General features: G+C 68.4%; 51 protein-coding genes and 1 pseudogene (2 of these 52 only partly in view). 31 read left to right on the top strand and 21 right to left on the bottom strand.

All coding sequences use genetic code 11. The features are described from left to right. A protein-coding gene (locus AC07Q9_RS01105) for an ABC transporter permease/substrate-binding protein (RefSeq protein WP_495306935.1) crosses the window boundary here: on the bottom strand, window positions 1–67 show its start. Its footprint begins 1,490 nt before the window's first position; only the first 67 of its 1,557 coding nucleotides appear in the window; the start codon lies at window positions 65–67; its stop codon lies beyond the left edge, outside the window. 110 nt (window positions 68–177) lie between these two features. On the opposite strand from AC07Q9_RS01105, the gene AC07Q9_RS01100 reads away from it, so the two are divergent. After that, window positions 178–1,236, top strand: a complete 1,059-nt coding sequence (locus AC07Q9_RS01100; RefSeq protein WP_495306934.1) for an ROK family protein — start codon at window positions 178–180, stop codon at window positions 1,234–1,236. Window positions 1,237–1,246: 10 nt separating this feature from the next. Here AC07Q9_RS01100 and AC07Q9_RS01095 read toward each other — a convergent pair whose 3' ends face one another. The 4 genes from AC07Q9_RS01095 to AC07Q9_RS01080 all read right to left on the bottom strand — a co-directional run bounded on the left by AC07Q9_RS01095 (window position 1,247) and on the right by AC07Q9_RS01080 (window position 6,771). After that, entirely contained in the window at window positions 1,247–3,010 is a 1,764-nt protein-coding gene (locus AC07Q9_RS01095; protein WP_495306933.1) for an Ig-like domain-containing protein, read from the bottom strand. Between the two features lie 538 nt (window positions 3,011–3,548). Then, complete coding sequence (locus tag AC07Q9_RS01090) at window positions 3,549–4,928, bottom strand: phospholipase D-like domain-containing protein (protein WP_489057475.1); 1,380 nt, start codon at window positions 4,926–4,928, stop codon at window positions 3,549–3,551. Between the two features lie 25 nt (window positions 4,929–4,953). Further along, a complete protein-coding gene (locus AC07Q9_RS01085; RefSeq protein ID WP_495306932.1) occupies window positions 4,954–5,622 on the bottom strand; it encodes a glutathione S-transferase family protein in 669 nt (222 codons plus the stop codon). Window positions 5,623–5,649: 27 nt separating this feature from the next. Next, the gene (locus AC07Q9_RS01080; protein ID WP_159272603.1) at window positions 5,650–6,771 is read right to left on the bottom strand and encodes a 5-methyltetrahydropteroyltriglutamate--homocysteine S-methyltransferase; all 1,122 of its coding nucleotides are present in this window, start codon (window positions 6,769–6,771) and stop codon (window positions 5,650–5,652) included. 145 nt (window positions 6,772–6,916) lie between these two features. Here AC07Q9_RS01080 and AC07Q9_RS01075 point away from each other — a divergent pair, with 145 nt between their 5' ends. From AC07Q9_RS01075 to AC07Q9_RS01030, 10 genes are all read left to right on the top strand, one after another. After that, window positions 6,917–8,026, top strand: a complete 1,110-nt coding sequence (locus tag AC07Q9_RS01075) for an aromatic ring-hydroxylating dioxygenase subunit alpha (RefSeq protein WP_495306931.1) — start codon at window positions 6,917–6,919, stop codon at window positions 8,024–8,026. Then, window positions 8,026–8,799, top strand: a complete 774-nt coding sequence (locus AC07Q9_RS01070; RefSeq protein ID WP_062470623.1) for a GntR family transcriptional regulator — start codon at window positions 8,026–8,028, stop codon at window positions 8,797–8,799. Before AC07Q9_RS01075 ends, AC07Q9_RS01070 begins: the two co-directional genes overlap by 1 nt. 43 nt (window positions 8,800–8,842) lie before the next feature. Further along, entirely contained in the window at window positions 8,843–9,832 is a 990-nt protein-coding gene (locus tag AC07Q9_RS01065; RefSeq protein ID WP_495306930.1) for a PDR/VanB family oxidoreductase, read from the top strand. Window positions 9,833–9,987: 155 nt separating this feature from the next. After that, window positions 9,988–11,172 carry an ABC transporter substrate-binding protein gene (locus AC07Q9_RS01060; RefSeq protein ID WP_489057469.1) on the top strand — a complete coding sequence of 395 codons (1,185 nt, stop codon included), beginning with the start codon at window positions 9,988–9,990 and terminating at the stop codon, window positions 11,170–11,172. Window positions 11,173–11,310: 138 nt separating this feature from the next. Then, window positions 11,311–12,183 (top strand): branched-chain amino acid ABC transporter permease, encoded by an 873-nt coding sequence (locus tag AC07Q9_RS01055; RefSeq protein WP_056582994.1) that lies wholly within the window; start codon window positions 11,311–11,313, stop codon window positions 12,181–12,183. Between the two features lies 1 nt (window position 12,184). Continuing rightward, window positions 12,185–13,171 (top strand): branched-chain amino acid ABC transporter permease, encoded by a 987-nt coding sequence (locus tag AC07Q9_RS01050; protein ID WP_495306929.1) that lies wholly within the window; start codon window positions 12,185–12,187, stop codon window positions 13,169–13,171. Next, entirely contained in the window at window positions 13,168–13,932 is a 765-nt protein-coding gene (locus AC07Q9_RS01045; RefSeq protein ID WP_095744598.1) for an ABC transporter ATP-binding protein, read from the top strand. The genes AC07Q9_RS01050 and AC07Q9_RS01045 overlap by 4 nt, the downstream gene beginning before the upstream one ends. Beyond that, a complete protein-coding gene (locus AC07Q9_RS01040; protein ID WP_095950659.1) occupies window positions 13,925–14,632 on the top strand; it encodes an ABC transporter ATP-binding protein in 708 nt (235 codons plus the stop codon). Before AC07Q9_RS01045 ends, AC07Q9_RS01040 begins: the two co-directional genes overlap by 8 nt. Before the next feature lie 38 nt (window positions 14,633–14,670). After that, window positions 14,671–16,374 (top strand): tannase/feruloyl esterase family alpha/beta hydrolase, encoded by a 1,704-nt coding sequence (locus tag AC07Q9_RS01035; RefSeq protein ID WP_495306928.1) that lies wholly within the window; start codon window positions 14,671–14,673, stop codon window positions 16,372–16,374. A 118-nt stretch (window positions 16,375–16,492) separates the two neighbouring features. Continuing rightward, entirely contained in the window at window positions 16,493–16,792 is a 300-nt protein-coding gene (locus tag AC07Q9_RS01030) for a putative quinol monooxygenase (protein ID WP_070059654.1), read from the top strand. On the opposite strand, the gene AC07Q9_RS01025 is transcribed toward AC07Q9_RS01030, so the two are convergent. From AC07Q9_RS01025 to AC07Q9_RS01015, 3 genes and pseudogenes are all read right to left on the bottom strand, one after another. Further along, the gene (locus tag AC07Q9_RS01025) at window positions 16,789–17,514 is read right to left on the bottom strand and encodes a DsbA family protein (RefSeq protein WP_495306927.1); all 726 of its coding nucleotides are present in this window, start codon (window positions 17,512–17,514) and stop codon (window positions 16,789–16,791) included. The two genes, AC07Q9_RS01030 and AC07Q9_RS01025, sit on opposite strands and share 4 nt — an antisense overlap. Beyond that, window positions 17,508–18,401: pseudogene (locus tag AC07Q9_RS01020) on the bottom strand (MBL fold metallo-hydrolase); the annotation flags it as partial. The gene AC07Q9_RS01025 and the pseudogene AC07Q9_RS01020, both read right to left, overlap by 7 nt. Window positions 18,402–18,521: 120 nt before the next feature. After that, window positions 18,522–19,439, bottom strand: coding sequence for a LysR family transcriptional regulator (locus tag AC07Q9_RS01015; RefSeq protein ID WP_495306926.1), 918 nt, complete (start codon window positions 19,437–19,439; stop codon window positions 18,522–18,524). 104 nt (window positions 19,440–19,543) lie between these two features. Between AC07Q9_RS01015 and AC07Q9_RS01010 the strand changes: the two genes are divergently transcribed. From AC07Q9_RS01010 to AC07Q9_RS01000, 3 genes are read left to right on the top strand one after another with little or no spacing between them, the layout of a single operon-like run. After that, on the top strand, window positions 19,544–20,491 hold the full coding sequence (locus AC07Q9_RS01010) for a hydroxymethylglutaryl-CoA lyase (protein WP_495306925.1): 948 nt from the start codon (window positions 19,544–19,546) through the stop codon (window positions 20,489–20,491). Then, a complete protein-coding gene (locus tag AC07Q9_RS01005) occupies window positions 20,488–21,687 on the top strand; it encodes a CaiB/BaiF CoA transferase family protein (protein ID WP_495306924.1) in 1,200 nt (399 codons plus the stop codon). The genes AC07Q9_RS01010 and AC07Q9_RS01005 overlap by 4 nt, the downstream gene beginning before the upstream one ends. Before the next feature lie 34 nt (window positions 21,688–21,721). Next, window positions 21,722–22,708: a tripartite tricarboxylate transporter substrate binding protein gene (locus tag AC07Q9_RS01000; protein WP_495306923.1), complete on the top strand. Its 987-nt coding sequence runs from the start codon at window positions 21,722–21,724 to the stop codon at window positions 22,706–22,708. 141 nt (window positions 22,709–22,849) lie between these two features. Here the strand turns inward: AC07Q9_RS01000 and AC07Q9_RS00995 are convergent, their stop codons facing one another. The 3 genes from AC07Q9_RS00995 to rpoD all read right to left on the bottom strand — a co-directional run bounded on the left by AC07Q9_RS00995 (window position 22,850) and on the right by rpoD (window position 27,541). Then, a complete protein-coding gene (locus AC07Q9_RS00995; protein WP_495306922.1) occupies window positions 22,850–23,977 on the bottom strand; it encodes an HPP family protein in 1,128 nt (375 codons plus the stop codon). 12 nt (window positions 23,978–23,989) lie between these two features. After that, on the bottom strand, window positions 23,990–25,228 hold the full coding sequence (locus AC07Q9_RS00990) for a multidrug effflux MFS transporter (RefSeq protein WP_495306921.1): 1,239 nt from the start codon (window positions 25,226–25,228) through the stop codon (window positions 23,990–23,992). 108 nt (window positions 25,229–25,336) lie between these two features. After that, the gene (gene rpoD / locus AC07Q9_RS00985) at window positions 25,337–27,541 is read right to left on the bottom strand and encodes an RNA polymerase sigma factor RpoD (protein WP_495306920.1); all 2,205 of its coding nucleotides are present in this window, start codon (window positions 27,539–27,541) and stop codon (window positions 25,337–25,339) included. Between rpoD and AC07Q9_RS00980 the strand changes: the two genes are divergently transcribed. Continuing rightward, window positions 27,534–27,815, top strand: a complete 282-nt coding sequence (locus tag AC07Q9_RS00980; RefSeq protein WP_260684981.1) for a hypothetical protein — start codon at window positions 27,534–27,536, stop codon at window positions 27,813–27,815. The genes rpoD and AC07Q9_RS00980 overlap by 8 nt on opposite strands. A gap of 181 nt (window positions 27,816–27,996) precedes the next feature. Here AC07Q9_RS00980 and dnaG read toward each other — a convergent pair whose 3' ends face one another. Further along, window positions 27,997–30,033: a DNA primase gene (gene dnaG, locus AC07Q9_RS00975; protein ID WP_495306919.1), complete on the bottom strand. Its 2,037-nt coding sequence runs from the start codon at window positions 30,031–30,033 to the stop codon at window positions 27,997–27,999. A gap of 74 nt (window positions 30,034–30,107) precedes the next feature. Between dnaG and AC07Q9_RS00970 the strand changes: the two genes are divergently transcribed. Then, complete coding sequence (locus tag AC07Q9_RS00970) at window positions 30,108–31,055, top strand: YihY/virulence factor BrkB family protein (protein WP_495306918.1); 948 nt, start codon at window positions 30,108–30,110, stop codon at window positions 31,053–31,055. Here AC07Q9_RS00970 and AC07Q9_RS00965 read toward each other — a convergent pair. Together AC07Q9_RS00965 and AC07Q9_RS00960 are read right to left on the bottom strand one after the other, a co-directional pair. Beyond that, window positions 31,003–31,761, bottom strand: coding sequence for a 3-hydroxyacyl-CoA dehydrogenase (locus AC07Q9_RS00965; protein ID WP_489057456.1), 759 nt, complete (start codon window positions 31,759–31,761; stop codon window positions 31,003–31,005). The two genes, AC07Q9_RS00970 and AC07Q9_RS00965, sit on opposite strands and share 53 nt — an antisense overlap. Before the next feature lie 129 nt (window positions 31,762–31,890). After that, entirely contained in the window at window positions 31,891–32,442 is a 552-nt protein-coding gene (locus tag AC07Q9_RS00960) for a phasin family protein (protein WP_099796175.1), read from the bottom strand. Window positions 32,443–32,636: 194 nt separating this feature from the next. Here AC07Q9_RS00960 and AC07Q9_RS00955 point away from each other — a divergent pair, with 194 nt between their 5' ends. Beyond that, on the top strand, window positions 32,637–33,563 hold the full coding sequence (locus tag AC07Q9_RS00955) for a histone deacetylase family protein (protein WP_495306917.1): 927 nt from the start codon (window positions 32,637–32,639) through the stop codon (window positions 33,561–33,563). Next, window positions 33,560–34,021 (top strand): acyl-CoA thioesterase, encoded by a 462-nt coding sequence (locus AC07Q9_RS00950; protein ID WP_495306916.1) that lies wholly within the window; start codon window positions 33,560–33,562, stop codon window positions 34,019–34,021. Before AC07Q9_RS00955 ends, AC07Q9_RS00950 begins: the two co-directional genes overlap by 4 nt. Window positions 34,022–34,081: 60 nt before the next feature. On the opposite strand, the gene AC07Q9_RS00945 is transcribed toward AC07Q9_RS00950, so the two are convergent. Together AC07Q9_RS00945 and AC07Q9_RS00940 are read right to left on the bottom strand one after the other, a co-directional pair. Then, window positions 34,082–34,492: a hypothetical protein gene (locus AC07Q9_RS00945; protein WP_489057453.1), complete on the bottom strand. Its 411-nt coding sequence runs from the start codon at window positions 34,490–34,492 to the stop codon at window positions 34,082–34,084. A 50-nt stretch (window positions 34,493–34,542) separates the two neighbouring features. Continuing rightward, a complete protein-coding gene (locus tag AC07Q9_RS00940; RefSeq protein WP_062470554.1) occupies window positions 34,543–34,776 on the bottom strand; it encodes a CsbD family protein in 234 nt (77 codons plus the stop codon). Window positions 34,777–34,961: 185 nt separating this feature from the next. Between AC07Q9_RS00940 and pncB the strand changes: the two genes are divergently transcribed. From pncB to AC07Q9_RS00900, 8 genes are all read left to right on the top strand, one after another. Further along, entirely contained in the window at window positions 34,962–36,182 is a 1,221-nt protein-coding gene (gene pncB / locus AC07Q9_RS00935; protein ID WP_062470551.1) for a nicotinate phosphoribosyltransferase, read from the top strand. A 36-nt stretch (window positions 36,183–36,218) separates the two neighbouring features. Beyond that, the gene (locus AC07Q9_RS00930; protein ID WP_495306915.1) at window positions 36,219–37,631 is read left to right on the top strand and encodes a sodium:proton antiporter; all 1,413 of its coding nucleotides are present in this window, start codon (window positions 36,219–36,221) and stop codon (window positions 37,629–37,631) included. 34 nt (window positions 37,632–37,665) lie between these two features. Beyond that, window positions 37,666–38,658: a 2-hydroxyacid dehydrogenase gene (locus AC07Q9_RS00925; protein ID WP_095950975.1), complete on the top strand. Its 993-nt coding sequence runs from the start codon at window positions 37,666–37,668 to the stop codon at window positions 38,656–38,658. Between the two features lie 43 nt (window positions 38,659–38,701). Next, complete coding sequence (locus AC07Q9_RS00920) at window positions 38,702–40,072, top strand: DNA recombination protein RmuC (protein ID WP_495308199.1); 1,371 nt, start codon at window positions 38,702–38,704, stop codon at window positions 40,070–40,072. Next, window positions 40,069–41,232, top strand: coding sequence for an MFS transporter (locus tag AC07Q9_RS00915; RefSeq protein WP_492681074.1), 1,164 nt, complete (start codon window positions 40,069–40,071; stop codon window positions 41,230–41,232). The genes AC07Q9_RS00920 and AC07Q9_RS00915 overlap by 4 nt, the downstream gene beginning before the upstream one ends. 109 nt (window positions 41,233–41,341) lie before the next feature. Next, entirely contained in the window at window positions 41,342–42,880 is a 1,539-nt protein-coding gene (locus AC07Q9_RS00910) for an MFS transporter (RefSeq protein WP_495306914.1), read from the top strand. Between the two features lie 82 nt (window positions 42,881–42,962). Continuing rightward, window positions 42,963–43,409 (top strand): hypothetical protein, encoded by a 447-nt coding sequence (locus AC07Q9_RS00905; protein WP_495306913.1) that lies wholly within the window; start codon window positions 42,963–42,965, stop codon window positions 43,407–43,409. A 2-nt stretch (window positions 43,410–43,411) separates the two neighbouring features. Further along, window positions 43,412–44,062: a TetR/AcrR family transcriptional regulator gene (locus tag AC07Q9_RS00900; RefSeq protein WP_495306912.1), complete on the top strand. Its 651-nt coding sequence runs from the start codon at window positions 43,412–43,414 to the stop codon at window positions 44,060–44,062. A gap of 15 nt (window positions 44,063–44,077) precedes the next feature. On the opposite strand, the gene AC07Q9_RS00895 is transcribed toward AC07Q9_RS00900, so the two are convergent. The 3 genes from AC07Q9_RS00895 to earP all read right to left on the bottom strand — a co-directional run bounded on the left by AC07Q9_RS00895 (window position 44,078) and on the right by earP (window position 46,859). Then, window positions 44,078–44,941: an LOG family protein gene (locus tag AC07Q9_RS00895; protein ID WP_070059745.1), complete on the bottom strand. Its 864-nt coding sequence runs from the start codon at window positions 44,939–44,941 to the stop codon at window positions 44,078–44,080. 118 nt (window positions 44,942–45,059) lie between these two features. Further along, the gene (gene efp / locus AC07Q9_RS00890) at window positions 45,060–45,614 is read right to left on the bottom strand and encodes an elongation factor P (RefSeq protein WP_062479082.1); all 555 of its coding nucleotides are present in this window, start codon (window positions 45,612–45,614) and stop codon (window positions 45,060–45,062) included. 153 nt (window positions 45,615–45,767) lie between these two features. Continuing rightward, window positions 45,768–46,859 carry an elongation factor P maturation arginine rhamnosyltransferase EarP gene (earP, locus tag AC07Q9_RS00885; RefSeq protein ID WP_495306911.1) on the bottom strand — a complete coding sequence of 364 codons (1,092 nt, stop codon included), beginning with the start codon at window positions 46,857–46,859 and terminating at the stop codon, window positions 45,768–45,770. Between the two features lie 104 nt (window positions 46,860–46,963). Between earP and AC07Q9_RS00880 the strand changes: the two genes are divergently transcribed. Continuing rightward, window positions 46,964–48,412 (top strand): M20/M25/M40 family metallo-hydrolase, encoded by a 1,449-nt coding sequence (locus AC07Q9_RS00880; protein ID WP_495306910.1) that lies wholly within the window; start codon window positions 46,964–46,966, stop codon window positions 48,410–48,412. 61 nt (window positions 48,413–48,473) lie between these two features. Here AC07Q9_RS00880 and ggt read toward each other — a convergent pair whose 3' ends face one another. Continuing rightward, a complete protein-coding gene (gene ggt / locus AC07Q9_RS00875) occupies window positions 48,474–50,561 on the bottom strand; it encodes a gamma-glutamyltransferase (protein WP_495306909.1) in 2,088 nt (695 codons plus the stop codon). A 146-nt stretch (window positions 50,562–50,707) separates the two neighbouring features. On the opposite strand from ggt, the gene uvrC reads away from it, so the two are divergent. The 3 genes from uvrC to AC07Q9_RS00860 are packed head-to-tail and all read left to right on the top strand — an operon-like array spanning window position 50,708 to window position 54,189. Beyond that, complete coding sequence (gene uvrC / locus AC07Q9_RS00870; protein ID WP_495306908.1) at window positions 50,708–52,681, top strand: excinuclease ABC subunit UvrC; 1,974 nt, start codon at window positions 50,708–50,710, stop codon at window positions 52,679–52,681. A 57-nt stretch (window positions 52,682–52,738) separates the two neighbouring features. Next, window positions 52,739–53,305: a CDP-diacylglycerol--glycerol-3-phosphate 3-phosphatidyltransferase gene (pgsA, locus tag AC07Q9_RS00865; RefSeq protein WP_062479069.1), complete on the top strand. Its 567-nt coding sequence runs from the start codon at window positions 52,739–52,741 to the stop codon at window positions 53,303–53,305. Continuing rightward, window positions 53,302–54,189, top strand: a complete 888-nt coding sequence (locus AC07Q9_RS00860) for a DMT family transporter (protein WP_095744623.1) — start codon at window positions 53,302–53,304, stop codon at window positions 54,187–54,189. Before pgsA ends, AC07Q9_RS00860 begins: the two co-directional genes overlap by 4 nt. Before the next feature lie 18 nt (window positions 54,190–54,207). Here the strand turns inward: AC07Q9_RS00860 and AC07Q9_RS00855 are convergent, their stop codons facing one another. Next, a complete protein-coding gene (locus AC07Q9_RS00855; RefSeq protein ID WP_495306907.1) occupies window positions 54,208–55,155 on the bottom strand; it encodes a LysR family transcriptional regulator in 948 nt (315 codons plus the stop codon). A gap of 85 nt (window positions 55,156–55,240) precedes the next feature. Here AC07Q9_RS00855 and AC07Q9_RS00850 point away from each other — a divergent pair, with 85 nt between their 5' ends. Beyond that, window positions 55,241–55,405: the 5' portion of an alpha/beta fold hydrolase gene (locus tag AC07Q9_RS00850; RefSeq protein WP_495306906.1), read on the top strand. 747 nt of this gene lie beyond the right edge of the window; only the first 165 of its 912 coding nucleotides appear in the window; its start codon is at window positions 55,241–55,243; its stop codon lies off the right edge, out of view.

Below are 55,405 nucleotides of genomic sequence, written 5' to 3'. Positions count from 1 at the left end.
CGGCGGCCAGCCAGAGCATCGCGAAAAGCCACAGGGCGGGGAGCCAGAAGCTGCGAGGCAGGTGCATCCGGGTCAGTGTATCGGCATCGCCGCGCCCGCCGTACCCGTCCGTCTCCTACACGCCGTGGTGCGTGAAGCCGATGCGCCACGGGCGCGCGGCGGCCCATAGTGGCCGTCATGAAAAAAACCAGGCACGCGCCCCCCGGTCCCGACATCCACGGCCTGCGCGAGCTGCCCGGCCTGCGCGTGGACGGCTACAGCCTGCAGCTGCGCGACAAGGACGGCTTCGTCGGCGACCAGGCCAGCCAGACGGCGTTTCGCGAACTGCTCGAGCGCTGGCGCAAGCGGCGCCGCAAGGCCGGCCGTGACCCGCTGGGCGCGGCCCACTCGCGCGACCTGAGCAAGAAGCAGCTCGACCGCGCGCTGCAGGAAAAAACCGCCACGGCCGCCGGCGACGTGATGCATGGCGCCATCGAGGAGTTCGCGCAAGAGCTGGCCTTCGTGGTCCAGCGCTTCATGCGCCAGCCCTCGTGGCGCAAGGTGCAGCGCATCGTGGTCGGCGGCGGCTTTCCCGAGAGCGATGTGGGCGAGCGCGCGATCCTGCAGGCGGGCGCGATGCTCGAAGACCTGGGCGTGCACGTGCAGCTGGGCCGGCTGTCGCACAACGTGGACGACGGCGGACTGATCGGCTGGGCGCACCTGACGCCGCCGCCCCTGCTGAAGGGGCACGACGCCATCCTGGCCGTGGACATTGGCGGCACCAACGTGCGCTGCGGCATCGTGAAGACGCGACACCGCAAGGCGCCCGACTTCTCGCGCGCGAAAGTGGTCAAGCGAGAAAAGTGGCGCCACGCCGACGACGGCCCGAACCGCAGCCACATGGTCGAGCGCATCGCCGACATGCTCGAAGATATGGTCATCTATGCCGATTGCCACAAGATCCGGCTCGCGCCCTTCATCGGCATCGGCTGCCCGGGGTTGATCCGCGCCGACGGCTCGATCGCGCGCGGCGCGCAGAACCTGCCGGGCGACTGGGAGAGCCGGGCCTTCCACTTGCCGGCCGCGCTGTGGCGGCGGCTGCCGATCATCGGCTCGGGCGCGACGCTGGTGCTCATGCACAACGACGCGGTGGTGCAGGGCCTGAGCGAGCTGCCCTTCATGCGCGACGTGCGCCACTGGGGCGTGCTGACCATCGGCACCGGGCTGGGCAACGCCAGCTTCACGAACCGGCGTTGAGCGCTGCCTTTTACAGGTCTTCGGGCCGCAGTTCCGCGCCGACGCGCGCGGTGGCCGAGGTGGTGGCGACGTTGCCCGCCGCATCGGTGGCGCGCAGCTCGATGTTGGCCAGGCCCGCGCGCGCGGGCGTCCAGCTGCAGGCGTAGGGCGCGGCGCGCAGCGCGCAGACGGTCTTGCCGTCGACGATGAAGGCCAGCTCGGCCACGCCGACATCGTCGGTCGCGCTGCCCGTCAGCCGCACCGGCAGGCCGGCGGCCGACGCCGCCATGGACGGCACGTTCAGCGTGACGGTCGGTGCGGTGGTGTCGGCCGGCGCGCGCACGATCACCTGCGCCGACGCGACCTCGGCATTGCCCGCGGCATCGATGGCGATCACGCGGACGATCTGCACGCCCGGCGCGGTCGGCGTCCAGTGGCAGGTGTAGGGTGGGGCGGTGAAGGTGCAGATCGGCAGGCTGTCGGTGCCGATCACCTTCACGCCGAAGACGCCGACGTTGTCGACCGCCACGGGCGCCAGCGCCACGGGCTGGCCCACAGTCGCCATCGAGGGCGCGGCCAGGGACACGGCCGGCTTCTGGCTGTCGGGCACGCCCAGCGGCAGGTCGATGGTGAAGGCCGCCTGCCCCTGCACCGCCTTCTGCTCGAAGGCGTCGAAGATGGTGAACCAGGTGGCGCCCGGTGCGCGGCCCGGAGCCTGGGCCTTCACGAGCAGCGTGGTCTTGCCGACGGCGAAGCAGCTGAAGCCGCAGCGCCAGTCGAACACGAAGCGGCCTTCGGCATTCGTCGTGCCCTGCGCGATCGGCTCCAGCGGCTTGCCGACGCCCGGGTCGCGCCACACCGACACCGGCGCGCCGACCAGCACGGCGCCGCTCTCGCGCTCGGTCACGCGCACCTGCGTGGCGGTGGTCGCGGCCATGAACTTCGAGCTGCCGAGCTTGGGCCAGTCGCGCCAGTCGGTGTTGATCTGTGCCTTGGTGCCTTCGGTGAAACGGATCAGGCCGAGTGTGGCGACGCGGTTGGCGGCCGGGTCGTAGCGTTGCTCGAACACGGTGCCCAGCAGCGGGTCGAGGCGCCAGTGCTGGCGCGTCCACCAGTAGCGGTCGGTGTGCTTCACGAGGGCGAGGTCGCTGGCGGGCGCGGTCTCGGTGGTGTCGGCGACGGCGATGGCGTTGTAGTACTCGCCCGAGCCGGCACCGAACACATGCTCCAGCTCGTGCAGCAGGGTCTTGAGCTGGCGGCCGAGGTAGTCCTTCTCGGTGGACTCGGGCGCGGCCGGCGTGATGGCGCGCGACAGGCGCAGCGGGTCGTGGATGGCGGTCCAGTTCAGGTTCCAGGTCACGCCGGTGGGCGGGAAGGTGGTGCTGGTGGTCAGGCCGCCGTGGCTGTAGCCGCGCTTGGACGGGCCGACGCAAAGCACGATCTCGCCGCCCGCCACGCCGCTGAAGCCGCAGGGCGGCGCCGCGCCGGGCGCGACGAGCTGCAGGTCTTTCGCGGGGTCGAAGGTGAAGCTGCGCACGGTCTCGCGCTGGAACACAGTGTTGAGGTCGGCCACGTACTGCGCGAGCCGGCGGCCGGCCTCGGGCGCGCCGATGTCGGCCGCCAGTTGCGGGTCGATGAAGAAGCGCAGGCGGTGCACGCTCGGCGTGGCGCGGCCGACTTCGTTCAGGGCCGCCCAGGCGGGAGCGGCGGACAACGGCAGCAGCAGGGCCAAAACGACAGGCAAGGCTGCGCCCAGCCGGCGCGCGAGCGCCAGCAGCGAATCAATGAAAGGCATCGATTTTTCTCCCCGTGCTCAGGGGAATCCGGCAGTGATCGACAACAAAGGGGACCGCTTGGGGCCGCGCGAAGGTGTCGCCCGGCGCCCAGCGCACAGACCCCGCGGCGACCGCCTTTGCCGGTCACGCTCCTGCATCGCATCGAGGTCGCCGAAGGCGATACGCCCTGACGGGCGCCGATGCTTCTGAAGTGCGGGGGACTACTGGTTGCTCATTCAGTGCGGAGGGCGGGCGGACCGCTCATTCCTCCCCACGATGTGGCAACAATCAGTGAACCTTTATCTTAATTTCTGGGCTCGTAGGAAGGGAACTGGCCTCGCTGTAGTGGTGCCTGTTATTTGGGCACTTTCTCACGACAACGGCGGTACGAATGGCGCTTCGGTGGGCCCCATGAGGCCGGGCCGGAGCGGGCTGCCCCGCGATGCAGGGGGCTCCGAAGGAACATTCATCCACCGGAACCGGTGGCGATTCTAGTGTGAATGTTCAATTGGTTGCAATTGTGTTGCATTCTCGCATCTTTGGCGATGCGCCGCCCACCTACAGCTGGAAGGCGACGGTCAGCAGCAGCCCTTCGGCCACGTCGCGCAGCAGCCCCGGGCGCCGCGCGCGGTAGGGCTCGCCGGCCGAGGCCGTGGTCTCGATCCATTCGGCCAGCCATTCGATGTCGTCGTGGCCGTAGAACACCACCGCCGCCTCGTGGTTCAGCAACAGGCTGCGCAGGTCGAGGTTGATCGAGCCGCACATCGCCAGTTCGTCGTCGACCACCACGGCCTTGGCGTGGGCCATGAAGGGCAGCATGCGAAAGCTCACGCCCGCGCGCGCGAGGTCGCGCATGGCGCGTGCGCGCACGAAGTCGGCCAGCCGGTGGTTCGACTGCGCGGGCATCGCGATGGTCACCTGCACGCCGCGCCGCGCGGCGAGGCGCAGTGCGTCGCGCAGGCCGTCGCCGGGCACGAAGTAGGGCGTGATCGCGAGGATGCGGTGCTCGGCGCGAAAGCAGGCGTCGATGAGCAGCGCGTGCGCCGTGTCCTCGGTCTGGTCGGGGCCGCTCGGCAGGAACTGGGCCATCGCGCAGCCGGGCCCCGCGGGCACGTCGGCGGCGGTGATGGCGCGCGCCTTGCGCCCGCGCACCGAGCTCCAGTCGTGGTCGAACTGGCGCGCGGCGGCGGCGGCCACGCTGCCGTGCAGGTCGAACGACAGGTCGTGCCAGGCTTCGGGGTGCTTGTCGTTGCCGGAGAAGTACTCGCCCGCGAGGTTGCGCCCGCCCGACCACAACCAGCGGTCGTCGGCGATGGTGAGCTTGCGGTGGTTGCGCAGGTTGCGCGGCCCGATGCGGCGCAGGCTGAAGAAGGGGCGGAACACCGCCACTTCGCCGCCGGCCGCGCGCAGCCGGTCGAAGTGATGGCGCGGCAGCGAGAGCGCACCGAAGCCGTCGAGCAGCACGCGCACCTTGATGCCTTCGCGCGCGCGCTGTGCGAGCCGCGCCAGCACGGCGTGGCCGAGCGCGTCGTCGCCGATGATGAAGGTGCACACGTCCAGGCGCTGGCGCGCACCGTCGATCACCTCGAACAGCGCCTCGCGCGCGGCCTCGCCGTCGGCGTGCATGCGGATCGCGCAGCGCCCGGGCGGCGCCAGGCCGAAGCTCTCGATCAGGTCGGCCGCCCAGTGGCCCGGCGGCAGCGAACGCGGCGGCCGGGGCGCGCCGGCCGGGCGCAGCTTGCGCTGGCCGAACAGCAGGTACATCGGCAGGATCGCGTAGGGCATGAGCACCAGCCCCATGACCCACGCGATGGCGGTGGTGGGGGCGCGCTGCTCGCGGCGCGTGCGCGTGGTCAGCACATAGACCAGCAACGCGAAAGTGACGGCAAGAAAATGCTGCGAAGGGGAGGGCAGCCAGTCGAAGAGGGTGTCCGGCATGGGCGGGTGATGCCTCGGTGCCCGCTCAGCGCTGCAGGAAGGCCGGCACGCCGCGCCCTTGCGAAGCCAGGAACCGCATCATCGGATCGACCACCGCGCGCACCGCGGGCCGCGCGCCCACGCGATCGCGCCAGGCCACGAGGCGCGGAGTGGCCTCGGTCATGCCGGCGCCTTTGCGGTCGGCGAACACATGCGCCATGTAGAAGGCGATGTCGGCGAAGGAGTAGGGGCCGGCCAGGTGTTCGCGCGTGGCGAGCAGACCCTCCATCTCTTCGTAGAAGCGCGCGCAGGCGGCGCAGGCTGCGACCGCCGGGGCGCTTTGCATGGCGTCCTGCAAGCCGAAGAGCTTGATGACGTTGGGGAAGAACACTTCGTCCGACTTCTGCTCGAGCTGCCGTGCACGTGCCCGGTCGGCAATGCCTTTGGGCCACAGTGGGAAGGCGGGATACTGATCTTCGAGGTACTCGAAGATCTGCGTCGAGTCGAACAGCGCGACCTCGTCGTCGACCAGCACCGGCACCTGCTGCTTCGCCGGGTTCACGCGCAGCACCTCGGGGTGCTTGGGCTCGTAGGCGTCGTCGGTGGTGAACGGCACCATGGTGAGCTCGAAAGTGATGCCTTTTTCGTACGCGGCGATCTGCACCTTCGCGCCGAACATGCTGAGGGGGCCGGAGTAAATCTGCGTCGTCGTCATGCCCCCGACTTCAACAGAAACCGCGCGTCAGGTCGAGCCCCAGACTTCCTGCGCCGTCTCGACGACAAGGCGCAGCTTGTTGCGCTGCGCTTCCACCGCGATGTTGTTGCCGTGCACCGTGCTGGAGAAGCCGCACTGCGGCGACAGCGCGAGCTGGTCGAGCGAGGCGTACTTGCTGGCGTCCTCGATGCGGCGCTTGAGCTCGTCCTTGTCTTCCATCTCGCCGAACTTGGTGGTCACGAGGCCGAGCACCACGGTCTTGCCCTTGGGCAGGTAGCGCAGCGGCTTGAAGTCGCCCGAGCGGGCGTCGTCGTATTCCATGAAGTAGGCGTCGAGGTCCATCTCCTTGAGCAGCGCCTCGGCCACCGGCTCGTAGTTGCCGGCCGCGGCGTGCGTGCTCTTGAAGTTGCCGCGGCACAGGTGCATGGCCAGCAGCATGCCCGGCGGCTTCTGCGCCACCACCTTGTTGATGAAGGCGGCGTAGCGGTGCGGCAGCTCGTTCGGGTCGTCCCCGCGCTTGCGGGCGGCTTCGCGCATGTGCTCGTCGCACAGGTAGGCGAGGTTGGTGTCGTCCATCTGCACGTAGGTGCAGCCGGCGGCGGCCAGCGAGCGCAGCTCGTCGCCATAGGCCTTGGCGACGTCGTCGTAGAACACCGGGTCGAGCTCGGGGTAGGCGTCCTTGCTGATGCCCGCGCGTCCGCCGCGGAAGTGCAGCATCGTCGGCGACGGGATCGTCACCTTCGGCGTGCGGCCGGCCGAGACCTGGCTCTTGAGGTACTGGAAGTCGGCGAGCTGGATGTCCTTCACGTGGCGCACCTTGTCGATCACGCGCATCGCGGGTGGCGCCAGTTCCTCGGTGCCGTCGGGGCGGCGGATGGTGACCGGAATGTCGGTCTTCACGCCGCCGAGCTGGTCGAGGAAGTCGATGTGGAAGTAGGTGCGGCGGAACTCGCCGTCGGTGATGCTCTTCAGGCCGATGTCTTCCTGGAAGCGGACGATCTCGGTGATGGCCTTGTCTTCGACCTCGCGCAGTTGCGCGGGCGTGATCTGGCCCTTGGCTTTCTGCTCGCGGGCTTCGAGCAGGTATTGCGGGCGCAGGAAGCTGCCCACGTGGTCGTAGCGGGCGGGCAGGGCGGCATGCTGGGACATGGAATGAACTCCGTCGTGACTGTGAACGAGCGGAATCCTAGCGCCTTCGCGAAAAGCCTGTTTGTATACGTAGACATTGGTGTTTACCCTTTATTAAGGGGTTTCGAGCTGGAATTTCTCGTAGTTCTGTATACATTGCGTATTCATGAAGACGCCCACGACCGCCTTTCCGCTCAACGCCTGGTATGCCGCCGCCTACGACGTCGAAGTGCGTCACGCGCTGCTGCCACGCACCATCTGCAACCAGAAAGTGGTGCTGTTCCGCCGCACCGACGGCCAGGTGGCCGCGCTCGAAGACGCCTGCTGGCACCGGCTGATGCCGCTGTCGCTGGGCCGCCTCGAGGGCGACGAGCTGGTCTGCGGCTACCACGGCCTGGTCTACAACAGCCAGGGCCGCTGCACCCACATGCCGAGCCAGGAAACGCTCAACCCTTCGGCCTGCGTGCGCAGCTTTCCGGTGGTCGAGAAGCACCGCTTCGTGTGGATCTGGCCCGGCGACCCGGCCAAGGCCGACCCCGCGCTGGTGCCCGACATGCACTGGAACGACGACCCGGCCTGGGCCGGCGACGGCAAGATGATCCGCGTCCACTGCGACTACCGCCTCGTGGTCGACAACCTCATGGACCTCACGCACGAGACCTTCGTGCACGGCTCGTCCATCGGCAACCGCGAGGTGGCCGAGGCGCCCTTCGTGGCCACGCACGGCGACCGCTCGGCCACCGTCACGCGCTGGATGGAGAACATCGACGCGCCGCCGTTCTGGGGCAACCAGATCCGCCATGCGCGCGGCTACACGGGCAAGGTCGACCGCTGGCAGATCATCCGTTTCGAAGGCCCGTGCACGGTGAACATCGACGTCGGCGTGGCCGAGGCGGGCAGCGGCGCGGTGCCGTCGAACGACAACGCCGGCGACCGCAGCAAGGGCGTCAACGGCTACGTGCTCAACACCATCACGCCCGAGACCGACAAGACCTGCCTGTACTTCTGGGCCTTCGCGCGCAACTACTGCCTGGGCGAGCAGCGCCTCACGCACGAGCTGCGCGAGGGCGTCTCGGGCATCTTCCGCGAGGACGAGATCGTGCTCGAGGCGCAGCAGAAAGCCATCGACGAGCACCCCGACCACCAGTTCTACAACCTCAACATCGACGCCGGCTCTATGTGGGCGCGCCGCCTCATCGACCGCATGATCGAGAAGGAACGGCCCGCGCGCGCCGCGATCCCGATCCGTCCCGTCCCAGAGAGCCAGGCCGCGTGATGAAGGTCGCCACCGTCTCTCCCGCCGAGCCCGGCGACAGCGGCAGCTCGCAGGCCGTGAAGGCGCAGCTGCGGCTGCGCGAAATGATCCTGGCGGGCGAGCTGCCCGGCGGCGCGCGCATTGCCGAGGTCGCCATTTCCGAACAGCTCGGCGTGTCGCGCACGCCGGTGCGCAGCGCGCTGATGCGGCTCGAGCAGGAAGGCCTGCTCGAAGCCCTGCCCAACGGCGGCTATGCGGTGCGCACCTTTTCCGAACGCGACGTGGCCGACGCCATCGAGTTGCGCGGCACGCTCGAAGGCCTGGTGGCGCGGCTGGCGGCCGAGCGCGGCGCGGCGCCCGTGGTGCTGCGCGAAGCGCGCGCCTGCCTCACGCGCATCGACGAGCTGCTGCGCGAGCCCGCGCTCGACGACGCGGCCTTCTCGCGCTACGTGACGCACAACGAGAAATTCCACGCGCTGCTGTGCGAGATGGCGGGCAGCCCCGTCATCGCGCAGCAGCTCGAACGCGTGGTCAACCTGCCGTTCGCCTCGCCCTCCGGCTTCGTCATCGTGCAGGCCAATTCGCCGGCCGCGCGCGACATGCTCGTGATCGCGCAGGACCAGCACCTGCAGGTGCTCGACGCCATCGAGTCCGGCGAGGGCTCGCGCGCCGAGGCGCTGATGCGCGAGCACAGCCGCATCGCGCGGCGCAACCTGCGCGAGGCGCTGCACGGCACGCCGAGCGCCGAACAGCGCCCGCTGCCGGGCGTGCAACTGATCCGCCGTCGCGGCTGATCGACGACTTCTTTTTCTTCTCTTTCCCTGCTGGTGTTCCCCGATGAAAAGCGATCTTCAATGGATGCAGGCGCAGGTGGTGGCGCTGCGCGACGTCACGCCCACCGTGCGCGAGTTCACGCTGCGCCCCGACACCGACTTCGTCGCCGCGCATGAGCCCGGCGCCCACCTGCAGGTGCAGGTGATGACCGAGCAGGGCCGCGTGCAGACGCGCTCCTACTCGCTGGTGGGCGAGGGCGACGGCAGCTGCTGGCGCATCGCCGTCAAGCGGCTGGACGACGGCCGGGGCGGCTCGCGTGCGATGTGGCGGCTGGCCGAGGGCGACCGGCTGCAGGTGAGCGCGCCGCAGAACCACTTTCCGCTCGACCTCGCGGCGCCCGGCTACCTGCTGGTGGCCGGCGGCATCGGCATCACGCCGCTGGTGCTGATGGCGCAGCGCCTGGGCGCGTTGGCCCGACGCCGCGGCGTGCCGGTGGCCATGCTGTACGGCGCGCGCCATGCGGGCGAGTTCGGCTACCTCGACACCCTGCGCGATGCGCTGGGCGAGGCCGGCGTGCAGGCGCACGAAGGCGCCGTGCCCATCGACTTCGACGCCGCCATCGCCGCGCTGCCGCCCGGCGGCCAGCTCTACACCTGCGGCCCGGTGCCGATGCTCGAAGCCGTCAAGCGCGCCTGGGCCGCGGCCGGCCGGCCGCTCGCCGACCTGCGCTTCGAAACCTTCGGCAGCAGCGGCCGGCTTGCGACGCAGGCCTTCACCGTGCGCATTCCGCGCCACGACCTGTCGATCACCGTGCCGGCCGACTGCACGCTGCTCGACGCGCTCGACGCGGCCGGCGTGCAGATCCTGTCGGACTGCAAGCGCGGCGAGTGCGGCCTGTGCGCCATGGACGTGCTGGCCGTGGACGGCGAAGTCGACCACCGCGACGTGTTCCTGAGCCCGCACGAGAAGCAGGCGACCACGCGCATCTGCGCCTGCGTGTCACGCGCCGTGGGTACGCTCACGCTCGATTCCGCGTACCGCCCGGACCGCTGAAAACATCGGTTGCGCGATCATCGCGCAACCATTCGACTGATCGCGCAACAAAGACCCGTGCGGCGGGTGGGTAGGTGGTTGCCTGCTCCGTCAATTGTTGCGAATTGTTCAAAATACGCCCGGTTTCGCGTTCCGTCCCTCAAAGGAAAAATTCCATGCAAAGACGCCATCTCATCCAGACCGCCGGCCTTTCGGCGATTGCGCTCGCCACCGCGCTGTCGCTGCCTGTGGCCAGCGCCCAGGACAACAAGTTCAAGATCGGCCTGATCCTGCCGATGACGGGGCAGTCGGCCTCCACCGGCCGCCAGATCGAGGCCGCCGCGCGCCTGTACATGGCACAGAACGGCGACACCGTGGCCGGCAAGAAGGTCGAGCTGATCGTGAAGGACGACACCGGCCTGCCCGACGTGACCAAGCGCCTGGCGCAGGAGCTCATCGTCAACGACAAGGTCAACGTGATCGCCGGCTTCGGCATCACCCCGGCCGCGCTGGCCGCCGCGCCGCTGGCCACGCAATCGAAGACGCCGCAGGTCGTGATGGCCGCCGCCACCTCGAGCATCACCGAGGCCTCGCCCTACATCGTGCGCAGCAGCTTCACGCTGCCGCAGGTGTCGGTGGTGATGGGCGACTGGGCGCCCAAGAACGGCGTGAAGTCGGTGGTCACGCTGGTCACCGACTACGGCCCGGGCAACGACGCCGAGAAGTTCTTCAGCGACCGCTTCCAGCTCAACGGCGGCAAGGTGCTCGAGAAGCTGCGCGTGCCGCTGCGCAACCCCGACTTCGCGCCGTTCCTGCAGAAGGTGCGCGACGCCAAGCCCGACGCGCTGTTCGTCTTCGTGCCCTCGGGCGCGGGCGCGGCGGTGATGAAGCAGTTCCTGGAGCGCGGCATGGACAAGGCCGGCATCAAGATGATCGCCACCGGCGACGTGACGGATGACGATCAACTGAACGACATGGGCGACGGCGCGCTGGGCGTGGTCACCTCGCACCACTACTCGGCCGCGCACCCCTCGGCGCTGAACAAGAAGTTCGTCGAGGCCTTCCAGAAAGCCAACCCGAAGATGCGCCCCAACTTCATGGCCGTGGGCGGCTATGACGGCATGCGCGTGATCTACGAAGCCCTCAAGACCACCAAAGGCCAGGGCGGCGGCGAAGCGCTGCTGGCCGCCATGAAGGGCCAGGTCTTCGAAAGCCCGCGCGGCCAGGTGCTGATCGACGCGCAGACGCGCGACATCGTGCAGGACGTGTACCTGCGCAAGGTTGAAAAGAAGGACGGGCAGCTCTACAACGTCGAGTTCGACGTGATCAAGGGCGTGAAGGACCCGGGCAAGGCGAAGTAACAGAGCTCGCCCCCAGGCTGCGCGCACTTCGTGTCGCGCGCCTTCCCCTGCCGGGGGCGACACCTGAGGCCCGGCGCAGCCGGGTCCTTGGCATTCCCCGAAGAAAGCGCAGTGCGCGCAAGCTGTTGAATCGCTGATATGTTGACCATTCTTTTCGACGGCATCGCCTACGGCATGCTGCTCTTCGTCCTCGCCGTGGGGCTGGCCGTGACGCTCGGGCTGATGAACTTCATCAACCTTGCGCACGGCGCTTTCGCCATGGCGGGCGGCTACCTCACCGTGTTCGCGATGCAGAAGTTCGGCGTGCCGTTCCTGGCCTGCCTGCCGCTTGCATTCATCGTCGTCGCGCTGGCCGGCGCGCTGCTGGAGCGCACGCTCTACCGGCCGATGTACGGCAAGCCGCACCTGGACCAGGTGCTGTTCTCCATCGGGCTGGCGTTCATGGCCGTTGCGGCTGTCGACTACTTCGTCGGCTCGTCGCAGCAGAACCTGCAGCTGCCCGAATGGCTGCGCGGGCGCAGCGAATTCGGCGACGGCGCGTTCCTGCTGGGCATGGGCCACTACCGCATCTTCATCATCGCCGTGTGCGCCGTGCTCACCGTGGTGCTGCAGCTCATCCTCTCGAAGACCCGCTTCGGCAGCCGCCTGCGCGCCGCCGTCGACGACCCGCGCGTGGCCGCCGGGCTGGGCATCAACGTCAACATCGTGTTCCTGCTGACCTTCGCCGTGGGCTCGGGCCTGGCCGGGCTGGGTGGCGCGCTGGGCGCGGAAATCCTCGGGCTCGATCCGACCTTCCCGCTCAAGTACATGATCTATTTCCTCATCGTCGTCTCGGTCGGCGGCACCTCGTCGATCACCGGGCCGCTCGCCGCCGCGCTGCTGCTCGGCATTGCCGACGTGGCCGGCAAGTACTTCATTCCGAAGATGGGCGCCTTCACCGTCTACCTGCTCATGATCCTGATCCTCATGTGGCGGCCGCAAGGCCTGTTCACGCGCAAGGGAGGCCGCTGACATGAGCGCGCCTGCCTATGAATCGGCCCTGCTGCGCACCGCGCGCTGGCGGCCCTGGGAGTTCGTGGTCTGGGCCGTGGCCTTCGCGCTGCCGCTGGCCATGCCCTCGCACTCGCTGCTGGTCAACGAGATCGCCATCGTCGCGCTGTTCGCGATGTCGCTCGACCTGATCCTCGGCTACACCGGCATCGTGTCGCTCGGCCACGCGGCCTTCTTCGGCTTCGGCGCGTACGCCGCCGCGCTGTTCGCCAAGCTCGTCATGCCCGACCCGACCGTCGGCCTCGTGTTCGCCGCCGTGCTGTCGGCCGTGCTGGGCCTCGTGGCCAGCGTGACGATCTTGCGCGGCAGCGACCTCACGCGGCTCATGGTCACGTTGGGCACCGCGCTGCTGCTGCTCGAACTCGCCAACAAGCTCGACTGGCTCACCGGCGGCGCCGACGGCCTGCAGGGCGTGGTCATGGGGCCGGTGCTCGGCCTCTTCGAATTCGACCTGTATGGCCGCACGGCCGCCTGGTACTCGCTGGCCGTGATGCTCGTGCTGTTCCTCGTGATGCGCCGCATCGTGCATTCGCCGTTCGGTGCCACGCTCAAGGCCATCCGCGACAACCGGCTGCGCGCCATGGCCATCGGCATTCCCGTGGTGTCGCGGCTCGCCGTGGTCTACACCGTGGCCGCCGGCATCGCGGGCGCCGCGGGCGCGCTGCTGGCGCAGACCACCGGCTTCGCCTCGCTCGACGTGCTGGCCTTCGACCGCTCGGCCGACGTGCTGCTGATGCTGGTCATCGGCGGCGTGGGCTGGCTCTATGGCGGCGTGGCGGGCGCCATCGTCTTCAAGCTGCTGCAGACCTGGCTGTCGTCGGTGACGCCGCAGTACTGGATGTTCTGGATCGGCCTCATCCTCGTGCTGCTGGTGCTCGTGGGACGCGACCGCCTGCTCAAGCCGTGGACATGGTTCGGCACCGCGAAGAAGAAGGGCGGTGCGGCATGACCACCGACACCGTGCTCTCGACCCAAGGCCTCGTGATGCGCTTCGGCGGCATCACCGCCACGAACAACGTCACGATGGAACTGAAGCGTGGCGCACGCCATGCGCTCATCGGCCCGAACGGCGCCGGCAAGACCACGCTGATCAACCTGCTGACCGGCGTGCTCACGCCCACCGAAGGCCGCATCTCGCTGCTCGGCGAAGACATCACCACGCTCGCGCCGCACAAGCGCGTGGCGCGCGGGCTGGTGCGCACCTTCCAGATCAACCAGCTCTTCGACTCGATGACGCCGCTGGAAACGCTGGCGCTCGTGGTGTCGCAGCACCAGGGCATCGGTGCGCAATGGTGGCGCCCGCTGGGCGCGGACAAGCGCATCGCCGAGCGGGCCGGGCAACTGCTGGAGCAGTTCCACCTCGCCGACGTCGCGCAGCAGCAGACGAAATTCATGGCCTACGGCAAGCGCCGCCTGCTGGAGATCGCCATTGCGCTGGCCTGCGAGCCGCGCGTGCTGCTGCTCGACGAGCCCGTGGCGGGCGTGCCCGCCGGCGAGCGCGAAGAGCTGCTGCAGACCGTGGCCGCGTTGCCGGCCGACGTGTCGGTGCTGCTCATCGAGCACGACATGGACCTGGTGTTCAGCTTCGCCGACCGCATGACCGTGCTGGTCAACGGCGCGCTGCTGACCGAAGGCGACCCCGAGACGATCGCCAACGACCCGAAGGTCAAAGAGGTCTACCTGGGCCACGGAGAACATGCCCATGTCTGAACTGCTGCGCATCGAGAACCTGAGCGCCGGCTACGGCGAGGCCGTGGTGCTGCACGACGTGGCCTTCACGCTCGGCGAGGGCCAGACGCTCGCGCTGCTGGGCCGCAACGGCACCGGCAAGACCACGCTCATCAACACGCTGGCCGGCGCCACGCGCCAGCACGGCGGCACCATTGCGCTCGGTGGGCAGGCGGCGCTGCACAAGCTGCAGCCGCACCAGCGCGCGGCGGCCGGCATCGGCTGGGTGCCGCAGGAGCGCAACATCTTCAAGTCGCTCACGGTGCACGAGAACCTCACGGCCGTGGAGCGCCCGGGCCAGTGGAACCCGCAGCGCGTCTACGAGATGTTCCCGCGCCTGGCCGAGCGCAAGACCAACCTGGGCACGCAGCTGTCGGGCGGCGAGCAGCAGATGCTGGCCGTGGGCCGCGCGCTGGTGCTCAACCCCAAGCTGCTGCTGCTCGACGAGCCGCTCGAAGGCCTCGCACCGATCATCGTGGAAGAGCTGCTGCGCGCCATCCGCCGCATCACGCAGGGCGAGGGGCTGGCCGCGATCATCGTGGAGCAGCACCCGCAGGCGATCCTCGCGATTTCCGACCAGGCCGTGGTGCTCGACCACGGGACCATCGTGCATGCCGACACCGCGGCGGCGCTGCGCGCGCAGCCGGAGGTGCTCGACCGGCTGCTGGGCGTGGCGCGGTAGCGGCGGCCGATCACATAAAACAACCAGGAGACAGACAGATGGCGATCCCCCAGACAGTGTTCAGCGGGGGCGCCATGCTGGCGACCGCCGCCTTGCTCGCCGCATGCGGCACGGCCCCGACCGGCCCCACGCGCCTCGGCCTCGGCGCCGATCCGGCCCAGGCGTGTGCGGCGCTCACCGCACCGGTGGCGGCCAGCGCCATCGGCCTGCCCAGCGGCGCGGCGACGATCGACTCGGCGGCGCTCGTGCCGGCGTCTGCGCTCGCCGTGGCCGAGCGCGGCCCCAGCCCCGCGTCGCGCATCACGCCGGCGATGCCTGCGTACTGCAAGGTGCTCGGGCGCATCGCACCGGTCGACGCGAGCGCGCCGCCGATCCTGTTCCAGGTCAACCTGCCGCTCGCATGGAACGGACGCAGCGTGCAGTACGGCGGCGGGGGCTTCAACGGCACGCTGATCACCGGCCTGGCGCTGGTGCCTGCCGCGCGCTTCGACCTGCCCACGCCGCTGGCGCAGGGCTACGTGACCTACGGCACCGACTCGGGCCACCAGAACGTGCAGGGCCAGCCGCCGCAGGCCTTTGCGCTCAACGACGAAGCGCTCGTGAACTTCGCGCATGCCTCGTACAAGAAGGTGCGCGACGTGGCGGTGGCGTTGACGCAGCGCGCCTACGGCCACGCACCGCAGAAGCTCTACTTCATGGGCAGCTCCGAAGGCGGGCGCGAGGCGCTCACGATGGCGCAGCGCTATCCGCAGGACTTCGACGGCATCTTCAGCCGCGTGCCGGTGATCAACTGGACGGGGCTGCAGCATGCGGGCACGCGCAACGGCATCGCCACCTTCGGCGAAGGCTGGCTGCGGCCCGCGCAGGTGCAGCTGGTGCACAACGCGGTGCTCGCGTCGTGCGACGCGACGGACGGCGTGGCCGATCGCATCGTGTCGAACCCGGTGGCCTGCCTGCAGCGCTTCGACCCGGCCACCTTGCGCTGCGCGTCGGGCACGAGCGGCGACAACTGCCTGAACGACGCGCAGGTGCAGGCGGTGCGCACGCTGCGCTCGCCGTGGCGCGCGCCCGTGCCGCTGGCGCATGGCGTCACCGAGTACCCGGGCTGGGGCATCGGCGGTGAAGGCACGCCGGCCTTCGCCTCGATGGGTGGCTGGAACGCCTGGTGGACCGGCACCGCCGCGCCGACCGTGCCGCCGCAGCCGAGCAACGGCATCGCGTGGTTCTACGGCAGCGGGGCGCTGCAGTATTTCTACGCGCGCAATCCGTCGCTCGACGTGCGCAACTACCGCGCCGAAGACTTCGCCGCGCGCATCGCCACCGTGTCGCAGCTGATGGACTCGACCAACCCCGACCTGAGCGCCTTCCATGCGCGCGGCGGCAAGCTGCTGATGCTGGAGCACATGGCCGACTACGCGCAGAGCCCGTTCGCGGGCATCCGCTACTACGAGTCGGTGGTGGCGCGCATGGGCCGCGAGAACGTGGACCGCTTCATGCGCCTGTACACCGCGCCCGGTGTCGACCATGTGGGCAGCGGCGCACCTGCCAACGTCGACATGCTCGGCGCGCTGGCCGACTGGGTCGAGCGCGGGCGTGCGCCGTCGGGGCTGCAGCTGCTTGAACAAGAAGTGCAGCCGCCGTTCAAGACCACGCGTGCGCGTCCGCTGTGCGAGTGGCCGCTGTGGCCGCGCTACGTGAATGGCGATGCGTCGCAGGCGGCGAGCTTTCAGTGCAGCCGGTAGCGCGCGCTTGAAGCGGTCGCGATCTTCAAGGGGCGATTGAAGGAGTTTCGGGGCGAGGGGGCTTTTTCATGTGCGAGGGTCGCCGCAGACTGCTGGCATCCGAACTTCACAACGACCCATGAGCACCACGCCCCTCATCAGCATCGCCGTCCTGAAGGCCAAGACCGGCCAGCGCGAGGCGCTGCGCGACGCCTTGAGCGCGCTGGTGGCGCCCACGCGGCAGGAGCCCGGCTGCCTCGACTACACCTTGTTCGAACTGCGCGACGAGCCCGGCAGCTTCTACATGCGCGAGTCGTTCCAGGACCAGGCCGCGCTGGACGCGCACTTCGCCACGCCGTATTTCCAGGCCTTCGAAAAGCGGTTCGACGCGCTGCTGGACGCGCCGATCCGGCTGGTGTTCCTGGAGAAGGTCGCCTAGATCGCGCAGCCGTCGGGCCCGCAGGCTTCGGACGCCGTTGCAGACGGCGCCGGTGCGACGAAGGTGGCGAGCTGCGCCTTCCAGTCGTCCGCTCGCCCCAGCCACGGTCCGATGTCGATGCTCCCCGCGCTGCCGTCGGCCTGCGCCAGCACGAAAGTCGGAAAGCCCTGGCCGCCCGCGCGCTGCAGCAGGTCGCGGCTCGCGGCGATGTGGCGCGCGGTGGCGTCGCCCGTGTGCTGCGCGAAGGCCGCGGCGAAGGCTTCGGCGTCGAAGCCGAGCTCGACCGCCAGTTCGGCGAGCACGCCGGCCTCCGCGATGCGCCGGCCCTCGACGTAGTGCGCTTGCTGTACGCGGTGCGCCATGTCCAGCCCGCCGCCCGCACGCAGCGATTCGGCGGCGAGGATGGCGGTGATCGGCGGTTCGGAGTCCATCACCGCGCCGGTGTCGCGCAGCAGACCTTCGAAGTAGGCCTCGCCGAACGGCTGGCCCGTGAGTTCGGCGATGCGCCTGTCGTGCGGGATCACGTAGTCGCGCCACTGCGGCGTGATGGGGCGGCGGTTGGCGCCAGTCATCATGCCGCCGGCGTGCAACTCGACGCGCAGGCCCGGCACGGTGCGCGCGGCCTCGACCAGCGGCGCGGCGGCGTAGCACCAGCCGCACAGCGGATCGAAGATGCAGTGCAGGGTGGCGGTATCGCCGTTGTTGTCGGTTATTGCGGCCATTTCATTTCTCCCTTGATGACCTTGGCGCCCAGTTCGAGCGACGAGGCGTCTTCGAGCTTCGGGTAGCGCTGCTTCATGGCGGCGATCAGTGCGGCCGAGTCCTTGGCCTTGGTGGCTTCGGTCTCGAAGGCCTTGAGGTAGTCGCGCGTGAACTTCACCGACGCCACGGTGTAGGGTGCCGAGCCGTCGGCGTTCGGCAGGTAATGGCCGGGCACCACGGTCTTGGGGTGCAGCGCGGCGATGCGGTCGAGGGTCTTGAGCCAGTCGCGGCGCGACTGCACGGTCTGCGTGTCGGCCACCCAGACGTGGATGTTGGCCGACACCGGAATGCCGCCGACCACCGCCTTCAGCGAGGGAATCCACGCGAAGGTGCGCGCGGGCGAGGGGCCATCCAGGCCGACGACCTGGATCTTCTTGCCTTCGAGCGTGAGGCTGTCGCCGGCCAGCGGCTCGGGCACGACCAGCGCCTGGGGCGCGTTGTCCTTGAGGATCGGGCCCCAGTGCGCGAGCTTGCCGTCCTTGGAGGCCTGGATGGCGGCCACGGTCTGCGGCGTGGCGACGATCTTGGCGTCGGGGAACGCGGCGCGGATCACGTCCAGGCCGAAGTAGTAGTCGGGGTCGCTGTGGCTGATGTAGACCGTGGTCAGCTTCTTGCCGCTGTCCTTGATCTTCTGCACCAGGGCCTGCGCGTCGTTGCGCTGGAATTGGGCGTCGACCAGCACGGCGTCGGTGGCGCCGGCGACCAGCACCGACGACACGGGGAACATCGACTTCGTGCCGGGGTTGTAGACGTCGATCTTCAGCGGCTGGGCAGCCTGGGCGGCGAGCGGTGCGAGGGCGAATGCGGCGGACAGGGCGGCGGCGGCAACGAGGGTTCTGCGGAACATGGCGGTGTCTTTCGGTCGGTTGAGTTGAGGGTGACAGCGTGAACAGACCGGATGTTAGGTTGCGGGAAACGAAACAAAAACCACCGCCAAGACAATGAATCGTTTCGGTTATCGGACGAATCAGGCGGCTTCCGCGCGGTCCGTGGCGCAGCGCTCGAGGTGGGTGACCAGCAGTTGCGCCGAGGGCGACAGCGTCGCCTCGCTGCGAAAGCAGATCGCGAAACGCCGGCGCGCCCAGTCGTCCGTGAGCGGCATCAGCCGCAGCCCGAAGGCCTCGGTGAAGGGCCGGGCGACTTCCGCCGGCACCACGCTGATGGCCAACCCGGCGCGCACCACGCGCAGCGCCGCATCAAAGTTGGACACCAGCACGCGGTACACCAGCGGCTTGCCGGCCACAGCCGCCTCGCGCGCGAGCATCAGCTGCACGGCACTCAGCGCGGGCATGCCGACGAATTCGTGGTCGAGCACCTGCTCGAAGCGCACCGCGTCGTGGCGGGCCACGGGGTGCGACGGGTGGGCCACGATGGCCAGGTGGTCCGAGCGGTAGTCGCGCCGCTCCAGGCCGTCGAGGTCGGCCGCGTCCCAGCACAGGCCGATGGAGGCGACGCCCTCGCGGATGCCGCGCACGATCTCGGGGCTCACGCGCTCTTCCATGTCGACGCGGATGTTGCGGTGCGCCGGGTCTTGCAGAAAGCCCGCCACGTCCTCGGCCAGCGACTCGGCCATGACCGAGGCCGACGCCAGGATGCGCACATGCCCGCGCGCACCGCCGGCATAGGCGGCCATGTCGCGCTCGATCCGGGTGGCGCTGCCGAGCATCGCGCGTGCGTGTTCGAGCAGTGTTTCGCCGGCCGGCGTGGGCACCACGCCGCGGCGCTTGCGCAGCAGCAGCGGCGTGCCGACCGTGTCTTCGAGCTGGGCCAGGCGCTTGCTGATGGCCGAGCCGACGATGTTCGCTTGCTCGCCCGCGCGCGCGATGCTGCGGCTGTCGCAGACGGCGACGAACAGGCGCAGGGTGGTCAGGTCGAGGTCTCTCATGAAGTTCCAATCGGGAAGCGAACGGCTTCCAAAATATACCTTCAGGACTGAATCGGAACTTCTACGATCGACGTCATTCAGTTCCTCACGACGGAGACACCCTCTTGATTCACGCCTTCCTGCCGCCGCGCGCGGTTGTCCGCGAAGTGGGCCTGCGCGACGGGCTGCAAAGCATTGCCCGCGTGCTGCCCACCGCACGCAAGCTCGAATGGATCCGCGACGCGCACGCGGCCGGCCAGCGTGAGATCGAAGTCGGCTCGTTCGTACCGGCGCACCTGCTGCCGCAGCTGGCCGACACGGCCGAGCTGCTGGCGTATGCGAAGACGCTGCCGGGGCTTTTCGCTTCGGTGCTCGTGCCCAACCTCAAGGGCGCCGAGCGCGCCATTGCGGGCGAGGCCGACCTGATGATGGTGCCGCTGTCGGCCAGCCACGCGCACAGCCTGGCCAACCTGCGCAAGACGCCCGACGAGGTGGTGGCCGAGGTCGGCCGCATCCGTGCGGCGCGCGACGCTGCGGGCTCGAAGACGCTGATCGACGGCGGCGTCGGCACGGCGTTCGGCTGCACGCTGCAGGGCCATGTCGACCCCGACGAGGTGCTGCGCCTGATGCAGGCGCTGCTCGACGCCGGCGCCGACCGCGTGAGCCTCGCCGACACGGTGGGCTACGCCGATCCGGCCATGGTGCGCAGCCTGTTCGAGCGCGCGCTGCGCATCGCGGGCGACCGCCTGTGGTGCGGGCATTTCCACGACACGCGCGGGCTGGGCCTGGCCAATGTCTACGCCGCGCTGGAGGTCGGCATCACGCGCTTCGACGCCTGCCTGGCCGGCATCGGCGGCTGTCCGCATGCGCCGGGCGCGAGCGGCAATGTCGACACCGAGGACCTCGTCTTCATGCTCGAGAGCATGGGTGTCGCCACCGGCGTTGATCTGCCGAAGCTGCTCGATCTGAGGAAGCGCGTGGCCGGCTGGCTCGACGGCGAGACGCTGCAGGGCACGGTGTGGCGCGCGGGCTTTCCGAAGACCTTTGCACCGGCGGAAGGCGTCGCCGCATGAGCACCGAAGCCAAACGCCTGCCGCTCGCGGGCATCCGCGTGGTCGAGTTCACGCACATGGTCATGGGGCCGACCTGCGGCATGGTGCTGGCCGACCTGGGCGCCGAGGTCATCAAGGTCGAGCCCATCGACGGCGACCGCACGCGGCACCTGCTGGGCGCGGGCGCGGGCTTCTTCCCGATGTTCAACCGCAACAAGAAGAGCATCGCGCTCGACCTGCGCCATCCGCAAGGGCTCGAAGCCGCGCTGCGCCTGTGCGCCACGGCCGACGTGGTGGCGCAGAACTTCCGGCCCGGCACGATGGACAAGTACGGCCTGGGCTACGCGGCGCTGGGCAAGCTCAATCCGCGCCTCGTGTACGTGAACCACACGGGCTTCCTGCCCGGCCCTTATGAGCACCGCACCGCGCTCGACGAGGTGGTGCAGATGATGGGCGGGCTCGCCTACATGACGGGCCGCCCCGGCGATCCGCTGCGCGCGGGCAGCAGCGTGAACGACATCATGGGCGGCATGTTCGGCGCCATCGGCGCCATCGCCGCGCTGATGCAGCGCGCCGAGACCGGGCAGGGGCAGGAGGTGCAGTCGGCGCTGTTCGAGAACAACGTGTTCCTGGTCGGCCAGCACATGCTGCAGTACGCGATCACGGGGCAGGCGGCGGCGCCGATGCCCGAGCGCATCTCGGCCTGGGCGCTGTACGACGTGTTCACCGTGAAGGACGGCGAGCAGATCTTCCTGGCGGCCGTGAGCGACGCGCAGTGGAAGACCTTCTGCGACGCGCTGGGCTTCGATGACCTGAAGGCTGACGCCACGCTGCAGACCAACAACGACCGCGTGCGCCTGCGCCCGACCTTGCTGGCCGCGCTGCGCGCGCGCCTGGCCGACCGTTCGGCCGCCGAGCTGTCGGCGATCTTCGAGGCGCGCGGCCTGCCGTTCGCGCCGATCACGCGGCCCGAAGACCTGTATGCCGATCCGCACCTGCAGGCCACGGGCGGTCTCGCGGACATCCGCCTGCCCGATGGCGAGCGGGCCGGCGAGATGGCGCAGACCACGCTGTTCCCGATCACGCTCGGCGGCGAGCGCCTGGGCGTGCGGCTGCATCCGCCGACGCTGGGCGAGCACACGCGCGCGCTGCTGGCCGAGCTGGGCTATGCCGGCGCGCAGGTGGATGCGATGCATGCCGACGCGGCCATCGCCTGACTGCTTCCTCAAAAACAAGACGAGAGACAAGACCATGACCACGAACTTTTTCCCGATGAACCGCCGCGCGATGCTGGGCTTCGGCGCCTCGGCCGCCGCGCTGGCCGCATTGCCTTCCTTTGCGCAGGGCTCCGACAAACCGATCCGCTTCATCCTGCCGATCAGCGCCGGCTCGGGCGTGGACAACATCGTGCGCGCCGCCTCGGTGGCGCTCGGCAAGGCCTTCGGCCAGCCGGTGGTGATCGAGAACATGCCGGGCGCGGGCGGTCTCACCGGCACCTCGGCCATCGTGAAGGCGGCGCCCGACGGGCTCACGCTCGGCATGGTGTCGAACAACCATGTGATCAACCCGAGCGTGTTCAAGAAGATGCCGTTCGATGCGATCAATGACATCACGCCGATCAGCGTGGTGGGCGCAACGCCGTTGGTGCTGATGGTCAACCCCAAGCTGCCCGCGAAGAACGTGAAGGAACTCGTGGCGCTGCTGCGCGCCAGGCCCGACGGCTACAACTACGCCTCGTCGGGCAACGGCACCATCATCCACCTGGCCGGCGAGATGTTCATGGACGAAGCCGGCGTGAAGGCGCGGCACATTCCGTACAAGGGCACGGGCCCGATGGTGACCGACATGATGGCGGGCCAGGTCGAGATCGGCGTGGTCGCATTGCCGGCCGTGCAGCAGCACATCAAGAGCGGCGCACTGCGCGCCATCGGCGTGTGCGGACCGGCGCGCTCGCCGGCCGCGCCGGACATTCCGACGATTGCGGAGCAAGGCTTGCCGAACTACGCGGTCGAAGGCTGGTTCGCGGTGATCGGCCCGCCGAAGATGCAGGCCGTCGACATCAAGCGCGTGCACGACGCCGTGGTGGCCGCCTACACCAGTGCCGAGGTGCGCGAGGCGATGGACCGACAGGGCAATGTCATCAAGCCCACGTCGTCCGAAGAGGCTGCGAGCTACTTCCGCAGCGAGGCCGCGCGCTATGCGGCGCTGGTGAAGAAGGCGAACGTCGTTTTGGAATGAATGTCTTGCCCCTTCCCCTCCCGGGGGAAGGCTGGGATGGGGGCAAGCGGCCTGCGATGAGGCGCCGCGTCGTTGTGGAGTCCGTCGTGCCCCCACCCCGACCCTCCCCCGGAAGGGGAGGGAGCAACGCACAGGCGAGGCCTACGCCGGGCTCACCGCGCGGTACAGCGCCCGCACGAAATCCGACTGCGTGATCATCCCCGTCAGCCGCTTCTCTGCATCGATGATCGGAATGTGGTGGTGGCCGCCTTCGGAGAACAGCGGCACCAGCTCGACCACCGGCCGGTCGGCGCTGGCCACGCGCACCTGGCGCGTCATGATCTGGCCGACCACCTCGGGCTTGTTCGACATCACCGTGCGCGTGGCGCGGATCAGGTCGCGCAGCCGGCCGGCAATGCCGTCGTGGTGCTGCAGATCGAGCTGGCGGAAGAAGTCGGCCTGCGTGACGATGCCGACCACGCGGCGCGTGCGGTCGGTCACCGGCAACGCCTTGATGCGGTGCTGGTGCATCAGCGTCCAGGCCTCTTGCAGCGGCGTGCCGAACTCCACCGAGATCGGCGTGCCCGACATGATGTCGGCGCAGTGCAGCGTGCCCAGGCGGCGCTTGTACGACTCGAGCTCGGTCTGCTGAATGAGCGACTCGAGGTCGTCGCGGCTGATGTCGAGCACCTGGTTGTAGCGCGCCAGCACGGCGTCGATGTCGGCCTGGCTGAAGCGCGCGTCGGGCGAGGGCGGGCGCGCCACCTGCACGTGCGGATAGCGTCGCCCCGTGAGCGTGTTGTAGGCCACGCCGGCCAGCACCAGCAGCAGCGAGTTCACGAGCACCGGGAACAGCGCCGCCGAAAAATCGGTGGTGTGCGTGAGCACCGCCAGCAGCGCCGCCGCGCCGCCGGGCGGGTGCAGGCAGCGCGTGAAGAACATCAGGCCGATGGCCAGTGCCACGGCCACGGCGGCAGCCACGGCGGTGTCGGGAATCCAGCTGGCGCAGGCGATGCCCACCAGCGTCGACAGCGTGTTGCCGCCGATCACCGACCAGGGCTGGGCCAGCGGGCTGGCGGGCACGGCGAACACCAGCACGGCGGTGGCGCCCATCGGCGCGACCAGCCACACCGCATGCTCCAGCGGCACGGACAGCCAGCGGCACAGCAGGCCGGTGATCAGCAGCCCGAGGCCTGCGCCGCCCACGGCGCGCAGGCGCTCGCGCGCGTTGACGTTGGAGGGGCCCGGGAGCCAGGCGCGCAGATAAGTCCACAGTGCGGCGAATCGCATCCCCCGTCCCCCTCAGGCTTCTTCGTGCGCCACCCGACGCCCGATGTCGGGCCAGCGGTGGTGCAGCCAGACCCAGGCGACCAGCCCGATCGTGAGCATCAGCGCGGAGGTGAGGGCCAGTGCCAGCGTGGAGTGCATCACCAGCGGCGCCACCGCGCCGGCCACGACGCCGTTGGCGGTGGAGCCGATCACGGCCTGCAATGACGAGGCCATGCCGCGGCGCTCGGGGTGCAGGTCGAGCACCAGCAGCGTGACCACGGGCACCATCAGTGCCCAGCCGAAGGCGAACACCGCCAGCGGCCACACGGCCCAGGCCACGTGCGCCTGGAAGAAGATGTTGGCCACCACGTTGACCACCGAGGTGACCATCATGATCAGGAAGCCGTCGCGGATCTGCCGCTTGGGCGCCACCTTGCCGGCCATGCGGCCGCTGGCGCGCGCGCCGAGCATGATGCCGCCGATGGTCAGCAGGAAGAACCAGAAGAACTGCTGCGGCTGCAGCGCCAGGTGGTCGCCCAGGAACGCAGGCGCGGCCAGCACGTAGAGGAACATGCCGTTGAAGGGCACGCCGCTCGCAAAGGCCAGCAACAGGAAGCGCGGGTCGGAGCACAGGTCGCAGTAGCCGCGCATCAGGTGGCGCACCTGGAAGGGCTGGCGGTGGTCCTTGTGCAGCGTCTCGGGCAGCAGCTTGTAGTTGGCGACGAACAGCGCCACGCCCACGGCCACGAGGAACCAGAAGATCGAGTGCCAGCCCGCGTGCACGAACAGGAAGCCGCCCACGATGGGCGCGATGGCCGGCGCGACGCCGAAGTAGATCGTGACCTGGCTCATCACCCGCTGCGCCTCGGCCGGCGGGAACATGTCGCGGATCACGGCGCGCGACACCACGATGCCGGCGCCCGTCGAGAGACCCTGCAGGCCACGGAACAGCACCAGCTGCGTGATGTTCTGCGACAGCGCGCAGCCCAGCGAGGCCAGCGTGAACACGGCCAGCCCCCACAGCACCACGGGCCGGCGGCCGAAGCTGTCCGACAGCGCGCCGTGGAACAGGTTCATGAAGGCGAAGCCGAACAGGTAGGCCGACAGCGTCTGCTGCATCTCGGCCGGCGTCGCGCCGATCGATTTCGCGATGCCCGAGAAGGCCGGGATGTAGGTGTCGATGGAGAAGGGCCCGAGCATGCCCAGCACGGCGAGCAGCACGGCAAGCGCCCAGCGCGGGGCCTGCCAGAGTTTGTCTGCGTCGGGATTCATGGAAAGGCGGCTCCGTTGTACTTGTGTGTTGTGTGTCGGTGGAAAAACGAGAACGCCCGCCGCCCGGGTGAGGGGCAAGGCGGGCGCTTGGGCTTCAGCGAACCTGGATTACAGGGTGTCGATGAAGCTGCGCAGCTTGTCGGAGCGCGACGGGTGCTTCAGCTTGCGCAACGCCTTGGCTTCGATCTGGCGGATGCGCTCGCGGGTCACGTCGAACTGCTTGCCGACTTCTTCCAGCGTGTGGTCGGTCGACATCTCGATGCCGAAGCGCATGCGCAGCACCTTGGCTTCGCGCGGCGTGAGGGAGTCGAGGATGTCCTTGACCACGTCGCGAAGACCCGCTTGCATCGCGGCCTCGATGGGGGCCGTGTTGCTGCTGTCCTCGATGAAGTCGCCCAGGTGCGAATCGTCGTCGTCGCCGATGGGGGTTTCCATCGAGATCGGCTCTTTCGCGATCTTCATGATCTTGCGGATCTTGTCTTCCGGGATCTCCATCTTGGCGGCCAGGATGCCGGCGTCAGGCTCGAAGCCGAACTCCTGCAAGTGCTGGCGCGAGATGCGGTTCATCTTGTTGATCGTCTCGATCATGTGCACCGGGATGCGGATGGTGCGCGCCTGGTCGGCGATCGAGCGCGTGATGGCCTGGCGGATCCACCACGTGGCGTAGGTCGAGAACTTGTAGCCGCGACGGTATTCGAACTTGTCGACCGCCTTCATCAGGCCGATGTTGCCTTCCTGGATCAGGTCCAGGAACTGCAGGCCGCGGTTGGTGTACTTCTTGGCGATGGAGATCACGAGGCGCAGGTTGGCCTCGATCATTTCCTTCTTGGCATCGCGCGAGGACGATTCGCCCTCGTTCATGCGCTTGTTGATGTCCTTGAGCTCGGTCAGCGGCACCACCACGCGCGACTGGATGTCGGCGAGCTTCTGCTGCAGTTCCTGCACCGGCGGGATGTTGCGTGCGAGCACGGCGCTGTACGGCTTGCCGGCCGCGGCCTGCTTCTCGACCCACTTGAGGTTCAGCAGGTTGGAGGCGATGCGGTTGCCGTTCTTGTCGAAGCCGCTGAAGTCGCGAATGAACTCTTCCTGCGGGAAGCCGCACTTGTCCACGATGATGCGGCGCAGTTCGCGTTCCTTCTTGCGCACGTCGTCCACCTGCGTGCGCACCAGGTCGCACAGCTTCTCGATGGTCTTGGCCGTGAAGCGGATGGTCATCAGCTCGTCGGACACGGCCTGCTGGGCCTTGGTGTACGCGGGCGTGCCGTAGCCTTCCTTCTCGTAGATCTTGTGGATCTTCTCGAACATCTCGGCGATGCGGTCGAAGCGCGAGAGGGCTTCGTTCTTGAGTTCTTCGAGCTTCTTGGTCAGGGCCTTGGAGCCGCCCTTGCCGTCGTCGTCGTCTTCTTCGTCGAATTCGTCGAAGTCTTCTTCGGCCACGTAGTCGTCGGCCTCGTTGGGGTTCGAGAAGCCGTCCACGATGGTCGAGATGACGACCTTGCCTTCACGGATGGTCGCGGCCATTTCGAGGATCGCGGCGATGGTGGCGGGGGAGGCCGAAATGGCTTCCATCATGGCCATCAGGCCGCCTTCGATGCGCTTGGCGATTTCGATTTCGCCTTCGCGCGTCAGCAGCTCGACCGTGCCCATTTCGCGCATGTACATGCGGACCGGGTCGGTGGTGCGGCCGAATTCGCTGTCCACCGTGGACAGGGCCGCTTCGGCTTCTTCCTCGGCTTCTTCCACCGTGGTGGCGGTGGGCGCGGTGTTGTTCAGCAGCAGGGTTTCGGCGTCGGGCGTCTGCTCGTACACCGCCACGCCCATGTCGTTGAGCATGGTGACCACGACTTCCATGGTCTCGGCGTCGACCAGCTTGTCGGGCAGGTGGTCGGAGATTTCGCCGTGCGTGAGGTAGCCGCGGGTCTTGCCCAGCGTGATCAGGGTCTTCAGGCGCGAGCGGCGCTTGGCCAGGTCTTCTTCGGAGAGCACGGTCTCGTCGAGGCCGAACTCCTTCATCAAGGCGCGTTCCTTCGCCTTGCTGATCTTCATGCGCAGCGGCTTGACCTTCTCTTCGGTGGTCGCGGCCACCGCCGGCTCGTCACCGGCCAGGTCTTCTTCGATGTCCGACAGGTCGATGTCGCTCTCGCCGGCTTCCTTGGCGGCCTTGGGCTTGCGCCCGCGCTTGGCGCCGGTGGCGGGCGCAGCTGCAGCGCTGGCGGCCTTGGGCGGACGGCCAACTTTCTTGGCAGCGGGGGCAGCCGTGGCAGTGGCCGCGGCTTTTTTGGGATCGTCGAGAGAGGTCGATTTCGTGGGCACGGTTTTCACTTTCGTTGCGGCTGCCGTTTTGGACGCGGCGGCAGCCGTCTTGGTTGCCGGTTTGGCACCGGCTTTCAGCGGTTTCTCTGCTGCGGGCTTGGTGGCGACGCTTTTGACGTTTTTGGCAAGTGAAGGAGCAGGCTTCTTTGAACTGGGCATACGACCTCGTTACGACAAGAAAAGACAAGCGGGATCACAGGCGCGCTGCCACGCGGACAGCACCACCATGCCCGTGCACAGGCACGGACAAAACAATTGGGAAACGAGGAATTAATTCCTCACCAGGCAAGATGTCGGGCGAACATTTGGTGTGCAGTCCTTGCGGTTATTGACCCTTTCCGCCGGAATTTACCGTTGGAGTGCGTTGCGCTAGGGGTCGGCCCGGAGGTGCTGCTGTCGCTCTTGCCTAATTTCGCCAGTTGCGAAGCCCTACATTATAGCCTGTTGCGCAAATTTCAAGCAGTATCTGTCCCCGACGCGCGAATGCGGTCTCGCAATTCGAGCCGGCGGGCTTCCAGCGCCTTGTAGCGCTCCAGGGCTTTCGGGTCTTTTCCAACCGAAGCGATGGCCTCGCTCTGCTGGGCCTTGAGCCGGTCGTCGAGCATGAAGTCGAGCACGCTCCCCAGCTCCTTGGCGGCCTCGGCCTGGTGCTGTTCTTCCTCGCCTTCGGGCACCGGCCCGGCCTCGGAAACGCTCATGAGGCGCTCGGCCAGCGGCGCGAAATCGAGCCCGCGCAGGCCTTCGCGCAGCGCCGCCCAGGGCTGCACGCCGTGCTCGTGCAGCTGGCTGTCCAGCCAGGTGAAGAGGGCGCCGTGCTCGCCCGGCAGGTCGCACAGCATCACGTGCAGCTCGTGCGACAGCGCCTCCCACTGCGCCATGTTCGACAGCACCAGCCGCACCGCCACGTCGGGCCGGCTCGGCGGCTTGCCGCGTCCGCGCAGCGGCTCGATGGGTTCCTCGAACTTGCCGCCCCAGCGCTTGCCCTTGGTGAACTTGCGCGGCTGGAACTTGGGCTTGCTCTCGTTTTCGTAGCGCGGCGGCTCGTAGTCCTGTGTCGGCGGCAGGTCCGGGTAGTAGTCACCGGGGTCGTTGCCGTAGTTGTCGGGCTCGCTGTGGCGCTGCGGCGCCTGGGATGGCTGGCTATTGCCGCCGCCTCCCTTGCGCGGGCCGGGCGCGGCGGTGGCCCACAGGTCGGACAGCGCCGCGGCGTCGAGCTGCACCAGCGTGGCGATCTCACTGAGCAGCTGCCGCTTGAGCGCGCCGTCGGGCATGGCGCTCCAGAGCGGGCGCACGTTGCTGGTCATGTGGGCGCGGCCCTCGGCGGAGCTCAGGTCGCAGCCTTCGCGGGCGGCCTCGAGCATGAAGCGCGACAGCGGCGTGGCCTCGGCCACGAAGCCCGCGAACGCCTCGGCGCCGTGCGCGCGGATGTAGCTGTCGGGGTCGTGCTCGGCCGGCAGGAACAGGAACTTGATGTTGCGCGTGTCGGTGGCGTAGGGCAGGGCGCCGTCGAGCGCCTTGCGCGCGGCGCGGCGTCCGGCGGCGTCGCCGTCGAAGCTGAACACCACCGACTCGGTGAAGCGGAAGAGCTTTTGCACATGCTCGGTGGTGCAGGCCGTGCCCAGCGTGGCGACCGCGTTCGGAAAGCCGAGCTGGGCCAGCGCTACCACGTCCATGTAGCCCTCGGTGACGAGCGCGTAGCCGCGGTCGCGGAAGGCGGCGCGCGCCTCGTACAGGCCGTAGAGCTCGCGGCCCTTGCTGAAGACGGGCGTTTCGGGCGAATTCAGGTACTTGGGCTTTTCGTCGCCGAGCACGCGCCCGCCGAAGCCGATGCACTCGCCCTTGACGTTGCGGATCGGGAACATCACGCGGTCGCGGAAACGGTCGTAGCGCTTGGCTTCCTCGTCGCTGAGCTTGCCTTCCTCGTTGTTGACGATCACCAGGCCGCTCTCGGCGAGCAGCGGGTCGTCGTAGTCGGGAAACACGCTGGCCAGCGCGCGCCAGCCGGCCGGCGCATAGCCGATGCCGAACTGCTTGGCGACCTCGCCCGACACACCGCGACCCTTGAGGTAGTCGATGGCGCCGGGCGCCTGACGCAGCGCCTTGCGGTAGGCGTCGCCGGCCTTTTCGAGCACGTCGGTCAGCGTGGCCTGCTTCTGGCGCTGGCTGGCGGCGCGGGCGCGTTCGGCGGGCGAGACGTCGTCCTCGGGCACGACCAGGCCGTACTGGCCGGCCAGGTCGTGCACGGCTTCGACGAAGCCCATGCCCGCATGTTCCATGAGGAAGCCGATGGCGTTGCCGTGCACGCCGCAACCGAAGCAGTGATAGAACTGCTTGGTCGGGCTGACCGAGAACGAAGGCGACTTCTCGCCGTGGAAGGGGCACAGCCCCATGAAATTGGCGCCGGCCTTCTTGAGCTGGACGTAGCGGCCGACGATTTCGACCACATCGGCGCGCGCGATGAGTTCCTGGATGAATGAAGCGGGGATGGTCATGGCTGCGGGGAGCGGCAAATCATACGCAAGCGCGCGGGCGGCATACTGAACCCCGCCGCAAATCCACATCACGCATGAAGACGCCCCTGCCTTTGCAACACGCCGCGCCGCTGCTGCGCCATCCGCTGCGCTTCGTCTGGGGCGCGCTCAAGGACTTCCGTGCCAACCAGGGGTTGCTGCTGGCGGGGGCGGTGGCCTACTACGCGCTGCTGTCCATCGTGCCGCTCTTGATCGTGAGCGTGATGGCGCTGTCGCACGTGATCGACCAGGGCGAGTTGCTGCGCACCATCGGGCGCTACCTCGAATGGCTGCTGCCGGGGCAGTCGAAAGCCATCGTGGCCGAGCTGTCGAGCTTCCTGGACCACCGCTCGGTGCTCGGGCCGGTGCTGCTGGTGACGATGATTTTCTTCAGCTCGCTGGCGTTCAGCGTGCTCGAAAGCGCGATGGCGGTGATCTTTCACCACCGCAAGGACGATCACAAGCGTCACTTTCTCGTGTCGGTGGCGATGCCGTACCTTTACATCCTGAGCCTGTGCGCGGGGCTGCTGCTGGTCACGCTGGTGTCGGGTGCGCTGCAGCTGGTGGGGCAGGAAAGCGTCGACCTGCTGGGGCGCAGCTGGTCGCTGTCGGGCATTTCGGGCCTGCTGCTGTACCTGCTGGGGCTGGGCGGCGAGATCTTCATGCTGACCTCGCTCTACCTCGTGATGCCGGCGGGGCGCATGTCGCTGCGGCATGCGCTGCTGGGCGGCGTGACGGCTGCGCTCTTGTGGGAGGCCACGCGGCGCGTGCTGATCTGGTACTTCTCGACGCTGTCGCAGGTGAACATCGTCTACGGCTCGCTCACCACGGCGATCGTGGTGCTGCTGAGCCTGGAAATCGCCGCCATGCTGGTGCTGCTCGGGGCCCAGGTGATCGCGAACTACGAGCGCCTGGACCGCACCGGCAGCACGAAGCTGCCGGCGTCCGAGATCAGCGAGGGGCCAATCGAATCGCTCCGTCCAGACGAATCACCTCGCCGTTGAGCATGTCGTTCTCGATGATGTGCTTGGCCAGCTTGGCGTAGTCCTCGGGCGTGCCCAGGCGCGACGGGAAGGGCACGCTGGCGGCCAGCGCGTCCTGCACTTCCTGGGGCATGCCGAACAGCATGGGCGTGCCGAAGATGCCGGGGGCGATGGTCATGTTGCGGATGCCGCTGCGCGCGAGGTCGCGGGCGATGGGCAGGGTCATGCCGACCACGCCGCCCTTCGAGGCGCTGTAGGCGGCCTGGCCGATCTGGCCGTCGTAGGCTGCGACCGAGGCGGTCGAGATCAGCACGCCGCGCTCGCCGGTGGCTTCGGGCTCGTTCTTGCCCATGGCGTCGGCCGCCAGGCGGATCATGTTGAAGCTGCCGATCAGGTTGACCGTGACGGTCTTGCTGAACACGGCCAGCGCGTGCGGGCCGTTCTTGCCCACGGTCTTCTCGGCCGGTGCGATGCCGGCGCAGTTGACCAGGCCCATCAGCTTGCCGAGCTTGAGCGCGGCGGCCACCGCGGCCTGGCCGTCGGCTTCCTGGCTCACGTCGCACTTGACGAACACGCCGCCGATTTCCTTCGCAACGGCTTCGCCCTTGTCAGCCTGCATGTCGGCGATGACCACCTTGGCGCCGTTGGCGGCCAGCATCCGCGCCGTGCCTTCGCCGAGGCCCGAAGCGCCACCGGTCACGATAAAAACCTTGCCGTCGATTTGCATGAAAAGTCTCCAGAGATGAGACCCGCATTATCGAAGACGTCGCCGGGCCAAAAAAAAGGCCTCATCCGAAGATGAGGCCCTGAATTGGATCCGTGAGGACCCAAGGAGACAACTGGTGGTGGTCGGTGCTTAGCGCTTGCGCGAAGCGGTGGCCGTCTTGGCAGCGGCGACGGCTTGGGTCGACACGGCGTTGAAGTTGGCTTCGGCGACGTCCGACGCTTGCTTGACGGCCTTCTGGACCGATTCGAAAGCGTTGTTGGCGGCAGCCACGGCGCTCTTCAGCACGGCGACGGCGGTTTCCGAACCGGCGGGGGCGTTCTTGGAAGCGCTGTCGACGAGGCCGACGAAGGCTTGCTGGGCTTCAGCGGCCTTGGCTTCGAAAGCCTTCGAGAATTCGGCGTTGGTGCCTTGGGCGATGTCGTACAGGTGACGGCTGTAGGCAGCGGTCTTTTCAGCCAGGGGCTGGAACAGGCTGGCTTGCAGCGTCAGCAGCTCTTGGGCGTCCTTGACGCTCAGGGCGGCCTGGACGGTGCTCTGGGCTTCGGTCAGGGCGGCCTTGGAAGCGGTCACGTTCAGTTCGACCAGCTTTTCAACGCCCTCGAAAGCCTTGGAGGTCAGGCCGAACAGGGTTTCGAGGTTTGCTTTTTGAGCGGCGAGGATTTGGTCAGCGGTCAGGGCCATTTGAGATCTCCAGAAAGGATGATGGGGTGGTCGATTCACGTTGCGCTGCGCCTCGTCGTTCATGTTGCGGTGCAGCATGGCCTGAAGTATAGGCAGCTGAACGCAGCGATCAAGCGGTTTTTTGCTGCTGTGCAGCAATTTAGAAGCGGCCTTCTAAATTCGGCAACTTTGGGCACACCGCCAGAATGAAGGCCATGCGTGCTTTCTATTCCGGGCAGTTCGTCCTGCCCCTGCCGCCGGGCCACCGCTTTCCCATGTCGCGCTACGCGATGCTGCGCGATCGCCTGCAGGAGCAGCTGCCGGCCGTCGAGATGGACGCGGCCCCGCGCGCCACCGACGACGAGCTGGCGCTGGCCCACACCCCCGAATGGATCGCCGCCGTCAGCGAAGGCCGCGTGAGCCCGCAGGCCATGCGCGAGATCGGCTTTCCGTGGAGCGAGGCGATGGTCGAGCGCTCGCGCCGCTCCACCGGCGCCACCATCGCCGCCTGCCGCGCGGCCTTCGCGGGCGGCGTGTCGGCCAACATGGCCGGCGGCACGCACCACGCCTATGCCGACAAGGGCAGCGGCTTCTGCGTCTTCAACGATGCGGCGGTGGCCGCGCGGCTCATGCAGGTCGAGCAGGCCCGCGCCGGTCGGTTGCTCAGGGTGGCGATGATCGACCTCGACGTGCACCAGGGCAACGGCACCGCCCGCATCTTCCAGGGCGACCCGAGCGTGTTCACGCTGTCGGTGCACGGCCAGAAGAACTTCCCGTTCCGCAAGGAGGCGAGCGACCTCGACGTGGAGCTGCCCGACGGCTGCGGCGACACCGACTACCTGGCGGCGCTGGAGCACGCGCTCGACGAGCTCGACCGCCGCTTCTTGCCCGGCCTCGTGATCTACCTGGCCGGCGCCGACCCCTTCGAGCGCGACCGGCTCGGCCGCCTCAAGCTGAGCTTCGACGGCCTGGAGGCGCGCGACCGCCGCGTGTTCGACTGGACCTGGCAGCGCCGCATTCCCACGGCCTTCGCGATGGCCGGCGGCTATGCCAGCGACATCGCCGAGACGGTGCAGGTGCAGCTGGGCACCTTCCGGGTGGCGCTCGATTACTGGCGCCGCTGGCAAAATGCCGCGCGATGAGCGCCCCCACACCACCCACCTCAACCCCCAAGCCCACGCCCCACACCCGCAGCGCCTACCGGGCCTTCCGCAGCATCCCGACGCGCTGGGCCGACAACGACATGTACGGCCACGTCAACAACGTCGTCTACTACAGCTGGTTCGACACCGCGGTGAACGCGCTGCTCATCGAGCGCGGCGCGCTCGACATCCACGGCGGCCCCACCATCGGCTTCGTGGTCGAGACGCAGTGCAATTACTTCGCACCGGTGGCCTTCCCGCAGACGGTGGAGGCGGGCATCCGCGTGGCGCAGGCGGGTCGTTCGAGCGTGCGCTACGAGATCGCGCTCTTTGCCGAGGGCGCCGACACCGCGGCTGCGCAGGGGCACTTCGTGCATGTGTACGTCGATCGCGCGACGCAGCGGCCGGTGCCGTTGCCCGAGGCGCTGCAGCAGGTGGTCGATTCGCTGCGCGCCTGAGCGCCCATGAAAAACGGCGCCCGCAGGCGCCGTCCATGAGTGAGTAGGGCATGACCCCGCTTACATCGTCTTCTTCATGGCCTTGATGTCGGCCTTGCCCTGGGCTTCATCAGCCTTGGCCTGCTTCACGCAAGCGTCCTTGGCTGCGCCGGTCTGGTCGTCGCACTTTTCCTTCGCGACTTCATAGGCGGCCTTCACCTTCTCTTCGGCCACCTTGCGGGCATGGCTGTCGCTCGGCTGGTACTGCTGCTCCAGCTCGGCCTTGGCCACTTCTTCCTTGCCCTTGGCTTCCTTCTGGCAGACGTCCTTGGCGTTGTCCTTCATCGTGTCGCACTGGGCCTTGGCGACCTTGTAGTCGGCCTCGACCTTTTCCTTGGCGACCTTGTACTCGTCCTTGGTCATCGCACCGGCCTGGCCGGCGACGAAGAAGGTGGAGGCGAGGGCGAGCATGACGAGGTGTTGCTTTTTCATGGTGTGTGTCCTTTGCGGTGAGTGGCAGGGCCGGATGGCCGGTGTCTTTCTCAGTTCTTCTCGAACCAGAGCGCGTCCGGCGAGCGGCCGTCGCGCGATTCCCAGTCCTTCACCTGCTTCTCGGCCTCGTCGCGGCTGATGCCGTGGCGTTCCTGGATGCGGCCCAGCAACTGGTCGCGCTTGCCGGCGATGACGTCGAAGTCGTCGTCGGTCAGCTTGCCCCATTGCTCGCGGACCTTGCCCTTGAGCTGCTTCCAGTTGCCTTCGATGGTGTCCTTGTTCATGCGAATCTCCTTGCGTAAGAGTGATGACCCGGCGGAACATGCCGCCGCCGTGAAATCAATGTCGCGTGAGTGATTCCCCCTGCCGGTAGGACGTGCAGTCCGACCCTCGTAGGCACAGGCCGACGCAGGCCGTGATAATGGAACGGACGCCGACGCCAGAGACCCGAGACACCGCGCACCGCACCATGATCATTCACAGCCTGCTCGACACCGACCTCTACAAGTTCACGATGATGCAGGTGGTCCTGCACCACTTTCCGGGGGCGCGGGTCGAGTACCGCTTCAAGTGCCGCAACCCGGGCGTCAACCTCGCGCAGTTCGCGGGACAGATCCGCGACGAGATCCGCAGCCTGTGCTCGCTGCAGTTCCGCGATGCCGAGCTCGCCTACCTGCGCTCGATGCGCTTCATCAAGAGCGACTTCGTCGACTTCCTGGGCCTGTTCCGGCTCAACGAGAAGTACATCAACGTCATCCCCCAGCCCTCGGGCGAGCTCGAGATCCGCATCAAGGGGCCGTGGCTGCACACCATCCTGTTCGAGATCCCGGTGCTGGCCATCGTGAACGAGGTCTACTTTCGCAACACGCAGAAGAACCCCGACTTCGAAGAAGGCCGCCGCCGCCTCGACCTCAAGATCAGCCAGCTGCAGGAAGCCGGCCTGGGCGACCTGAAGATTGCCGACTACGGCACGCGTCGCCGCTTCTCCAAAGACTGGCACGAGGAAGTGCTGCGCACGCTGACACAACGGCTCGGCGCCGTGGCCTCGCCGCCGGCCAAGTCGCCCGCGGGCGAGCACCTGCCACAGCTGGCGGGCACGAGCAACGTGCTGTACGCCATGAAGCTGGGGCTGATTCCGCTGGGCACCATGGCGCACGAGTACCTGCAGGCCTGCCAGGCCCTGGGCCCGCGGCTGCGCGACAGCCAGATCTTCGGCTTCGAGAGCTGGGCCCGCGAGTACCGCGGCGACCTGGGCATTGCGCTGTCCGACGTGTACGGCATGAGCGCCTTCCTGCGCGACTTCGACCTGTACTTCTGCAAGCTCTTCGACGGCGCCCGCCACGACAGCGGCGACCCGTTCCAGTGGGGCGAGCGCATGCTGGCGCACTACCACGCGAACCGGGTCGACCCGCTCACCAAGACGCTGATCTTCAGCGACGGTCTCACGGTGCCGCGCACCATCGAGCTGTACCAGCAGTTCCGCGGTCGCTGCCTGCTGGCCTTCGGCATCGGCACCAACCTCACCAACGACCTGGGCTACGAGCCGCTGCAGATCGTCATCAAGATGATCCAGTGCAACGACCAGCCGGTGGCCAAGCTGTCGGACACGCCGTCCAAGAACATGTGCGAGGACGAGAAATACCTGGCCTACCTGCGCCAGGTGTTCGAGATCGAACAACCCCCCGTTTGAAGGCTGTACTGACCTGTCTGGTACGGTACAGCCCCCATGAAGAAAACGATCCGACTGACGGCAGCCGCGGCGCTGCCGATGCTCTTTCCCGCCCTGGCTTTCGCCGCCGATTTCGACGGTGCCGCGCTCTCGCCGCTGTGGGGCGTGCCGTTCGCCGGCATCCTGCTTTCCATTGCGTTGCTGCCGCTGGCCACGCCCGCGTTCTGGCACCACCACTACGGCAAGATTTCCGCCGCCTGGGCGCTGGCCTTCCTGCTGCCCTTTGCTGCGACCTACGGCGCGGGGCTGGCGGGCGTGCAGCTGGTGCATGCGCTGGTGGCCGAGTACATCCCGTTCATCATCCTGCTCACGGCGCTCTTCACCGTGGCGGGGGGCATCCACATCCGCGGCAACCTGCACGGAACGCCGGGGCTCAACACGGCGATCCTGGCCATCGGCGCGGTGCTCGCGAGCTTCATGGGCACCACGGGCGCCTCGATGCTGTTGATCCGGCCGCTGATCCGGGCCAACGACAACCGGCAGCGCAAGGTGCACGTGATCGTGTTCTTCATCTTCATCGTGTCGAACGCGGGCGGCTCGCTCACGCCGCTGGGCGACCCGCCGCTGTTCCTCGGCTTCCTCAAGGGCGTGGGCTTCTTCTGGACCGCGCAGCACATCCTGCCCGAGACCATCTTCATCCTGGCCGTGCTGCTGGCGCTGTTCTATGCCATCGACCGCCACTTCTACCGCAAGGACGGCGTGCTGCCCGTCGACCCGACGCCCGACACCCCGCGCCTGGGCTTCGACGGCGCGGCCAACTTCTGGCTGCTGGGCGGCATCGTCGCGCTGGTGCTGCTGAGCGGTTTCTGGAAATCGCCCGTGGTGTTCGACGTGTTCGGCACCGAGGTCGGCCTGCCGGGCCTGGTGCGCGACGTGGGGCTGGCGCTGATCGCCATCGTCTCGTACAAGCTCACGGCGCCCAAGGTGCACGCCGACAACCAGTTCGAGTGGGGCCCGATGGCCGAGGTGGCCAAGCTCTTCGCCGGCATCTTCCTGACCATCATCCCGGTGATCGCCATGCTCAAGGCCGGCACGCAGGGCCCGTTCGGCGCCATCGTGGCGGCCGTGACGCGCGCCGACGGCCAGCCCGACCCGGCCATGTACTTCTGGGCCACCGGCATCCTGAGCTCGTTCCTGGACAACGCGCCGACCTACCTCGTGTTCTTCAACACGGCGGGCGGCGACCCGGCGGCGCTCATGACCACCTATGCCAGCACGCTGGCCGCCATCTCGGCCGGCGCCGTGTTCATGGGCGCCAACACCTACATCGGCAACGCGCCGAACCTGATGGTCAAGGCCATCGCCGAAAGCCGCGGCGTGCGCATGCCCAGCTTCTTCGGCTACATGGCGTGGTCGGGCGCGATCCTGATCCCGCTGTTCGTCCTGTGCACCTTCATCTTCTTCCGTTGATCCTTCCAGCCCTTCAAAGAAAGAGACACGTTCCATGAGCAGCAGCAAGCCCAAGATCCTGGTCGCGCGCGCGGTGTTCCCCGAGACCCTCGCGCGCCTGGCGCAGCATTTCGAGGTCGAGTCGAACCAGGCCGACGAGACCTGGAGCAAGGACCAGCTGATCGCGAAGCTGCAAGGCAAGCAGGGCGCCTTCACCACCGGCAGCGAGCGCATCGACGCCGCGGTGCTCGACGCCTGCCCCGAGCTGAAGATCTGCGCCAACATGGCCGTGGGCTACAACAACTTCGACGTCGACGCCATGGCCGCGCGCGGCGTGCTCGGCACCAACGCGCCGGACGTGCTCACCGAAACCACGGCCGACTTCGGCTTCGCGCTGCTCATGGCCACCGCGCGCCGAATCACCGAGAGCGAACACTTCCTGCGCGCGGGCAAGTGGGAAAAGTGGAGCTACGACATGTTCGCCGGCTCCGACATCCACGGCTCGACGCTGGGCATCATCGGCATGGGTCGCATCGGGCAGGGCATTGCCCGGCGCGGCGCGCACGGCTTCGGCATGAACGTGATCTATCACAACCGCTCGCGCCTCGATGCCGCGCTCGAGGCCGAGTGCAAGGCCCGCTACGTCGGCAAGGACGAGCTGCTCAAGACCGCCGACCACGTCGTGCTGGTCGTGCCGTACTCGCCGGCGTCGCACCACACCATCGGCGCGGCCGAGATCGCGCTCATGAAGCCGACCGCCACGCTGGTCAACATCGCGCGCGGCGGCATCGTCGACGACGCGGCGCTGGCCGTGGCGCTGCGCGAGAAGCGCATCGCCGCCGCCGGCCTCGACGTGTTCGAGGGCGAGCCCAAGGTCCACCCCGACCTGCTCACCGTGCCCAACGTGGTGCTCACGCCGCACATCGCCAGCGCCACCGTGCCCACGCGCCGCGCCATGGCCGACCTCGCGGCCGACAACCTCATCGCCTGGGGCACCGGCAAGGGGCCCTTGACCCCTGTCACGCCAGTGCCGGCGGCCACGAAATAACCTGAAACCTGACCGCGAGCGCGACACGCCCCCCACCTTGGAACTGACGGATCTGATCCTTCTCGCACTGGCCGCATTCGCCGTGGTGCAGCTGGTGCTGGTCATCTGGCTGCTGGCCCGCCGGCCACCCCCACCTGATCACAGCGAAATGCTGGGCGTGCTCGCCGCCATGGGCCGCGCCCACGAGCGCACCGAGCGCGAGCTGCGCCACGAGATCGGCGAAAGCTCGCGCGGCGCACGCCAGGAAACCGCGCAGGCCTTCGCTACCTTCCAGCAGTCATTGACGCAGCAGGGCGCCGAGGCCACGCGCACGCAGAACGCGCAGCTCGATGCCTTCTCGCTGCAGCTCGCGTCGCTGCAGAAAACTTTGGCCGACACGCTGAACACCCAACTGCAGGGCCTGAGCGAATCGAACGCGCGCCGCCTTTCCGAGGTGCGCACGACCATGGAAACCCAGCTGGCCCAGCTGCAGCAGAGCAACACCGCCAAGCTCGACGAGATGCGCAAGACCGTCGACGAGAAGCTGCAGAGCACGCTTGAAGCGCGCCTGGGCGAAAGCTTCAAGCAGGTGGCCGACCGGCTCGAGCAGGTGCACAAGGGCTTGGGCGAGATGCAGACGCTGGCCGTCGGCGTCGGCAGCCTGCAGCGCGTGCTGACCAACGTGAAGACGCGCGGCGTGTTCGGCGAGGTGCAGCTGGAGGCGCTGCTCGAGCAGGTGCTCACGCCCGAGCAGTACGCGCGCCAGGTCGAGACCAAGCCGCGCAGCGGCCAGCGCGTCGACTTCGCGATCCGCTTCCCGGGGCGCGGCGACGACGGTGCGCCGGTGTGGCTGCCGATCGACGCCAAGTTTCCGCGCGACGACTACGAGCGCCTCATCGACGCCCACGAGCGCGCCGATGCGGCCGGCGCCGAGGCCGCGGCCAAGGCGCTCGAGACGCGCATCCGCGTCGAGGCCAAGTCGATCGCCGAGAACTACCTCGCGGCGCCGCACACCACCGATTTCGCGATCCTGTTCCTGCCGGTCGAAAGCCTCTACGCCGAGGTGCTGCGCCGCCCCGGCCTGATGGATGCCATCCAGCGCCAGCACCGTGTGACGCTGGCCGGCCCGACCACCTTGCTCGCCATGCTCAACAGCCTGCACATGGGCTTTCGCACGCTGGCGCTGGAGCGCCAGGCCTCCGAGGTCTGGAAGGTGCTGGGCGCGGTCAAGACCGAGTTCGAGCGCTACGGCGAATGGGTGGCGCGCATCAAGGAGCAGGTGGCCAAGGCCTCCGACACCATCGACAAGGCGGACACGCGCGCCAAGCAGATGCGCCTGGCGCTGCGCAAGGTCGAGGCCTTGCCCGAGGCGCAGTCCGAGGCATTGCTGCCACCCGTTGCCGACACTGACAGCGAGGGCGACGACACCCCGTGAAAGGTTCTGAACTGCTGCGCGTCATCGTGGCGCAGGTCTGTTTGCACGCCACGATGGCGGGCATGCGGCTCGCCACCCCGCTGCTCGCGCTGCAGCAAGGCTACAGCGCCGCGGCCGTCGGCCTGCTGATCGCGCTGTTCGCGCTGACCCAGGTGTTTCTCGCGTTGCCGGCCGGGCGCTTCGCCGATCGTCACGGGCTCAAGCGACCGCTGTGGCTGTCGGTGATCGCGGCCTCGGGCGGGGCAGGGCTGGCGCTGGTCTTCCCGGTGTTCCCGGTCATGTGCATCGCCGCGCTGCTGACCGGCGGCGCGACCGGTGCGACCGTCATCGCGCTGCAGCGGCACGTGGGTCGCTCGGCCACCGACCCGACGCAGCTCAAGCGCGTGTTCAGCTGGCTGGCCATCGCGCCCGCCGCGGCGAACTTCGTCGGACCCTTCCTGGCCGGGATGCTGATCGACCACGCCGGCCGCGCGCCGGCCGACCTGCTGGCCTTTCGCATCTGCTTCGCCGTGATGGCCTTTTTGCCGCTGCTGTGCTGGCTGCTGGCGCGTGGCGCGCACGAGCCGCCGCGGGTGGCGCCGGTGCCGGGCGCCGCGCCCACGCGGGCCTGGGACCTGCTGCGCGAGCCGATGTTCCGCCGCCTGCTGTTCGTGAACTGGCTGCAGTCGTCGAGCTGGGACGTGCACGCCTTCGTGCTGCCGGTGCTGGGCCACGACCGGGGCATCAGCGCTTCGGTGATCGGCTCCATCCTCGGTGCCTTCGCGATCGCCGCGGCGGTCATCCGCGTGGTGCTGCCGCTGATCGCGTCGCGCGCCTCGGAGCGCAGCGTGATCCTGAGTTCGACGGTCGTCACCGCCGCCGTGTTCGCCGTCTATCCGTTGCTGGATTCGCCGTGGACCATGGGCATCTGCTCCGTGATCCTGGGCTTTGCGCTCGGCGCGGTGCAGCCGATGGTGATGAGCATGCTGCACCAGATCACGCCACATGCGCGGCACGGTGAAGCACTCGGATTGCGGCTCATGACCATCAACGCATCGAGCGTCGCGATGCCGATGCTGTTCGGCTCGCTCGGCGCGCTGATCGGCATTGCAGGCGTGTTCTGGGTGGTGGGCGGGGTGCTCGCGCTGGGCGCGAAGGCGACCTGGGGATTGAAGCTGTGACGGCGGTTTGAATCCCACGTTGCAAATAACAGTAATTCTCATTTGTTTGACAAAATACTGACTCAAAGTCAGTATCGGCGCCTTCTTCGTTCCTGATCCGAAGGCGTCCATGGACTCCCATTCCCCGTCGGCGGCTGCCGACCCGCGCCGCCGCCTGGCCCTGGTGGCGGCGGTCTACCTCGGCAGCTTCATTGCCACGCTCGATGTGAGCATCGTCAACGTGGCGCTGCCCACGCTGCAGCGTGCGCTCGCGACCGACCTGGCCGGGCTGCAGTGGGTGATCGACATCTACGCGCTGTGCCTGTCGGCCTTCATGCTGTCGGCCGGCCCGATCGGCGACCGCTACGGCCGCAAGCGCGCGTGGCTGGCCGGCGTGGTGGTCTTCACCGTGGGCTCGGCGATGTGCGCGATGGCGTCGGGCCTGCCGATGCTGCTGGCGGGCCGCGCGGTGCAGGGCGTGGCGGGTGCGCTGATGATTCCGGGCGCGCTGTCGCTGCTGGCGCACGCCTTCCCCGAGCCGGCGAGCCGCGCGCGGGTGATCGGCGGCTGGTCGTCGTTCACGGCGCTGTCGCTGATCCTCGGGCCGATGCTCGGCGGGCTGCTGGTGGACCACGCGGGCTGGCAGAGCATCTTCCTCATCAACCTGCCGATCGGCGTGCTGACCGTGGCGCTGGGGATGTGGGGCCTGCGCGAGTCCTCGCACCCCGAGCATGCGGCGCTCGATCCGGTCGGGCAGGTGCTCAGCGTGCTCTGGCTGGGCGCGCTGACCTACGGGCTCATTGCCGCAGGCGAACACGGCTGGGGCTCGCGACACGCGGTGGTCGCACTCGTTGCGGCGGGTGTCGGGCTGGCGCTGTTCCTGGCCGTGGAGGCGCGCGCGGAACGGCCGCTGCTGCCGCTCGCGCTGTTCCGCGACGCGCGCTTTTCGGTCACCAACTTCGCTTCGTTCGTGCTGGGCTTTGCGACCTACGCCAGCCTGTTCTTCTTCTCGTTGTTCCTGCAGCAGGTGCAGGGCTGGTCGGCCAGCGAGACCGGCTGGCGGCTGGTGCCGCAGTTCGTGGCGACCGGCCTCGTGGCCTCGCAGTTCGGCCGGCTGGCGCGTCGCTTCGAGGTGCACACGCTGATGGTCGCGGGCTACGGGTTGATCGGCGTGGCGATGCTGCTGCTGACGCTGTTCTCGGCCGACACGCCGTACCTGCCGCTGGCGCTGCTTTTCGTGGCGCTGGGGGCGGGCGCGGGCCTGGCTGTGCCGGCCACGAGCACGGCGGTGATGGCCTCGGTGCCCGCGCAACGCTCGGGCATGGCCTCGGCGACCATGAACGCGCTGCGCCAGGGCGGCATGCTGATCGGCATCGCGCTGCTCGGCACGCTGATGCGCACGCGCGCCACCGCGCTGATGGCCGAATCGCTTGCGCGTGCCGGCGTGCCCGATGCATCGCAGGCGGCGGTGGCCGCGGTCTCGCGGCACGACCTCGGCGCGCTCGCAGCGCTCGACGCCGGCACCGCGCAGCGGCTGTTGAGCGATGCGCTCGCGGGCGGCTTCCATGCGGCGATGGCCTGTGCCGGCGTGGCGGGGTTGGTGGCGGCGGGGCTGCTGCTGCGCGTCAGGCCGCGTGCCGCCGTACTCGCAGCCGCCACGCGCGCCTGAGCTGGTCGCCATGCCCGCCGTCCGCATTCCCTTCCTGCGCCGCAGTGCCCGGCGCCTTCCGGTTATCTACAAGGAGTCTTTCATGATCCGTCACGAACTCAGTCAATGGCCGCTGGTCATCAGCGTGTCCGCAGGCCTGCAGACGCTGGAGAGCCTGCAGGCCTTCACCGAGGACTGGAACCGCTGGCTCGACCGCGGCGAGCCCTTTGTCTCGCTGCGCGTGTTCGCGGACGCCGATGCGCTGGTGCATCCCGAGGGCAGCGCCCAGGGTGCCAGGCAGTGGCTGCAGGCGCGCGGCGCCGACATCCGCCGCCATATGATGGGCATGGCGAGCGTGGTGCCCGCCGACCAGTTCGAGAAGATCAGCAAGATGAACGTCGAAAAACTCTTCGGCATTCCCGCGAGCACCTTCGCCCGCACCGACGAGGCCCTGGCCTGGCTGCGCGAGCGCGTGCTGGCCCCGCGCGGCCTGCGTCTCGATGCCGCGGCGGTGCGCGCCGCCATCGACACGGCACGCGCCGGTACCTGACCATGACAAGCAGCAGCCCCGACGACGCTCCCGCCACCGCCGCACGCCGCCGCACCAAGGCGCCGCAGACCCGCGCCGTCGCGTTGATGGACGCCGCCGAGCAGCTGTTCATCGCCAAGGGCATCCCCGCCACCAGCATCGACGACATCGCGGCCGGCGCGCAGGTGGCCAAGGGCACCTTCTATCTGTACTTCCCGTCGAAGGAGGCGCTGCTCGGTGCGCTGCAGCAGCGCTTCGTCGACACCTTCTGCGCCCGTCTGCAGGAGGCGATGGACCGCCACGCGCCGGGCAAGCACCGCGCGCGGCTCAAGGCCTGGGTGGAGACGGGGCTGGAGACTTACCTCGACAACGTCGCGCTGCACGACGTGGTGTTCCACGAGTACCGGCCCGAGGACCGGCGCATGCGCAACGACAACGTCGTCATCACGCAGCTGGTCACCCTGCTGAAGCAGGGCGACGCCGCGGGTGTGTGGGAGGTCGAGGACGCGACGCTGACGGCCGTGATCCTCTTCAACGCGCTGCACGGCGTGGCCGACGATGCCGTGGCCATGGGACCGCACGCGAACCCCGTGGCCGACCGCCGCCGCCGCGCTCGCGCGCTCACGCGCTTCTTCGAGCAGGCCCTGCGGCCCGACGACAGCGACGACGCCTGATCGATATCGGGTCGATCAGAGTTTGTAGAAACGTTTGATCGCGTCCCACGCGTCTTCCGGCGCGTCGACGTATTCGAAGAGCTTCACGTCGCCGGGCGAGATCACGCCTTCGTCGACCAGGAAGTCGAAGTCGATCAGCTTCTTCCAGTAGTCCGAGCCGAAGAGCACGATCGGCACCGGCTTCGACTTCTTGGTCTGCACCAGCGTGATCACCTCGAACAGCTCGTCGAGCGTGCCGAAGCCGCCCGGGAACGCCACCAGCGCCTTCGCACGCATCATGAAATGCATCTTGCGGATCGCGAAGTAGTGGAACTTGAAGCTCAGCGCCGGCGTGACGTAGGGGTTGGCTTCTTCTTCCATCGGCAGCGCGATCGCCAGGCCGACCGAGAGGCCGCCGGCTTCGTGCGCGCCGCGGTTGGCCGCCTGCATGATGCCGGGGCCGCCGCCGGTGCACACGAAGAGCTTGTCCTGCGGTTCCTTCTTCTCGCTGTACTGCGCGACCAGCTTGCCGAAGGTGCGCGCCTTCTCGTAGTAGTGCGAGTTGCGCGAGAGCCGGCGCCAGCGCTCGGCCAGGGCCGTGTCGCCGGCCGCCTCGGCCTGCGCGACCAGCGCGGCGGCCTCGTCTTCGCTGCGGAAACGCGCGCTGCCGAAGACCACCACCGTGTTCTCGATGCCGTGGGCGCGCTGCTCGAGGTCGGGCTTCATCAGCTCCAACTGCATGCGGATGCCGCGCGTTTCGCGGCGCAGCAGGAACTCGGGATCGGCAAAGGCCAGGCGCGAGGGATCAGGGTCCAGGGGAAGGCCCCGGTCGGAATGGGACTGCAGCGTGGCCCAGGCATCGGCCAGGCGCTTGTCGTGAATGTTGTGCGTGTTGTTCATGGAGCTGTCGAACTGAATTGACTTGGCATTGTGCGCCGACGCAAGCGGTGTGCCCGCCAACGAAAAAGGCTCCTTGCGGAGCCCTTTCGTGGTGGCGGTCAACCGGGTGCGAACGCGTTCAGACGCGCTTGCGGTATTCGCCGGTGCGGGTGTCGATTTCGATCTTGTCGCCTTGCGACACGAACAGCGGCACGCCGACTTCGAAGCCGGTGGCGATCTTGGCGGGCTTCATGACCTTGCCCGAGGTGTCGCCCTTGACGGCCGGCTCGGTCCAGGTGATTTCGCGCTCGACGCTGGTCGGCAGTTCGACCGAGATGGCCTTGCCGTCGTAGAACACCACTTCGACGGCCATGCCGTCTTCGAGGTAGTTCAGGGCGTCGCCCATGTTCTCGGCTTCGACTTCGTACTGGTTGTACTCGGCGTCCATGCAGACGTACATCGGATCGGCGAAGTAGGAGTAGGTGCACTCCTTCTTGTCCAGCACGATCTGGTCGATCTTGTCGTCGGCCTTGAAGACCACTTCGGTGTTGAAGTTGGCGATCAGGCTCTTCATCTTCATGCGCACGGTGGCGCTGTTGCGGCCGCCGCGGCTGTATTCGGTCTTGAGGACGACCATCGGGTCCTTGCCGTGCATGATGACGTTGCCGGCGCGGATTTCTTGAGCGATTTTCATATCAGGTTCTCTGGATGTTGGCCGCTCGGTGCGCGGGGCCCTCGGCGCTGCATGCCGTCGTATCTGGCCCCGCCGTACATGTCCCGCGGCAGGTTTGGCGAAAGGCGTCCCCGACCGTGGCGGCCAGGGCTGAATTCCGCAAAGCCCGCTATTTTAGCTTTTTCCGGCGACCAGCTGCCGCAACTGGGCCAGCAGATCGTCCTGCGCGAGCAGCCTGCCGCGCGCCGCACGGGCGGTGTCGCGCCAGGCGTCCAGCGGGCCGGGCGCGGGCAGGGGCGCGTCGCCGAAGCCGTTCCAGGCGTGGTGAAAAAGCCGCAGCTGAGGCGGGGCGCCGAGCCAGTCGAGCCAGGCGTTGAGCTTGACGTGGTGCGCGTCGTCGTCCTGCGGGTAGATCTGCCAGACCAGCGGCGCGCCGGCCCAGAGGGCGCGCACCAGCGAGTCTTCGCCGCGCACGAAGTTGAGGTCGCAGGCCCACAGCAGGTGGTCGAAATCCGCCTGGCTGAGGTAGGGGAGGTATGAAATTGATAGCGAACTTTGGGCGCCCATCGGGCGATCGAGCGCATCAAGGCTTGCCTGCACGGCACGCGCGGCCCGGCCAGCGGTGACCAGCAGGCGCGTAGGCACCGGGTCGGCGGCCAGCTGGGCGAGCAGGGCGGCCAGCGCCGGCGGCTCGTAACAGAAGAGCGACACGAGGCGTTCACCCTCCTGCCAAGGAATCTGCTGCGCCTCCAGCCAGGGCGCCCGGTCGAAGCGCGCCTGGCGCGCCATCAGGTCCGGCTCGCGCAACAGGCCGCCGGTCGCGGGCGTGAAGCCCGGGTAGAAGAAACGTTTCGTCAGCCCGGCGCCCGGGCCCTTGAACACCGGCGAGGGCAGCCGGTGCAGTTTCTCGACATAGGGCTCGGCCGACAGGTACTCGAGGTTGATCCAGGCCCGCGCAAGGCTCGGGGCCTGCGCGAAGCGCGCGATGAGCTCGGGCTCCGGGTCGCAACCGAAAGCCTCGACCAGCACCTCGGGCACCGAATCGGCAACGGCGCGGCGCACGGCTTCGGCGTCGGACCAGTCGATCACCTGCACGCCGTCGCAGCCGGCCGGCGCCATCCAGTGCAGCGCCGTCGGGTCGTCGACCCACAGCCGCGCGCGCTCGCCCGCCGCGGCGAGCTGGCAGCCCAGGCGCCAGCAGACGCCCAGGTCGCCGTGGTTGTCGATGACCTTGCAGAAGATGTCCCATTGCATGCGCGTGCCCATGGCCGGGAGTGTGCCCGTCTTCGCGGTCGCTCAGGCGCGGGCGAAAACGTGGCCCGCTTGCTATGCTGCCCCTCGCCACAACAACCATCGGAGAGAGCCAGACCATGAGGATGCAGACCCGTCGCCGTTCGTCGTTTTCTTCTTCGCCCTTGAGCAGCGCCAAACGCGGCGTGCTCGCGCTCTCGCTGGCCCTGGCCGGCATCGCCGGCGCCCAGGCCCAGACCACGCCGCTCACCGCACAGCAGCAGCGCTTTCGCGAGATCTACAAGGAACTGATCGAGATCAACACCACGCACTCGGTGGGCGACAACACGGTCGCGGCGCGGGCCATGGAAAAACGGCTGATCGACGCGGGCTTCGCGCCCGGCGACATCCAGATCTTCGAGCCCTTCCCGAAGAAGGGGAACCTGGTGCTGCGCTTCAAGGGCGACGGCAGCAAGAAGCCGCTGCTGCTCTTGGCCCACATCGACGTGGTCGAGGCCCGCCGCGAAGACTGGAAGACCGACCCCTTCAAGCTGCAGGAAACCGGCGGCTACTTCACGGCGCGCGGCGCCATCGACGACAAGGCCATGGCCGCGGCGCTGGTCTCCGTGCTGGGGCAGCTCAAGCAGGAAGGCTTCAAGCCCAAGCGCGACATCATCCTGGCGCTCACCGCCGACGAGGAGCGCGGCGACGCGCTGAGCAACGGCGCCTTCTGGCTCATCAACAACAAGCCCGAGCTGCTGCAGGCCGAGTTCGGCATCAACGAAGGCGGCGGCGGCGAGCTGCGCGGCGGCAAGCCGAACCTGCACCGCATGCAGGTGGCCGAGAAGATGTACACCACCTACATGCTCGAAGCGCGCGACGTGGGCGGCCACAGCTCGGTGCCCACCAAGACCAACCCGATCTACGCGCTCTCGGCCGGCCTGGAGCGCCTGGGCAACTACGCCTTCCCGATCAAGCTCGCGGATGTCACCAAGACCTACTTCGCGCGCAGCGCCCCCTTCGCCACCGGCCAGCTGGCCGACGACATGCGCGCCATCGGCACCGGCAACCCCGACGCCGGCGTGCTCGAGCGCATGACGGCCAACCCGGCCTACAACGCGCAGCTGCGCACCACCTGCGTGGCGACGATGGTGCAGGCCGGCCATGCCGAGAACGCGCTGCCGCAGTCGGCCAAGGCCACGGTCAACTGCCGCATCCTGCCGCACGACGATCCGGAAGAGGTCGAGCGCCTGCTGACCCAGGCGGTGGGCAACGACAAGATCGTGGTGCGCAACATGGGCAAGCCGTTGCGCAGCCCGGCCTCGCCGCTCAACGGCGACCTCGTGAAGACGGTCGAGACGCTCACGCAGCAGATGTGGCCCGGCGTGCCCGTGGTGCCCGCCATGAGCACCGGCGCCACCGATAGCCGCTTCCTGCGCAACGCCGGCATCCCGATGTATGGCGTGACCGGCATGTTCCTGGAGCCGGCCGATGCGCGTGCGCACGGGCTGGACGAGCGCATCGAGATCCAGCGCCTGTACGACGGGCGCGAGTTCCTGTACCGGCTGGTGTCGGAAGTCGCGAAGTAAATCAACAGGTGATCGGGCAAGGGGGCTGGCGCGGCGAAGGCGGCGCCAGCCCCCTTGTCGTTCAGGGTGTGAAGGTGTCGCCCAGCACGATGCCCTCGCGGCGCGGGTCTGCGCCACCGGTCAGCACGGGCTTGCCGCCGACGTTCGTGCGGATGATGGTGCTCACGCCGCTGGACTGCGCCCCCAGGTTCACCGTGTGGCCGAGCGCGCGCAGGCCGGCAATCAGCGGGTCGTTGTTGCCCGAGTTGGAGGTGTCGATGGCCGGGTGCTCGCCGCCCACGTTGGTGAGGCTGTAGGTGGCGCCGGCGGGCGTCGGTGGTGGGGTGTTGGTGGCACCGAAGTCGACCAGTGACGTGGCTTGTTGCGCATCGAGTCCCCAGTCGAGCGCGCCGACCAGTGTCTTCACCACGTACTGGATGATCGTGCCGCCGCCTGGCGAGCCGGTGCCCATCACGAACTCGCCCATGCTGCCGTCGGTGTTCTTCTTGAACACCAGTGTCGGCGCCATCGTGCTGCGCGGGCGCTTGCCGGGGGCCACGCGGTTGGCGAACTTCACGTTCGGGGTCACCGATGTGTCGATCGGGTTGAGTGCGAAGTCGGTCAGCTGGTTGTTCAGCAGGAAGCCTTGCGTCATGTGGAACGAGCCCATGCTGGCTTCCACCGTCGTGGTCATCACGACCACGTTGCCTTGCTTGTCGACGACGGTGAAGTGCGTGGTGCCATGCTCTTCGGTCTTGTCGACGCCCAGCGGCACATCGCCCCGGTCGCCAGCCTTGGCGAGGTTCATGCTCTTCGTCAGGCTGATGAGGCTGGCGCGGCCCTGCAGGTAGGACTTGTCGATCAGCATGGCGGGGCTGCCGCCGGGAAGCGGCACGAAGTCGGTGTCGGCCACGTACTTGTCGCGGTCGGCATACGCCAGCCGCTCGGCCTCGCTCACCAGGTGCACGCCCATCACGCTCGGCTTGCCGCCTTCGAGGTCGATGGCGGTCGGCTTGTGGTCGCTCAGCGTGAAGTTCTCGAGGATGCCGAGGGTCGCCACCACCGCGATGCCGCCCGAGGAGGGCGGCGACATGCTGCAGATGTAGTACTCGCGGTAGGTGCTGCAGACCGGGTCGCGGCGCTTGGCCTTGTAGTTGGCCAGGTCGGCCAGCGTGGTCTTGCCGGGGGTGATGGCCGAGCCGTCGCTGGCCGCCGTGGTGACCCCGATCTTGTCGACGATGCTCTTGGCGATGTCGCCCGTGTAGAAGGCGTTGGCGCCCTGTGTGGCGATGGTGTTCAGCGTCCTGGCGTAGGCCGGGTTCGTGAGCTTGGTACCCAGCGCCTTGGGCGTGCCGTCGGCGTTGAAGAAATAGGCCGTGGCGTCGGCGTCGCGCTTCAGGCTCGATGCGGAACCCGCGATGGCGCTCGCCATGCGCCCGCCGATCAGGAAGCCGTCGGACGCCAGCGTGATGCCATAGCCGAACAGGTCTTTCCAGGGCAGCTTGCCGTGGTCTTGATAAGCGATGTCGAGCATGCGCACGGCGCCGGGCGTGCCGATGGAGCGGCCGCTCGCTCGGGCGCCGCCGGGCTTGGGCGCGGTCTGGTCGTTCGTGTCGTCGATCCAGCGCAGGTAGTTCTCGGTGGCCGCGGCCGGCGCGGTCTCGCGGCCGTCATAGGCCTGTACCTTCTTCGTCGCCGCGTCGTAATGGAGCATGAAGGCGCCGCCGCCCAGCCCGCTCGATTGCGGCTCGACCAGGCCGAGCACGGCCTGCACCGCCACCGCCGCATCGACCGCGCTGCCGCCGGCCTTGAGCACGTCGCAGCCGGCGCGCGTGGCCAGCGGGTGGTTCGCGACCACCATGTAGTTCTTGGCGTACACCAGCTTGTGGCCGGGCACGTAGCCCGACGCCGGTTCCGGCGCGGCCGGATCGCCCGGGTCGCCCGAGCCGACGACCACCGAGGTGCCGCTGCTCGGGATCTGGCAGCCGTTGTCGGCGGCGGGCGGTGCGGTGGGCGTGGGCTGGTTGGCCGCGTTGATCGCGGCGATGGCCGCGACCAGTGCGGCGTTGTTCTGCGCGTTGTTGTTGCTGTTGCCGCCGCAGCCGGCCACGGCCAGGGAGAGCGCGAGGGGCGTCAGGGCCCACCACGCGCGCGTGGAGTTCTTGTTCATGGAGAGTGTTTCCCGAGTGGTGTTATTCGAAGGACAACGGGCGCTCCTCACGCCCGCGTTCATCATGAGCACATTTCATTCCCGTGCGTGTCGCGTTCGTGCCGGGGGCGCCGCAGGGTCCCGCGCCGCGCGCCACAATAGCCGCCATGTCCGACGTGCATTCCGATCAATTGCTCAGCGAAGTCGCGGCCCTGCCGCAGTTGCCGGGCGTCTACCGCTATTTCGACGCGGCCGGCGCCGTGCTGTATGTGGGCAAGGCGCGCAATCTGAAGAAGCGGGTTGCCAACTACTTCCAGAAGAGCCACGGGGGCACCCGCATCGGCCACATGATCTCGAAGATCGTGCGCATGGAGACCACGGTGGTGCGCTCCGAGGCCGAGGCGCTGCTGCTCGAGAACAACCTGATCAAGACGCTCAAGCCGCGCTACAACATCCTGTTTCGCGACGACAAGAGCTACCCCTACCTGAAGATCGCCTCGCACGGGTTTCCGCGGCTGGCCTACTACCGCGGCGCGGTCGACAAGAAGCACCGCTACTTCGGGCCGTACCCGAGCGCGTGGGCGGTGAAGGAATCGATCCAGCTGCTGCAGAAGGTGTTCCGCCTGCGCACCTGCGAGGACACGGTGTACGCCAACCGCACGCGGCCCTGTCTGCTGTACCAGATCAAGCGCTGCAGCGGCCCCTGCGTGGGCCTCATTTCGCCCGAGGCCTACGCGCAGGACGTGGCCAGCGCCGAGGCCTTCCTGCTCGGCGACACGCAGGGCGTGCTCTCCGCGCTGGAGCAGCGCATGACGGCGCACGCCGAGAAGCTCGAGTTCGAGCAGGCGGCCGAGCTGCGCAACCAGATGTCGGCGATCTCGCGCGTGCTGCACCAGCAGTCGATCGAGGTGGTGTCCGACAAGGACGTCGACATCCTCGCGGTCAAGGTGCAGGGCGGCAAGGCCTGCGTCAACCTCGCGATGGTGCGCGGCGGGCGCCACCTGGGCGACCGCGCGTACTTCCCGGTGCACGTGGACGACGCGGCGCAGATCCACCACGGCGAGCTCGATGCCGAAGAGGGCGCCGCCCCGGTGGTCGCCGACCCGATCGAGGTGCAGGTGCTCGAGGCCTTCATCGCCCAGCACTACATCGACGTGCCGGTGCCCGCCACGCTGGTGCTGGGCCGGCAGGTGAGCCGCGCGCTCATCGAGGCGATTTCGCAGCAGGCCGGCGCGCGCGTCACGGCCGTGTTCCAGCCGCACGAACAGCGCCGTCACTGGCTCGAGATGGCCGAGACGAATGCGGGCCTGCAGCTGGCCCGGCTGCTGGCCGAAGAGGGCTCGCAGCAGGCGCGCACCCGCGCGCTGGCCGACGCGCTCGAGCTGGCGTCGGACGACCTGGAGAACTTCCGCGTCGAGTGCTTCGACATCTCGCACACGGCGGGCGAGGCCACGCAGGCCTCGTGCGTGGTGTTCGCGCACCACACGATGCAGAACCGCGAGTACCGCCGCTACAACATCGAGGGCATCACGCCCGGCGACGACTACGCCGCCATGCGCCAGGTGCTGCACCGCCGCTACGGCAAGTTGGCCGAGGCGATGGCGGCTGAGACCGAGGCCCTGGCGCCGGGCGACGCGGAAAGCGAAGGGGCCGAGGGCGTCGAGGCGCCGCCGCCCAGGACGCCGGCCGCGCGCATGCCCGACCTGGTGCTGGTCGACGGCGGCAAGGGCCAGGTGTCGATGGCGCGCGAGGTGTTCAGCGAGCTCGGCCTGCCGCTGTCGCTGATCGTCGGCGTCGAGAAGGGCGAGGGCCGCAAGGTCGGGCTCGAAGAGCTGGTGTTCGCCGACGGCCGCGAGAAGGTCTATCTCGGCAAGGATTCGGCGGCCCTGATGCTGGTGGCCCAGATCCGCGACGAGGCGCACCGTTTCGCCATCACCGGCATGCGGGCCAAGCGCGCCAAGGTGCGGGTGGGTGGCAGCCAGCTCGAAGACATTCCGGGCATCGGCCCGAAGCGCCGGGCGCGCCTGCTGCAGCGTTTCGGCGGCATCCGCGGCGTGGCGGCGGCGAGCGTGGAAGACATTGCGTCGGTCGAAGGCATCGCCACCGAGCTGGCCGAGGAAATCTATCGCGCGCTGCGCTGAAGACGGGATTGCCCCCGACCTTCCAGCGCTTCACGTGTGCATGACACAATCGCCCGCATGTTCTGGACCCTACCGACCATCATGACCTGGACGCGCATCGTCGCGATTCCGTTGATCGTCGGCGTTTTCTACCTGCCGATCAGCGAACCGACGCGCAACCTGATCGCCACGGTCATGTTCATCGTGTTCGCCGCCACCGACTGGCTCGACGGCTACCTGGCGCGCAAGCTCAACCAGACCTCTTCCTTCGGCGCCTTTCTCGATCCGGTGGCCGACAAGTTTCTCGTGTGCGCTGCGCTGTTGGTGCTGGTGCATCTGCAGCGCGCCGACGTGTTCGTGGCGCTCATCATCATCGGCCGCGAGATCGCCATCTCGGCGCTGCGCGAATGGATGGCGCGCATCGGCGCCGGCAAGAGCGTGGCGGTCCACATGATCGGCAAGGTCAAGACGACCGTGCAGATGGTCGCCATTCCGTTCCTGCTGTACGACGGGCACCTGTTCAAGGTCATCGACACGGGCCTGTGGGGCCAGTGGCTGATCTGGATCTCGGCGGTGCTCACCGTCTGGTCGATGGTCTATTACCTGCAAAAGGCCATTCCCGAGATCCGGGCCCACTCCAAATGACCGCGGCGGTCTCGGTCCGCAACGCAGGATGGCTGCGGGCGATGCCGGCGGTCTTCGTGCTGATCTGGAGCACGGGGTTCATCGTTGCGCGCTATGGCATGCCCTATGCGCCGCCCCTCAAGTTCCTCGCCGTGCGCTATGCGCTGTCGCTCGCCTGCTTCGGCGTGTGGGTCATGCTCGCGCGCGTGGCGTGGCCGGCGAAGCGCGCGCAATGGGGGCACCTCGCCGTCACGGGCGTGCTGATGCAGGCCGGCTATCTCGGCGGGGTCTGGGCTGCGGTGCATGCCGGCATGGGCGCGGGGCTCGTGGCGCTGCTGGTCGGCATCCAGCCGGTGCTCACGGCGGTCTGGCTGTCTTTCAACGGCGGGCGCATTTCGGGACGGCAGTGGGCCGGGCTTGCCCTGGGCTTCGCGGGGCTGGTGCTCGTGGTGTCGCGCAAGCTGGGGCAGGGCACCGAGGTCAATGCGCTGACGATGGGGCTGGCCGTGATGGCGCTGCTGTCGATCACGGCGGGCACGCTGTACCAGAAGCGTTTCGTCGCGCCTTGCGACGTGCGCAGCGCAAGCGCGGTGCAGATGGCCGCCGCGCTGCTCGTGACCCTGCCTTTTGCCGCGCTCGAGGCGCAGGCCATCGAATGGAACACGCATTCGATCGGCGCGATGGCGTGGTCGGTGCTGGCGCTGTCGCTGGGCGGTAGCTCGCTGCTCTATATGTTGATCCAGCGCGGCACGGCCACGGCCGTCACCAGCCTGCTGTACCTCGTGCCGCCGTGCACGGCGCTGATGGCGTGGCTGCTGTTCGCCGAACCGATCACCTGGACCACAGTGCTGGGCATCGGCCTGACGGCCGTCGGCGTGAGTCTCGTGGTGCGCGCCGAGCGCTGACGGCGCTTTCTTCTTCTTTCAGCGCCCGCCCGGCTTGACCGGCTTCCAGGGCTCCGAGCGGAACTGCTCGACCAGGTGATCGACCAGCAGGCGCACGCGGCGCGGCGTCTTCGGCCGCCACGGCGCGACCCAGTGGATGTCGGCGTCGGGCATGCCGTACTGCGGCAGCACGCGCACCAGCTCGCCGCTCGCGAGTTGCGGCGCGATGTCCCAGAGGCTGCGCAGCATGACGCCGTGGCCCGCGAGGCACCAGTCGCGCACCATCTCTCCTGAATTGCTCGTGAGCGGGCCCTGCACCCGCACACGTGCCGTGCTGCCGTCGCGCGCGTGGCGCAGCGTCCACAGCGCGAACTGGCGCGACTGCGCGGCGTCGCCGTTCTCGCGCGCGATCAGGCAGTCGTGCGTGGCCAGCGCCTCCACCGTGGCCGGCGTGCCGCGGCGTGCCAGGTAATCGGGCGAGGCGGCCAGCACGCGCTGGTTGCGCGCGATGCGGCGCGTGGTCCAGTCGGCGGCGCGGTGCTGCTGCACCGCCCACAGCCAGACGGCGCCGTCGTAGCCTTCGGCGCCCAGATCGGGCAACTGCTCGGTCAGCAGCAGTTCGACCTGCAGGCCGGGATGCTGCGCCTGGAACTCAGCGAGCGCCGGTCCGAGCCAGCGCCGGCCGAAGCCGAAGGTGGCCGCGAGGCGGACTGTGCCGATCAGCGCGTTCTGCCGCTCGCCGAGTTCGCTTTCGAGCGCCGCGAAGCCGTCGAGCAGCGTGCGCGCATGCAGGCACACGGCCTCGCCTTCGGCCGTGACGCTGAGCCGCCGCGTCGTGCGGTCGAACAGCCGTTGCCCGAGCCGGGCTTCCAGCGCGCCGAGCCGCTTGGTGACGACCGAGGGCACCACGTCGAGCGTGGCGGCCGCCCCGGCCAGGCTGCCCTGGTCGCGGATGGCCAGCACCAGTTCGAGATCGCCTCGTTCCATCGCGTGGGGATTCATGCCAAGACGGAAAGTATGAATTGGCTGATTGTTGCTTGATGGCCGCCGGGGTGCAACGCACAATCGCGGCGTGACGGCTTCCTTCCTCGACTTTCCCCGCTTCGACATCGCCCGCGATGGCGTGCACATCCACGGTCGCATCGGCGGGCAGGGCGCGCCCTTGCTGCTGCTGCACGGCCATCCGCAGACGCATGCGATCTGGCATCGCGTGGCGCCCGCGCTGGCCGAGCGCTTC

Source organism: Variovorax sp. GW821-FHT09A10, from assembly GCF_059418385.1.
This window is presented reverse-complemented; position numbering and strand designations above follow the sequence as displayed.

What these genes read in the sequence shown, in the direction of transcription:
- AC07Q9_RS01085 (WP_495306932.1), bottom strand. Translation starts at nt 5,622, where the DNA reads ATGACGACGACGCAGATTTACTCCGGCCCCCTCAGCATGTTCGGCGCG.
- AC07Q9_RS01030 (WP_070059654.1), top strand. Translation starts at nt 16,493, where the DNA reads ATGAGCACCACGCCCCTCATCAGCATCGCCGTCCTGAAGGCCAAGACC.
- AC07Q9_RS01100 (WP_495306934.1), top strand. Translation starts at nt 178, where the DNA reads ATGAAAAAAACCAGGCACGCGCCCCCCGGTCCCGACATCCACGGCCTG.
- AC07Q9_RS00945 (WP_489057453.1), bottom strand. Translation starts at nt 34,492, where the DNA reads ATGAAAAAGCAACACCTCGTCATGCTCGCCCTCGCCTCCACCTTCTTC.
- AC07Q9_RS01075 (WP_495306931.1), top strand. Translation starts at nt 6,917, where the DNA reads ATGAAGACGCCCACGACCGCCTTTCCGCTCAACGCCTGGTATGCCGCC.
- AC07Q9_RS01005 (WP_495306924.1), top strand. Translation starts at nt 20,488, where the DNA reads ATGAGCACCGAAGCCAAACGCCTGCCGCTCGCGGGCATCCGCGTGGTC.
- AC07Q9_RS00880 (WP_495306910.1), top strand. Translation starts at nt 46,964, where the DNA reads ATGAGGATGCAGACCCGTCGCCGTTCGTCGTTTTCTTCTTCGCCCTTG.
- AC07Q9_RS00905 (WP_495306913.1), top strand. Translation starts at nt 42,963, where the DNA reads ATGATCCGTCACGAACTCAGTCAATGGCCGCTGGTCATCAGCGTGTCC.
- AC07Q9_RS01035 (WP_495306928.1), top strand. Translation starts at nt 14,671, where the DNA reads ATGGCGATCCCCCAGACAGTGTTCAGCGGGGGCGCCATGCTGGCGACC.
- AC07Q9_RS00960 (WP_099796175.1), bottom strand. Translation starts at nt 32,442, where the DNA reads ATGGCCCTGACCGCTGACCAAATCCTCGCCGCTCAAAAAGCAAACCTC.
- AC07Q9_RS00940 (WP_062470554.1), bottom strand. Translation starts at nt 34,776, where the DNA reads ATGAACAAGGACACCATCGAAGGCAACTGGAAGCAGCTCAAGGGCAAG.
- dnaG (WP_495306919.1), bottom strand. Translation starts at nt 30,033, where the DNA reads ATGACCATCCCCGCTTCATTCATCCAGGAACTCATCGCGCGCGCCGAT.
- AC07Q9_RS00930 (WP_495306915.1), top strand. Translation starts at nt 36,219, where the DNA reads ATGAAGAAAACGATCCGACTGACGGCAGCCGCGGCGCTGCCGATGCTC.
- AC07Q9_RS01065 (WP_495306930.1), top strand. Translation starts at nt 8,843, where the DNA reads ATGAAAAGCGATCTTCAATGGATGCAGGCGCAGGTGGTGGCGCTGCGC.
- AC07Q9_RS00955 (WP_495306917.1), top strand. Translation starts at nt 32,637, where the DNA reads ATGCGTGCTTTCTATTCCGGGCAGTTCGTCCTGCCCCTGCCGCCGGGC.
- AC07Q9_RS00895 (WP_070059745.1), bottom strand. Translation starts at nt 44,941, where the DNA reads ATGAACAACACGCACAACATTCACGACAAGCGCCTGGCCGATGCCTGG.
- AC07Q9_RS01090 (WP_489057475.1), bottom strand. Translation starts at nt 4,928, where the DNA reads ATGCCGGACACCCTCTTCGACTGGCTGCCCTCCCCTTCGCAGCATTTT.
- AC07Q9_RS01070 (WP_062470623.1), top strand. Translation starts at nt 8,026, where the DNA reads ATGAAGGTCGCCACCGTCTCTCCCGCCGAGCCCGGCGACAGCGGCAGC.
- AC07Q9_RS00950 (WP_495306916.1), top strand. Translation starts at nt 33,560, where the DNA reads ATGAGCGCCCCCACACCACCCACCTCAACCCCCAAGCCCACGCCCCAC.
- AC07Q9_RS01040 (WP_095950659.1), top strand. Translation starts at nt 13,925, where the DNA reads ATGTCTGAACTGCTGCGCATCGAGAACCTGAGCGCCGGCTACGGCGAG.
- AC07Q9_RS01015 (WP_495306926.1), bottom strand. Translation starts at nt 19,439, where the DNA reads ATGAGAGACCTCGACCTGACCACCCTGCGCCTGTTCGTCGCCGTCTGC.
- AC07Q9_RS01025 (WP_495306927.1), bottom strand. Translation starts at nt 17,514, where the DNA reads ATGGCCGCAATAACCGACAACAACGGCGATACCGCCACCCTGCACTGC.
- ggt (WP_495306909.1), bottom strand. Translation starts at nt 50,561, where the DNA reads ATGAACAAGAACTCCACGCGCGCGTGGTGGGCCCTGACGCCCCTCGCG.
- AC07Q9_RS00970 (WP_495306918.1), top strand. Translation starts at nt 30,108, where the DNA reads ATGAAGACGCCCCTGCCTTTGCAACACGCCGCGCCGCTGCTGCGCCAT.
- efp (WP_062479082.1), bottom strand. Translation starts at nt 45,614, where the DNA reads ATGAAAATCGCTCAAGAAATCCGCGCCGGCAACGTCATCATGCACGGC.
- pgsA (WP_062479069.1), top strand. Translation starts at nt 52,739, where the DNA reads ATGTTCTGGACCCTACCGACCATCATGACCTGGACGCGCATCGTCGCG.
- AC07Q9_RS01055 (WP_056582994.1), top strand. Translation starts at nt 11,311, where the DNA reads ATGTTGACCATTCTTTTCGACGGCATCGCCTACGGCATGCTGCTCTTC.
- uvrC (WP_495306908.1), top strand. Translation starts at nt 50,708, where the DNA reads ATGTCCGACGTGCATTCCGATCAATTGCTCAGCGAAGTCGCGGCCCTG.
- AC07Q9_RS01050 (WP_495306929.1), top strand. Translation starts at nt 12,185, where the DNA reads ATGAGCGCGCCTGCCTATGAATCGGCCCTGCTGCGCACCGCGCGCTGG.
- AC07Q9_RS01095 (WP_495306933.1), bottom strand. Translation starts at nt 3,010, where the DNA reads ATGCCTTTCATTGATTCGCTGCTGGCGCTCGCGCGCCGGCTGGGCGCA.
- AC07Q9_RS00990 (WP_495306921.1), bottom strand. Translation starts at nt 25,228, where the DNA reads ATGAATCCCGACGCAGACAAACTCTGGCAGGCCCCGCGCTGGGCGCTT.
- AC07Q9_RS00910 (WP_495306914.1), top strand. Translation starts at nt 41,342, where the DNA reads ATGGACTCCCATTCCCCGTCGGCGGCTGCCGACCCGCGCCGCCGCCTG.
- AC07Q9_RS01045 (WP_095744598.1), top strand. Translation starts at nt 13,168, where the DNA reads ATGACCACCGACACCGTGCTCTCGACCCAAGGCCTCGTGATGCGCTTC.
- AC07Q9_RS01060 (WP_489057469.1), top strand. Translation starts at nt 9,988, where the DNA reads ATGCAAAGACGCCATCTCATCCAGACCGCCGGCCTTTCGGCGATTGCG.
- AC07Q9_RS01000 (WP_495306923.1), top strand. Translation starts at nt 21,722, where the DNA reads ATGACCACGAACTTTTTCCCGATGAACCGCCGCGCGATGCTGGGCTTC.
- pncB (WP_062470551.1), top strand. Translation starts at nt 34,962, where the DNA reads ATGATCATTCACAGCCTGCTCGACACCGACCTCTACAAGTTCACGATG.
- AC07Q9_RS00995 (WP_495306922.1), bottom strand. Translation starts at nt 23,977, where the DNA reads ATGCGATTCGCCGCACTGTGGACTTATCTGCGCGCCTGGCTCCCGGGC.
- AC07Q9_RS01080 (WP_159272603.1), bottom strand. Translation starts at nt 6,771, where the DNA reads ATGTCCCAGCATGCCGCCCTGCCCGCCCGCTACGACCACGTGGGCAGC.
- AC07Q9_RS00855 (WP_495306907.1), bottom strand. Translation starts at nt 55,155, where the DNA reads ATGGAACGAGGCGATCTCGAACTGGTGCTGGCCATCCGCGACCAGGGC.
- AC07Q9_RS00965 (WP_489057456.1), bottom strand. Translation starts at nt 31,761, where the DNA reads ATGCAAATCGACGGCAAGGTTTTTATCGTGACCGGTGGCGCTTCGGGC.
- AC07Q9_RS00925 (WP_095950975.1), top strand. Translation starts at nt 37,666, where the DNA reads ATGAGCAGCAGCAAGCCCAAGATCCTGGTCGCGCGCGCGGTGTTCCCC.
- AC07Q9_RS00900 (WP_495306912.1), top strand. Translation starts at nt 43,412, where the DNA reads ATGACAAGCAGCAGCCCCGACGACGCTCCCGCCACCGCCGCACGCCGC.
- AC07Q9_RS00860 (WP_095744623.1), top strand. Translation starts at nt 53,302, where the DNA reads ATGACCGCGGCGGTCTCGGTCCGCAACGCAGGATGGCTGCGGGCGATG.
- earP (WP_495306911.1), bottom strand. Translation starts at nt 46,859, where the DNA reads ATGGGCACGCGCATGCAATGGGACATCTTCTGCAAGGTCATCGACAAC.